This is a genomic window from Rahnella sp. PD4 (assembly GCF_049199325.1).
In the GTDB taxonomy this organism is placed as follows: domain Bacteria; phylum Pseudomonadota; class Gammaproteobacteria; order Enterobacterales; family Enterobacteriaceae; genus Rahnella; species Rahnella perminowiae.
Map to the genome: position 1 here is coordinate 460350 of NZ_JBLZQF010000003.1, position 56969 is coordinate 517318.

The following is a 56969-nucleotide window of genomic DNA, read 5'->3' on the forward strand; positions in this document are numbered from 1 at the left end:
CCTAAGAGCGGAGGCTAGGGAGAGAGGGCTCTGAGCAGGGTATTAAGCTGCTAGGGCGTAGTTTTCGTCGTTTGCGACTATTTTTTTGCGGCTTTTTACGAGGCCAACCGCCCCTCGGCATGCTCCTTGGGCTTCGCAAATCCCGTCGAATCCAGAATCAGCCCCAAGTACTGTTGTGCAGTATATCAGAAAAACACCATGCGAAGCCAGAGGCTTAGCGGTTTGCATTCTTCATGATACGTGCTTTGTCTACTTTCCATTCACGATCTTTGATGTCATCGCGCTTGTCGTGCTCTTTCTTACCTTTCGCCAGGCCAATTTTTACTTTGGACCAGGCATTTTTCCAGTACATAGAAAGCGCGACGACGGTGTAACCATCGCGGCTGACCTTGCCGAACAACGTTTCCAGCTCACGTTTTTTCAGCAACAGTTTTCTTGTGCGTGTCGGGTCACAGACGATATGACTCGACGCCACATTGAGAGGTTGAATGGTTGCGCCAAAAAGAAAGGCTTCACCGTCGCGGAATGTGACATAGCTGTCAGTGATGTTTGCTTTACCAGCACGCATCGATTTGACTTCCCATCCCTGCAAAGCAAGCCCCGCCTCGATTTCATCTTCAATGAAATATTCATGGCGAGCGCGTTTGTTCATCGCGATAGTCGCGGAACCGGGTTTATGTGCTTTTTTCTTTGTCATAGTGACACTTATTATACTGTAAGCGATGCCGATTGAAATCCCCACGCAGTCAGAGTCGGATGTTTTTCCTGTTTGTGGCGCCCTGTGCTTCGTAGTTTTTATTACCGCGTGGATAAATGGTATTATCTGTACGTTTTATGACACCTGGGAAATGATATGCCACAGATAAGTCGTTCTGCGCTTGTGCCGTTCAGCGTGGAACAGATGTACACCTTAGTGAATGATGTCGATGCTTACCCGCAATTTCTGCCCGGTTGTACCGGCAGCCGCATTCTGGAAAACAGCGATTCGTCGATGACCGCAGCGGTTGATGTTTCCAAAGCAGGCATCAGTAAAACTTTTACTACCAAAAATACGTTAATCAGCAATAAACGTATTGATATGCAACTGGTGGATGGCCCGTTTCGTAAACTGACCGGCGGATGGGATTTCATCGAACTTAGCCCGGACGCCTGCAAAGTTCAGCTCAGCCTTGATTTTGAATTTACAAATAAATTGATTGAGTTAGCCTTCGGTAAAATCTTTAAAGAACTGGCTGGCAGCATGGTTCAGGCCTTCACGTTGCGCGCGAAAGAGGTCTACAGTGTCTGAGATCAGCGTTGAAGTGGTCTACGCTTTACCGGAACGCCAGTATCTGCGAACGGTAAAACTGGCAGAGGGGAGCAGCGTCGAGCAGGCTGTGAAGGCTTCCGGTTTACTTGAACTGCGTCAGGATATCGATCTAAAACAGAACAAGCTAGGTATCTACAGCCGGCCCGTGAAGCTTGCGGATACAGTCAATGATGGTGATCGCGTTGAAATTTATCGGCCCCTGATTGCCGATCCGAAAGAGTTAAGGCGTATACGCGCCGAACGTTCTAAAAAATAAGGCGCCTCAGGCGCCTTATTTTTTTTACCCTGAAAGATGATTTTTGGTGATAACCAGAGACCATCACACCGGGGCGATTTATTTTTGATCGCTCAACTTCGGTTTGTTGTCGATGTTGGTCAGAGTATCAGACTCGTTGAAGGTCAGCGTTAATGTCTGCTGAGTGACACCTTCATGGCCTGGTTCCTGACGGAACACGTAATACCAAACATTACTGCCAAACGGGTCATGCAACATCGGCGTGCCGAGAACATAAGCAACTTGTTGTTTAGTCATACCGGTATGAATTTTTTGAACATCAGCAGGAGAGAGGTAGTTCCCCTGATTGATGTCAGGCCGATAAACCACCTTTTCCAGAGTGGAACAGCCCGCAGTAAGCATTACAAGAGCTACAGCGGCGGCAGTTAGCGTTTTACAGCGCATAGTCATTACATTCCTTTAGGGCATAAGATGCCGATGATAATAGACCTTTCATCAGTTTGAAACCTTTGCGGAGCACCTGTATGACCGCTGAACTGTAAAAAAGTTGAGCTTTTTACGCTGCGAGTAACTCTTTTGCGTTGGCCAGCGTGTTTCGGGTTACTTCACTTCCGCCCAGCAGACGTGCCAGTTCCTGCAAACGCGCCTTCTTATCAAGGCGATTCATTTGGGTTTCAGTCACTTCACCGTCTGTTTCTTTGCTGACAAAATAATGCTGATGACCACAACCTGCAACCTGCGGTAAGTGAGTGACGCACATCACTTGCGTTGATTCGCCTAACTGACGCAACAGACGACCGACGATCGCAGCCGTCGGGCCGCTGATACCAACATCTACTTCATCAAAGATCAGCGCCGGCGTTTCCATTTTCTGCGCCGTGATCACCTGAATAGCCAGCGCAATACGCGACAATTCGCCACCGGAGGCTACTTTTGCGAGAGCCTGTAGCGGCTGCCCCGGGTTGGTGGTGACCTGGAACTCGAGGCGATCTGCCCCTTCCATATTTAAATGTTCGGGTTCGAACTGAACCTGAATCTTAAATTTACCGTGTGGCATGGAGAGCGCCTGCATACTTTGCGTAATCAGATGCGTGAGCTCATCGGCAAAATACTGCCGTTTTTCATGCAGCTGCTCAGCAATAGCCACGGCTTGTTGATAATGGTGCTGTACGGCTTCACTCAGTTCAGCCTGATTGGTTTCCTGATCATCAAGCGCCTGCTGCTCCTCGAGCAACTGACGATGTAGTTCAGGGAGTTCTTCAGCACTGACATGGTGTTTACGGGCCAGATTCATCTGGCGGGACAGGCGCTGCTCCAGCTCGAATAAACGGTTTGGATCCATATCCAGACGTTCGCTGTAATGACGTAATTCATCACTGGCCTCACTGACCTGAATAGACGCGTCGTCAAGCATGATGATCAGCTCATTCATTTTGCTGTCGAGCTCAGCCAGTTCAGCCAACTGATGACGGGCGCTGTAGAGCAGACTGACAATATTCTGTTCTTCACCGTCTGCCAGCAAATAAAGCGCATTTTGGCTCAGGGAAAGCAGTTGTCCGCTGTTAGCCAGGCGTTTGTATTCTTCATCAATTTGCTCATATTCCCCTGCCTGGGGAGCAAATTCATTCAGCTCTTTCAACTGGTATTGCAACAACTGACGGCGCGATTCTCGCTCAGTCATCTGTTGCTGATATTGTGCCAACTGACGGCAGCTCTGATGCCAGTTTTGGTAAGCCTTGCGCATTTCTGATAGCAGTAAGGGCTGATCGGAATAAGCGTCGAGTAAATCTTTCTGATGCTCAGGTTTGAGCAGAAGCTGATGAGCGTGTTGTCCGTGAATTTGGATCAAATGCTGACCCAGTTCACGTAGCTGTGACAGGGGGACGGGCGTGCCATTGATAAAGCCGCGCGAACGGCCATCGCTGCTGATAGTCCGGCGTAAGAGACAATCCAGCCCTTCATCAAGCTGATTTTCAGTCAGCCAGTGTTTCGCCGAAGGAGTATCCGCTAAGGTGAATCGCGCACAGATATCCGCACGGCTGGCACCGAGGCGCACCATACTGCCATCCGCACGATTGCCCAGACACAACCCGAGCGCGTCGATAGCGATGGACTTACCGGCACCCGTTTCACCGGTGATTGCTGTCATACCAGCATGAAAATCGATTTCTAATTCGCGGACAATGGCAAAGTTACTGATAGTTAATTGCGCCAGCATGATCACCTTCCTGTACATAACAACAGACCTGTAATTAAATACAGTATAAACTGGTTTTATATACAGTAAAGAGGCTGGCGAATTATTTTTATCCGATCAGAAAAGTTTTTTCGACCACCCAAGTTTTGTACTTAATGTATTGAAATAACTGTAGTCTTTAGGATGGATCAGATTCAGGTGAAACTCGCTGCGGCGGATAATCACTTCTTCGCCCGGCTGTATCGGCAGGGCGATCTGGCTGTCACAGCTGATTTCAAGGTCATTGCTCATGTGCGAAAACCGCAGGCAAATGGTGCTGCTGCTGTTGATGACCAGCGGGCGCGCCGAGAGCGTATGCGGGAACATCGGCACCAGCGCGATCGCTTCCAAAGTGGGTGTCAGGATCGGACCGCCCCCTGAGAGCGAATAAGCGGTAGAACCGGTTGGTGTGGAAATGATCAGGCCATCAGAGCGCTGGGAAAAAGCGAATTTGTCGTCAATATAAACTTCAAATTCAATCATATGCGCCACTTTCCCCGGATGGAGGACCACTTCATTGATGGCGGTGCTTACGCGACATTGCTGATCTTTGCAGCGCACCATTGCTTCCAGCAGAAAGCGTTGCTCGCTGATGTATTCGCCCTGCAGCACGTCATCGAGTTGTTGCAAAGCGTTATCCGGATCCAGATCGGTCAGAAAACCGAGATTTCCCCGGTTAATGCCAATGACTTTTATGTCATAGCGGGCCAGCACGCGAGCCGCACCCAGCATATTACCGTCACCGCCGACGACCACGGCTAAATCTGCCAGTTTGCCGATCTCAGCCAGGCTCCCCGTCTGTGCGCCTTCCAGGGCTAAATCTTGCGCCACCTGACGTTCGACGATCACCTGATAACCTTTTGAGATTAACCAGTGGTAAAGCATTTCATGGGTGGCAAGTGCGGAAGGATGGCGGGGGTGTCCGACAATCCCAATGCACTCAAATTTTTTATTCATCGCTGTGGTTATCCTCAGCAGGGTGTGATGACTCCTGCATTATGACCGGTTTCATTAAAAACCAAACCTTGAAACCCCGGTTTTGATCCCCATAATAAGCCAACTAGCAAGATTAATGCTAAAACGCGGAGAGATTCATGAGTAGTAAAGAACATAAGACACCTGACGAGCAAGTCTCTGAAGAACTGAAGCAGGAACAAGAGCTGCATACGGAAGCGGAAACTGAGGCGGCAGATGTCGTTGACCCCCGCGATGAACGTATTGCTGAATTGGAAGCGCAGCTGAAAGAACTTCAGCAGCGTGAGCGTGACAGCCTGCTGCGGGCGAAAGCGGAGGTGGAAAATATCCGCCGTCGTACCGAGATGGATATTGAGAAAGCGCATAAGTTCGCGCTGGAGAAATTCTCCGGCGAACTGTTACCGGTAATCGATAATCTGGAACGTGCGCTGGATCTGGCTGATAAATCGAATGCAGAACTGGCGGGTCTGATTGAAGGCGTCGAGCTGACCCTGAAATCCCTGCTGGATGCTGTCCGCAAGTTCGGTATGGAAGTGGTGGCAGATATCCATGTGCCATTCAATCCTGAACTGCACCAGGCGATGACCATGATGGAATCCGAAGAGCTGGAACCTAATCACGTAATGATGGTGATGCAGAAGGGTTACACGCTGAACGGCCGTCTGTTGCGTCCGGCCATGGTGGCGGTTTCTAAAGCCAAAGCCTGATTCTGTTTCACGCAGACTGAGATAATGAAAGAGGCACCTTTGCGGGTGCCTCTTTTTTATTCCGGTAATCTCGGCACCCAGTCAATGGGTGCCAGCCCCTGGGCCACCAGTAAGGCATTCGCCTGCGAGAAATGCTTACATCCCAGAAAACCCCGGTGTGCAGAAAGCGGAGAAGGGTGGGGTGCCTTCAAAATATGATGGCGGTTGCGGTCAATAATATTGCCTTTTTTCTGCGCATGAGAGCCCCAGAGCAAGAAGACGACCCCTTCACGGTTTTCATTGAGCGCGGCAATCACCTTGTCAGTGAATGTTTCCCAGCCCAGTTTGGCATGTGAATGCGCTTTACCTTCTTCTACAGTCAGCACGGTATTGAGCAACAAGACGCCCTGATCTGCCCAGCTCTGCAAATAGCCATGAGAAGGCCGTTCGAAGCCGGGAATATCGGTCATCAATTCTTTATAGATATTCACTAAAGAAGGGGGAGCGGGAATGCCTGGGCGAACGGAAAACGATAAACCATGCGCCTGATTAGGGCCGTGGTAAGGATCCTGACCCAAAATAACGACTTTAACGTCTGCCAGTTCGGTAGAACGGAAGGCATTAAACACATCCTGTTGTGGCGGATAAATGGTTTTACCTGCCGCGCGTTCGGCAGCGACAAACTTCAGCGTATCAACGAAGTAGGGTTGTTCTTTTTCCTGACCGAGTACGTCATGCCAGGTGAGAGTAGTGGACATTAACGCTCTCCTTGTGAAGGTAATTTTAACTGACTGTAGCTTACCTGCTCATCCTGATGAGTTAAACCCGTGCGCGCTTTTGCTGCTATTTATGTGCAGCTTAACGTTCTATGCAAATTTTTTTGATAATTTACAAAATAATTTAATCTGGCATCTTGGAAAAATTGATATAAAACATAAATATGCTGCGGGTGAGAAATACCCACAAGGAAAAGATTGATATTTATCAAAGAACACGGGGGTGCTCTGCTGTTATATCTGATAACAGGAAAACAGGTTGTCGTTCAAACCTTACGCCAATCAATTAACAGTATCGTAGCCAACAACGGAGGCAACATATGATCACCGGGATCCAAATTACTAAAAGCAACAATGAAGCGCTGAAAAACTCTTTCTGGCTGCTCGATGATGAAAAAGCGCAAGCACGCTGCGTTTGTGCAAAAGCGGGTTTTGCGGAAGATCAGATCGTCGCTGTCAGCGATCTTGGCCAGTTTGAATACCGTGAAGTGCCGATGGAAATCCAACCGACTGTGCGCGTGGAAGGAGGTCAGCACCTGAATGTTAACGTACTGCGCCGTGAAACGCTGGAAGATGCGGTTAAGCATCCGGAAAAATATCCGCAACTGACTATTCGTGTGTCTGGTTATGCGGTGCGCTTTAACTCACTGACTGCTGAGCAGCAGCGTGACGTGATTACCCGTACTTTCACTGAAAGCCTGTAATCGCTCCTGAGTTTTAAGTTTTGAGCTATAAAAAAACCGCCTCCGTTCACACGGGGCGGTTTTTCTTTGCATCCAGCCAGGCCGATGTCTATTTAGCGGCGTCTTTTACCGCGTCAGGTTTAACGCGGCGTTTGCCGACGTTTTTGCTGTCACGATGGCGAACTTTAACTTTCACCTTCGACTTTTCCTGTGCCGCTTTTTGTTTTTCTTTGCGTTTCGCCAGCACTTTCTTCGACGGCTTACCGGTGACTTTTTCGCTCGGGGCTTTGGTTTTAGGACGGAATTCGTCCAGCACACGGGCTTTCAGCGGCTCGTTAAGGTAACGGCCAATCTTACCGAGTAGCAGATGGTCATGTGCTTCCACGAAGGAAATCGCAGTACCTTTGCGACCGGCACGACCTGTTCGGCCGATACGGTGCAGATAGATATCAGCGGTCAGCGGCAGATCAAAGTTGAAGACGTGGCTGATATCGTTGATATCCAGGCCGCGGGCTGCAATGTCGGTCGCAACGAGGACGTTAACGCGGTCTTCAACCATACGTTTGACGGCTTCGGTACGTTTCACCTGTACCATTTCGCCTTCGAGATAACAGGAGTTAATCCCTGCCTGACGCAGCCAGGCAACCAGCTCATGCACGCGTTCACGCTTGCGCACGAAGATCACGGATTTCGTGACATCTTCCTGTTTCAGCAAATGGATCAGCATCTGGGTTTTATGTGCTACATCGTCGGCACGATAATACCATTGCAGAATTTTTTTGCGTTCGCGACGTGACGGGTCGGCTTCGATTTCTACCGGCTCAGTCAGGATGCGCTCTGCGAATTCACGGATGGCTTCCCCTTCCAGCGTTGCGGAGAACAGCAACGTCTGTTTGCGCCAGCGTGCTTCAGCAGAAATCGTTTCTATATCCTGAGCAAAACCCATATCCAGCATGCGGTCGGCTTCATCAAGGATCAGGGTTTCGATTGCACGGCAGTCAAAATTTTCTTCTTTAATGTATTGCAGCAAACGACCGGTGGTCGCCACAACGATGTCCTGGTTTTCGCTGAACACTTCGGCGTGGTTCATATAAGCCACGCCGCCGGTGATGGTGGCGATATCCAGTTCGGTATGTTTGGCTAACTCACGCGCCTGTTCAGCAACCTGCATAGCAAGTTCACGGGTTGGCGTGAGGATCAGAATTCGTGGCGGACCCGATTTCTTACGCGGGAAATCCAGCAAATGCTGCAATGCAGGCAGCAGGAATGCCGCTGTTTTGCCGGTGCCGGTAGGAGCCGAACCCAACACATCGCGTCCGTCCATTGCTGGCGGAATGGCCTCTGCCTGAATGACAGTAGGACGGCTATAGCCTTTGTCGCCAAGGGCTTCAATCAGGCGTTCATCGAGTTCGAGTTCGGAAAAAGTGGTTACAGTCATGGTCTACCTCTACTTGGGGCGCCGATTATAGACGTGTTAGACGCGATCTTCACCTATTTAAGCGGTTTGCGTGGCTTTTACTCTGCTTCTCTTTGCCCTATGCTACGACAGTTTTCGTTCCCGGCCCTGTTGGCTGGCGTTATTACGGTGAAATGAGTGACAAAAGAAGTCGGTTCTGCAAAAACTTTACGGCGTAACGGATTTACCTTTAAACAATTTTTCGTTGCGCATGACCGTTGTGCGATGAAAGTGGGTACCGACGGTGTTCTGCTTGGTGCCACGGCGCCGGTCAGCCAGGCACGGCGCGTGCTCGATATTGGCTGTGGCAGCGGTCTGATTGCCATGATGCTGGCGCAACGCAGTCAGGCTCAAACCCGTATTGATGCCGTCGAACTGGAACCTTCCGCCGCCGCGCAGGCTGATGAGAATTTTCGCGAATCAGTCTGGGCGACGAGGCTGGCGGTGTATGCGCAAGATATCACTGCGTATGCCGCAGAGCATCCGTCTGAATACGATCTGATTGTCAGTAATCCGCCTTACTTTGAATCGGCGGTGGCCTGCCGCGATGCAGCCCGCAATGCGGCCCGTTACACCGAAACTCTGACGCACGACACATTGCTGGAATGCGCGAAAAATCTGATCACGCCAGAGGGATTGTTCTGCGTTGTTTTACCGTACGACATCGGGCTGGCATTTGAAACCCTGGCTCACCGGCAAGGTTGGTTCAGCGCATGGCGGATGGCCGTACGCGATCGGCCGGGAAAACCGCTAAACCGGTTACTGCTCACCTTATCAAGGCAATCCGTTGAACGGGTTGATGAGGAACTGGCGCTGCGAAAATCGGAAGGTGTTTACAGTGAAGCTTTTTGTGCGCTGATTACTGATTTTTATCTGAATTATTAGCGGATGTCTGAGCTTTTAAAAGTGCGTTCCTTCGCACTTTCCTGGCAGTATTTCGGTAAATACTACGGCTGCAAAATAGTGGGCTGCGGATTTTCCTGTAAATCAGGATAATCCAGCGTGTAATGCAGTCCGCGACTCTCTTTGCGCTCAAGGGCACTGCGGACGATCAACTCGGCCACCAGCACCAGATTTCTCAGTTCCAGCAGGTTATTGGAAATACGAAAGTTTGCATAATACTCGTCAATTTCCTGTTGCAGCGTCATGATGCGGCGCAATGCGCGCTCAAGGCGTTTTGTTGTGCGCACGATCCCGACGTAATCCCACATAAACAGCCGCAGTTCATGCCAGTTATGCTGAATGACAACCTGTTCATCGGAATTATCCACCCGGCTTTCATCCCATTGCGGGATGTTTTTGGCCAGCCGGGCATGCGGCAAACGTTTGATGATGTCTTCCGCCGCTGACCAGCCATAAACGACGCATTCCAGCAGTGAATTAGAGGCCAGACGGTTTGCGCCATGCAGGCCGGTATAACTGACTTCGCCAATGGCATACAACCCATCGAGATCGGTGCGTCCGTGCTGGTCGACCATCACACCACCACAGGTATAATGGGCAGCCGGAACAATCGGAATGGCCTCTTTAGTCAGATCAATACCCAGTGATTGCAGCTTTTCATCAATCATCGGGAAATGATGTTTAATGAATTCCGGCGGACGATGGCTGATATCCAGATACATGCAGTCAGCGCCAAGACGCTTCATTTCATGGTCGATGGCTCTCGCCACGACATCGCGCGGTGCCAGTTCGCCACGCTCATCGAAATCCGGCATAAAACGGGTGCCGTCCGGGCGTTTGAGCAGGGCTCCTTCGCCGCGCAATGCTTCCGTCAGCAGAAAGTTGCGTGCCTGAGGATGATAGAGACAGGTCGGGTGAAACTGGTTGAATTCAAGATTGGCCACACGACAGCCTGCACGCCACGCCATGGCGACGCCATCGCCTGATGAAATATCAGGATTGGTCGTGTACTGATAAACCTTGGCAGCGCCCCCCGTGGCCAGTACAACGGCTTTGGCACGGAGCGTTTCAACATGCTCTTTATCACGGTTCCAGACATATGCGCCAACAACGCGTTGTGTCCCGGGCAATCCAAGCTTGCTTGAGGTGATTAAATCAACGGCATTATAGCGCTCTTTCACGCAAATATTAGCGTGGGCTCTTGCTTTCCCAACCAGCGTAGTCTCTACTTCTTTACCTGTAGCATCAGCAGCATGCAGGATCCTACGGTGGCTGTGACCACCTTCGCGAGTCAGATGATAACGCTCTTCTGAGCTGGTATTAGGTTCGGTATCAAACAGTACGCCCTGGTCGATCAACCACTGGACGCAATGACGTGCATTACTCGCGATAAATTCAACAGCTTCTTTATCGCATAAGCCCGCGCCGGCAATTAATGTGTCATCAACATGTGAGGCAATGCTGTCTGCTTCGTCGAAAACTGCGGCAATGCCGCCCTGGGCATAGAATGTTGAGCCTTCGTTGAGCGGGCCTTTACTGAGAACAGTGACATGACAGTGGTCTGCAAGTCGCAAAGCCAAAGAAAGGCCCGCAGCGCCACTTCCGATTATCAATACATCGCTAACAAATTCAGATGAAGGTTGCATAACGTATGATGTTTGCAGAAGAAGAGGGAAATTCATGTTAGCCTAAACCTCCGTGCAAAAGCCACGGGCTTGAGACTTCAATAGAAAAAACAATGGCGATGTGGAACTTAATGTTTCATGTGAACTCCAAGCAGTACTTGCTCAGGAATATAATGATGAAAGCTGGCAGTACGATTTTAAGCGCGGAGAAAGTTTTGGGGAGATTTTACCTCGGATGAGCGAGCAGTTAGCCGATCAGGTTCTGGTTGAGCGGGTCCAGAAGGGTGATCAAAAATCGTTCAATTTACTGGTTATTCGTTACCAGCATAAGGTAGCGAGCCTTGTATCCCGCTATGTACCACAAGGCGATGTGCCTGATGTGGTTCAGGAATCTTTTATTAAAGCGTATCGTGCGCTGGAATCTTTCCGCGGCGACAGTGCTTTTTATACCTGGCTGTATCGTATTGCAGTCAACACAGCGAAAAATTATTTAGTCGCTCAGGGCCGACGCCCGCCATCCAGTGATGTCGACGCGAATGAAGCCGAAAATTTCGAAAATGGCGGTGCCCTTAAAGAAATTTCGAACCCTGAGAACTTGATGTTGTCTGAAGAATTACGGCAGGTCGTTTTCCGTACTATTGAAGCACTTCCCGAAGATCTCCGTATGGCGATTACCTTGAGGGAGTTGGATGGATTGAGCTACGAAGAAATAGCCGCCATCATGGATTGTCCGGTGGGTACAGTGAGATCACGTATATTCCGTGCCCGGGAAGCAATTGATAACAAAGTTCAACCGCTCATCCAGCGTTAGAGATGACGGACACAGGAAGGATACTTAGGCATGCAGAAAGAAAAGCTTTCCGCTCTGATGGATGGTGAAGCCATTGATACTGAACTGTTAAGTTCATTATCAACTGATACCAGGCTTCAGCAAGACTGGCAGAGTTATCATTTGATCCGCGATACGCTACGCGGTGATATTGGGAACGTGTTGCATCTGGATATCGCAGACCGTGTGGCCGCAGCGCTGGCAAATGAGCCGGTAAAACTGGTACCGGGTTCCGCAACCGAATCTCAACCTCAGCCTCATACCTGGCAAAAAATGCCATTCTGGCAGAAGGTGCGCCCATGGGCGAGCCAGTTGACTCAGGTGGGCGTGGCGGCTTGTGTCTCACTCGCTGTTATTGTTGGTGTTCAGCATTATAACCAGCCTGACGCATCAGGGGCTTCTCCGGAAACGCCAGCGTTCAATACATTGCCTATGATGGGTAAAGCTTCTCCGGTGAGCTTCGGCGTGCCAAATGAAGGCAATACCACCAGCGGGCAACAAAATGTTCAGGAGCAACGTAAACGCATTAATGCGATGTTGCAGGATTACGAATTGCAGCGCCGCTTGCATTCAGAGCAGCTTCAACTTGAACCTGTTACTCCTCAGCAAGCCGCTGTTCAGGTCCCAGGAACTCAGTCTTTAGGAACGCAAACGCAGTAATGAAGCAAATTTGGTTTGCCGTTTGTTTAGCGGCGGGCAGCGTGCTTACTCCTGGTATCGCCTCGGCAGATTCACCTTCCGAGGCGTTACTACAAGAGATGGGCAAAGCTTCCCAAACGCTGAATTATGAAATGGGTTTTATCAACATCACGAAGCAAGGGATTGATTCCTTTCGCTATCGTCATGCTGTTTCTCATCAAACTCCGCTCGCTCAACTGGTTCTGATGGATGGACCGCGCCGTGAAATTGTCCAGCGTGGGAAGGACATCAGCTACTTTGAGACCGGTTTACAGCCCTTTACGCTGGACGGCGATCATATCGTTGATTCCCTGCCTTCTATCGTCTTTAGCGATTTCACTCTTCTGACTAAATACTACGATTTTATTGCCGTAGGCCGTGCACGTGCAGCCGATCGTCTGAGTCAGGTGATCCGTGTTGTGTCCCGCGATGGTACCCGATTTAGTTATGTCATATGGATCGATGAGCAGACGAAACTGCCGATGCGTGTCGATTTACTGGATCGTGACGGTGAAACACTGGAGCAGTTCCGCGTCATCAGTTTCGATGAAGGACAACAAGTCATTGGAACGGTTGTTGATCTCGAAAAAGCGAGTTTACCACCTGTGCTGTCTTTACCTGCCTCTGAGCAGGTGAAGTTTGACTGGCAAATAAAATGGCTGCCAGATGGCGTGACGGAGGTGGCAAGTAGCCGCCGGAACTTGCCAAATATGCCTGTATCGATAGAATCCCGGTTGTACACTGACGGACTGTTTAGTTTCTCTGTCAATATCAGTGCAACAACCAGTGGTCCTTCTGAGCAATTGATCAGGCAAGGGCGCAGAACCGTGCAAACCGAAATACGTAATGGCAATGAAATCACTGTCGTCGGTGAACTTCCTCCTTCAACGGCCAAACGTATTGCCGAGAGCATTGTTTTCTCAGCAAAATAGCGTTTAACAGAAATAACGGCCTCAGTGGCAGAAATACAGGGTGATCACATGATGAAAGAATGGGCCACGGTTGTGTCGTGGCAAGACGGTATTGCGACACTGCGTTGTGAAACACAGGCGGGTTGCAGTAGCTGCCATTCACGTTCAGGCTGTGGCGCTCGCGTATTGAATGAGTTAGGGCCGCAAACCGAACATAACCTCCGGGTCAGCGTTAACGAACCTCTTGTACCTGGTCAGAAAGTTGAACTGGGAATACAGGAAGGGAACCTGTTGCGCTCGGCGTTGCTGGTTTATATGACGCCACTTGTTGGTGTGATTGCAGGTGGCGGCGTATTGCAAGCCGTGCTGAAAGCAGATGTATATGCGGTTGTTGGTGCTGTGCTGGGGGGCGGATTAGGATTTCTGATAGCCAAATCACTGGCTGCGAAAATGGATAGTAAAGCAGGCTACCAGCCTGTGATTTTGCAGGTGGGTTTGCCACCTGACGCTTTCCGTTATTCGGTTGACAGTTAACTCCCTGCTTAATTCTGCTTCTTGCCATGCATAAAAATGACACAGTGTTTGCTAACACTGTGTCATTTTTAATTTCTGACGGGTATACGGTTTTGGATCATATGTTCGATCAGTGCGATGAAAAGATCTGCACTTGAAAGCGATGTATATTCAACAGAGAAAAGGATGCGGCCGTGTTTATCCAGCAGACGTATCAGCGGGCTGTTGCTGCCGCCACTGATAAACTGAATATCCTCAACAGGCACTTTCTTTCCTTCATCGGTGGTTAATACCAGGGCGCTCAGGTGTATCTTTTTTTCGTTCAACGCCAGCAGGTTAGCGCCGATAAATCTTTTCAATCCGGAATGTGGATTGATCAGATAGGTAAAAAGAATATCCCCTCCCTGCGCCAGGGTATTTAAGGCCCAGGGGCCACGATACATCAGCTGTTCATTTTTAATCACTTCAATTAATCTTTCCGAATTGGCGATGTTTGGCGTAATTCGGTGCCAGACTTTGCTGTCTTCCTCGCGGAATATCATTGTGTTTAAAATACGGCGTGTGTATTTCCCGGTTCTGAAGCGATATATATCCATAATGCGGTCAAAAGGGATAAAACGGTTTTTCTTATCGGTCTGGCTTATAACTAAAATACCGTTTTCATGAAGCTGATAGATTTGATTTGGCCGTATCAGACGTCGCAGCAGGATAAGGACAATACCCAGGGCAATACTGAGCAGAGCGGACAAAATTACAGTATGCAGTCCCTCAGCGGTCTGGCCAAAGGCCAGCAAAAATGCAATCTGCACTGCACCGCCGATCAATAACAATACAGACAGGACCAGAGTGATCCAAGAGTTGGCTTTGGCAAAGCCATGCTGACTGAGCAGCCGCCCTTCATTGATCATAGTGATAACCTTGTAACCGGATTGAATTAAAAAGAAAAAGATATTTATGGAAGAAGGCGAATAAGAGCTTTAAATGTTTGAAATTATGTAATTTCTTTTATAACAATATATTAAGTTTCAACACGGCTTTGTGTATATGGGGATTTTCCTAAAACCAAACGGCATGCGGCACACGCACGCAATACCTGATGGGGTCAAACCTAGGAGGCACACAGTCACCCGGGTAATGAAAACAAATGAAAATATGAAGATTTCGTCCTGAGAAAGCTCGCATAATCTGGAGTTAGGATGTGGCGAGACTAGGTTTTCACGGTGCTGGCATGTAGAATGCTGCGACTTAGGCGAAAGACAGCCAACCTACAAACCGTCGCTGTATGTTCATGGCGAATGATTCAGAAATACCAAGGTAAAAAAACTTTTATAATGAAGCATATACGAAATTTCTCCATTATTGCCCACATTGACCACGGTAAGTCGACGCTGTCAGACCGTATTATTCAAATTTGCGGTGGGTTATCCGACCGTGAAATGGAAGCGCAGGTCCTCGATTCGATGGATCTTGAGCGTGAACGCGGCATTACCATCAAAGCGCAAAGCGTGACGCTCGACTATAAAGCGAAAGATGGTCAGGTTTATCACCTGAACTTCATCGACACACCGGGCCATGTCGACTTTTCCTATGAAGTTTCCCGTTCTCTCGCCGCCTGCGAAGGGGCGTTATTAGTCGTGGATGCAGGGCAGGGTGTTGAAGCCCAGACGCTGGCAAACTGCTATACGGCAATGGAAATGGATCTGGAAGTTGTGCCGGTTCTGAACAAAATCGACTTACCGGCCGCTGATCCGGATCGTGCGGCGCAGGAAATCGAAGACATCGTGGGTATTGATGCTACGGATGCTGTCCGCTGTTCTGCGAAAACCGGTGTCGGTGTGCCGGAGGTGCTGGAGCGTCTGGTACGTGATGTGCCACCGCCGGTAGGTGATCCTGATGCGCCACTGCAGGCGTTGATCATCGATTCATGGTTCGATAACTATCTCGGCGTTGTCTCTCTGGTACGTATCAAAAACGGCACCATGAGAAAGGGCGACAAAATTAAAGTGATGAGTACCGGACAGGTTTATAACGCCGATCGTCTGGGTATTTTCACGCCTAAACGTGTCGATAAAGACATTCTGAACTGTGGCGAAGTTGGCTGGCTGGTATGTGCGATCAAAGATATTCTCGGCGCACCAGTAGGGGACACACTGACTCTGGCTCGTCAGCCTGCTGACAAAGCACTGCCTGGCTTCAAGAAAGTGAAACCGCAGGTTTATGCTGGCCTGTTCCCGGTCAGCTCAGATGATTATGAAAACTTCCGTGATGCGTTAGGCAAACTGAGCCTCAATGATGCCTCACTGTTCTACGAACCAGAAAGTTCTACTGCGCTGGGCTTCGGTTTCCGCTGTGGTTTCCTGGGGCTGTTGCACATGGAAATCATTCAGGAACGTCTGGAACGTGAATACGATCTGGATCTGATCACCACGGCACCGACCGTAGTTTATGAAGTTCTGACGACCAGCAACGAAACTGTTTATGTAGACAGCCCGTCTAAACTGCCAGCGTTGAATAACATTCTGGAACTGCGTGAGCCTATCGCCGAGTGTCACATGCTGATGCCTCAGGAATATCTGGGCAGCGTGATTACGTTGTGTATTGAAAAACGTGGCGTACAGACCAACATGGTTTACCACGGCAATCAGGTCGCACTGACTTATGAAATCCCGATGGCGGAAGTCGTACTCGATTTCTTTGACCGCCTGAAGTCAACGTCACGCGGTTATGCGTCACTTGATTACAATTTCAAACGTTTTCAGGCTTCTGACATGGTGCGTGTTGATGTTCTAATCAACGGCGACCGTGTGGATGCATTGGCGCTGATCACTCACCGTGGCAATTCCCAGTTCCGTGGACGCCAGCTGGTCGAGAAGATGCAGGAACTGATCCCGCGTCAGCAGTTCGATATTGCTATCCAGGCGGCGATTGGTGCTCATATCATTGCCCGTTCAACCGTGAAGCAATTACGTAAAAACGTTCTCGCCAAATGTTATGGCGGCGACGTCAGCCGTAAGAAAAAACTTTTGCAGAAACAGAAAGATGGTAAGAAACGCATGAAACAAGTGGGTAACGTCGAGTTACCACAAGAAGCGTTCCTGGCCATTCTTCACGTGGGTAAAGACAGCAAGTAAACCCTTAATTGAGTTGTAGGGAGTATGCATGGCTAACATGTTTGCCCTGATTCTGGCGATTGCAACGCTGGTGTCTGGGATTATCTGGTGCCTTGATCGTTTCAAGCTGGCACCTGCACGCCGGGCTAAAATTGCTAAAATTAAGGCTGAAACGGGTGGTGCTGTTGACGATTCAACGTTGAACAAAGTGGCGAAGCAACCGGGCTGGGTAGAAACCTGTGCCTCGGTATTCCCGGTATTGTTGGTTGTGTTTGTGGTGCGTTCATTTATTTATGAGCCTTTCCAGATCCCGTCCGGCTCCATGATGCCAACGCTGCTTATTGGCGATTTCATTGTGGTTGAAAAATATGCGTACGGCCTGAAAGATCCTATTACGCAGACTAAGCTGATCCCAACGGGTGAGCCGAAACGTGGCGATGTTGTGGTATTTAAATATCCGCAAAATCCGAGCGTGGACTATATTAAACGTCTGGTAGGCTTACCGGGTGACAAAGTGACATATGATCCGTTCAGCAAGCAGGTGACCGTTCAGCCTGCCTGTGAAACCGGCAAAAATTGCACCACCGCACTGGCGGTGACATATGACACCGGCGTTGCCAGTGATTTCGTACAGACTTTTGGTCAGTCTTCAGGTGGCGAAGCCAGCAGTGGTTTCTTTGAAACGCCACCGACCAGTAACGTGCCACAAGACGGCGTCCGTCTTGTGCAGCGCAATGAAACCCTGGGTAATGTGACGCATCGTATTCTGACCGTGCCAGGCGCGCGTGACCAACTGGGTGCTTATTATCAGCAACCGGGTCAGCCACTGGGAACTTGGGTGGTGCCGGCCGGCCATTATTTCATGATGGGCGATAACCGTGATAACAGCGCTGACAGCCGTTACTGGGGTTTTGTTCCGGAACAGAACTTAGTGGGTAAAGCTTCCGCAATTTGGATGAGCTTTAAAAAACAGGAAGGTGAATGGCCTACCGGTGTTCGTTTAAGCCGAATCGGTGGAATTCATTAATTTAATGGTGCCTATTACCGCAGCATTATATTTCCACTCGTTGTAGAATATCCTTTCGGGCGATAAAAGTTGGCTCCCCTGATTTTACGTTTTAATTTAAAACGAACTGAGGGAGCCACTGCAAACGAAACAGCTTTGGATTGGCTTAGGGCGAAGCAGGCCTGTTCCGTATGCTGAAGTTTTTGACGCATTCTTAGTCTATTGGTAACTCATGAATCCCATCGTAATAAACAGGCTTCAGCGGAAGCTGGGCTACACTTTTCAACAGCAGGAGCTTTTATTGCAGGCACTGACTCACCGCAGCGCAAGCAGTAAACACAATGAGCGTTTAGAGTTCCTGGGTGACTCAATTCTTAGTTATGTCATTGCTAACGCGTTGTATCATCGTTTTCCTCGCGTAGACGAGGGCGATATGAGTCGTATGCGTGCCACGCTGGTACGTGGAAATACGCTCGCGGAAATGGCACGTGAATTCGATCTCGGCGAATGTTTACGCTTAGGGCCGGGCGAATTGAAAAGTGGTGGTTTCCGCCGCGAGTCGATTCTTGCGGATACGGTGGAGGCACTCATTGGCGGCGTGTTCCTGGACAGTGATATCCAGACCGTCGAAAAGCTGATTCTCGATTGGTACCGTAGTCGTTTAGACGAAATCAGTCCCGGTGATAAGCAGAAAGACCCAAAAACCCGTTTACAGGAGTTTTTACAAGGTCGCCATCTGCCGTTGCCTTCTTATCTGGTTGTGCAGGTTCGCGGTGAAGCGCACGATCAGGAGTTTACCATCCACTGCCAGGTCAGTGGCTTGAGCCAGCCGGTTGTAGGAACCGGTTCAAGCCGCCGTAAAGCCGAGCAGGCGGCAGCGGAACAAGCGCTGATACAGCTGGAGCTTGAATGAGCGAAGAAAAGAATTACTGTGGTTTTGTTGCAATCGTAGGCCGTCCTAACGTCGGTAAATCTACCTTGCTGAATGAATTATTGGGGCAAAAAATCTCCATTACTTCCCGCAAACCGCAAACCACGCGTCACCGCATCATGGGTATCCATACCGAAGGGCCCTATCAGGCTATTTACGTGGACACACCAGGGCTGCACATTGAAGAAAAACGTGCCATCAACCGTCTGATGAACCGCGCTGCAAGCAGCTCAATCGGTGATGTTGAACTGGTGATCTTCGTTGTTGAAGGCACTAACTGGACTGCCGATGACGAAATGGTGGTCAACAAACTGCGTGATTTGAAATCACCGGTTCTGCTGGCAATCAACAAGATTGATAACGTCACCGATAAATCTAAATTATTGCCACATTTGCAATTCCTGAGTGAGCAGATGAACTTCGTCGATATCGTGCCGATCTCCGCAGAGAAAGGTACCAACGTTGATACCATCGCAGCTCTGGTGCGAAAACGCCTGCCGGAAGCGATTCATCACTTCCCCGAGGATTACATTACTGACCGTTCCCAGCGCTTTATGGCTTCTGAAATCATCCGTGAAAAACTGATGCGCTTTCTGGGCGAAGAGTTGCCATATTCAGTGACCGTTGAAATCGAACGCTTTGTCAGCAATGAACGGGGCGGATACGACATTAATGGCCTGATTCTGGTAGAACGTGAAGGCCAGAAGAAAATGGTTATCGGTAATAAAGGCTCTAAAATCAAGACAATCGGGATCGAAGCGCGTCACGACATGGAGAACATGTTCGAAGCGAAAGTCCATCTTGAGTTGTGGGTTAAGGTCAAATCCGGCTGGGCAGACGACGAACGTGCGTTGCGCAGTCTGGGTTATGTAGACGATTTATAAGGTCCGCGCCTATGGAAGGCTGGCAACGCGCATTTGTTTTGCATGGGCGACCTTACAGTGAAACCAGCTTAATGCTGGATTTGTTCACTGAGGGGCAAGGGCGGGTACGCATACTGGCTAAAGGTGCGCGTGGCCGCCGGTCCAATTTAAAAGGCTGCCTGCAGCCTTTTACTCCTTTACTGGTTCGCTGGAGCGGGCGGGGAGAAGTGAAAACCCTGCGTAATGCTGAACCTGTCTCCCTTGCTCTTCCTCTTTCCGGGCTGATGCTTTACAGCGGCTTGTACGTCAATGAGCTCGTTTCACGGGTGCTTGAGCAGGAAGCTAATTACTCATCATTGTTCTTCGATTATCTCAACTGTTTGCAAAATCTCGCGAGTGCCAGCGCGTCTCCTGAATATGCATTACGTCAGTTCGAACTTTCCCTATTGCACCATCTGGGTTACGGCGTGGATTTTCTGCATTGCGCAGGCAGCGGTGAAGAAGTCAGTGACACCATGACGTACCGTTACCGTGAAGAAAAAGGCTTTATTGCCAGTCTGGTGATTGATCATTCCAGCTTTACCGGCCGGGATTTAAAAGCACTGGCCAGCCGTGAATTCCCGGATGTCTCAACGCTGCGGGCTGCAAAGCGTTTCACCCGCATGGCGCTCAAACCTTACCTTGGCAGTAAGCCCCTGAAAAGCCGCGAGCTGTTCCGCCAGTTTCAGGTTAAAAAACCTGTATCACCTTCTGATAATTCTTCCCGCTAATTCGGAATCCGGGCTACACGCCGCCACTCTCAAAGGTGTAAACTGCAGGAATTAGCGTTTTGTTCCATTCATCAATCAATTCATTCTTAAACCTGGAGCTGTTATGGCTGAGTTGCTGTTGGGCGTTAACATTGATCATATCGCGACATTGCGTAATGCACGCGGTACGGCATACCCTGATCCGGTTCAGGCGGCATTTATCGCTGAACAGGCTGGTGCTGATGGGATCACCGTCCACCTGCGTGAAGATCGTCGTCATATCACCGACCGTGATGTACGTCTTCTGCGTCAGACTATCCAAACCCGCATGAATCTGGAAATGGCCGTCACCGACGAGATGGTCGGTATTGCCTGCGAAATTCTGCCGCATTTCTGCTGTCTGGTGCCGGAAAAACGCGAAGAAGTGACCACTGAGGGGGGGCTGGATGTCGCCGGTCAGCTGGATAAAATGACCGTTGCGGTCACGCGCCTAAGCGAAGCGGGCATTCTGGTTTCCCTGTTTATCGACCCGGATATGCGCCAGATTGATGCGGCCGTCGCGGTAGGGGCACCTTACATCGAAATCCATACCGGTGCTTATGCGGAGGCGAAAACTGACCTTGAGCGTCAGGCCGAGCTGGAGCGTATTAAACAGGGCGCAGCTTATGCAGCCGGTAAGGGGCTGAAAGTGAACGCCGGCCACGGATTGACTTACCATAACGTGCAGCCGATCGCCGCACTGCCGGAAATGCATGAGCTCAATATCGGCCATGCGATTATCGGTCAGGCTGTTATTGACGGATTGTCCGGTGCAGTACGCGAAATGAAAAACCTGATGCGGGAAGCGCGCCGGTAATGAGCATTTTAGGTTTAGGTACGGATATCGTTGAAATTTCCCGTATCGAAGCGGTAATTGAACGCAGCGGCGACCGTCTGGCGAAGCGTATTTTGTGCGCGAATGAATGGTCTGTGTATCAGCAGCACCAACAGCCGGTACGTTTCCTCGCGAAACGGTTTGCTGTCAAGGAGGCCGCGGCTAAAGCGCTGGGAACCGGGATCCGCAACGGTCTGGCATTTGAGCAATTTGAAGTCGTCAATGATGTGCTGGGAAAACCGGGGCTGGTTTTTCATGCCCGCGCGGCGGAAATGGCTGCAGAAATGGGGGTGAAATCAGTCCATGTTACGCTGGCTGATGAAAGGCGTTATGCCTGTGCCACGGTAATTATCGAGAACTAACCCCTTCGTACTGCAAGCGGCAGATGCGTTGGCTGCTTTCAGTGACCCGAATCACTTACCTGAATAAGCTCATCGGGATCACTTCACTTGCCGCCTTCCTCCCGCTCGAATTATTTTGGGTGGTTTTGAAAATGCATCACGCCGTTAATTATACGGTGTGATGCAATACCACAAACTTATCCCAAAGCTGTTCGTTGGTTTCGGTGTGTTGCGGATTAATGATGATGGTATTGTCGATCGGGCAGACGCTTTGGCAGGTCGGTTTATCATAATGACCGACGCATTCCGTACAACGATCGCTGTCGATTTCGTAAATCTCACTGCCCATTGAAATCGCCTGATTCGGGCACTCCGGTTCGCACATATCGCAATTAATGCATTTGTGTGTGATCAACAGGGCCATGGCGTTTTCTCTTATATTCAATAAACAGATCAATAATCAGGGCGCGCAGTATAGCAGAATTGCGCTGGCGTAGATTCTGCTCGCGTACCTTTCCATCCTTCAAATGATCCGGATCAAACCAGCTTTTTCACCAATTCTTCGCTGTGACGGATACGCTCCGGTGCATGCGCCGTATCTTGCTGAACCAGTGCGACGAACAATAAATCCGTCAGGGAATATTGCGCCGTACTGGCGGAGAGGGCTGCGCCGCGGGTTGCGGGTAAATCTGCGACCGTATACAAACAATGGTCTGCCTGCTGTTGCAGGGTATTAGGTGAAAAACCGGTGATGGCCAGGACTTTTGCCCCACTCTCGCGGGCGACCTTTGCCGCAAGATTGATTTCGCTCCGTTCACCGCTGAACGAAATCGCCAGCAATAAATCTTCTTTCGACAGCGCCTGTGCGGTGGCAACCAGAACATGCGTATCGGATTCGGCAATTGCCGTGACCCCGATTTTCAGCAGCTTATACGCTAAATCCTTTGCCACTAATCCGGATGCGCCAATGCCACTTAGCACAATTTTTCGGGCACCGGCGAGCATCGACAACGCAATTTGCAGCCGTGGCTCGCTGTTGATATCCAGGGTTGCACGAAGCGCCGATTGTTTCTCAGCCAGTAATTTCTCACCCACAACATGCAGGCTGTCGGTGCTTAAAATCTGATTATGTACAGTGACCGGCTCACTGTTTTCCGGCGATGCCAGTGTTTCACTCATTGCCAGTTTCAGCGCCGGGAAGCCTTTATATCCCAGTTTTTGGGCAAATTTCACCACGCCAGACTGGCTGACACCGGCCTTTTCAGCCAGTTTCTGCGAACTCATATGGCGCGCTTTTTCCGGATGCGCGAGGAGAAAATCAGCCAGTTTGCGGTCATTTTGCGCCAGCGTCGGATAAAGCTGACGGATACGGATCATACAACTCATGGTGGGTTATCCCGGTGTCTCTGAATACTTACATCACGTTTTACGGATTATGTTATCTAAAGTAGCAAATATTCCTCGTATTGATGAATAATATATTCAACTATTGTGTAATAATTTTGAATTAAAAATTCAGGAGAGAATCATGAATCGTCCACTCAATTTAGGCGCACTCGTTTCTGAAAGCCGCAATCCGGATACGATGAACTTAGATGAAATGTCTTCACTGGAATTGGCCACCTGCTTCAATCAGGAAGACCGCAAAGTGCCGGAAGCCATCAATAAAGTTCTGCCTTATATCGCACAGGCTATTGATAAAGCGGCGGCTTCTTTTAAATCCGGCGGACGCCTGATTTACCTTGGTGCCGGCACCAGCGGACGTCTTGGCGTTCTGGATGCTTCGGAATGTCCGCCAACGTTTGGCGTGCCGCACGGCATGGTTGTCGGGCTGATTGCCGGCGGGCCGGGTGCGCTGCTCAAAGCGGTAGAAGGTGCGGAAGACAGTGAATCGCTGGGCGTTGAAGACTTAAAAAACATCAATCTGAACGCGGATGACACCGTCGTCGGATTAGCCGCAAGCGGACGCACCCCTTATGTCATCGGTGCTTTGCGCTATGCCTTCGAAACGGGCTGCGCCACAGTGGCGATTTCCTGTAACCCGGATTCGCCAATTGCCCGCGAGGCGGCTATCGCGATTTCTCCGGTTGTCGGGCCGGAAGCGCTGACCGGTTCAACCCGTCTGAAATCCGGCACGGCGCAGAAGCTGGTGCTGAATATGATTTCAACCGGGGCGATGGTCAAAAGTGGCAAGGTTTATCAGAACCTGATGGTAGATGTGAAGGCGACCAATGTGAAGCTGGTCGATCGTGCCTGCCGGATCGTTGTTGAGGCCACAGGGGCCTCCCGTGCTGATGCTGAACAGGCACTCTCTCAAACCGATTTTGAAGTCAAACCGGCTATTCTGATGGTGCTGGCAGGCATTGACGCGGAGCAGGCCAAAATACGACTGACTAAACACCATGGATTCCTGCGCGCGGCACTGACTGATTAAACTCAAGGAGTTAAGCATGGCGATGGCAATGGATAAAACTCATCTGCTGGCTGCGAAGATTTTGCAGGGCGTCGGCGGTGAAGGGAATATCAGCAAGCTGGAAAACTGCATGACCCGCGTCCGCGTGGAAGTGTATGACGATAACCGGCTGGATCTGGTCAGCCTGAAAACACTGGAAGGTATCAAAGGATATCTTAAACAAGGTGACCAGCATCAGTTTATTGTTGGCCCGGGTGCGGCGGCAAAAGTGGTGGATGAGATGCGTCTGTTGCTGAGTCCGACAGGGACGGCAAATTCGTCGGGAGAAAATGACATTGCCCGGAATAAAGCCAGCGCCAAAGCGAAGTACTCTGCACCGATGAGCGGGGCGCTGCGCAAACTGGCTGATGTCTTTATCCCGCTGATCCCGGCATTTATTGCCTCAGGGCTGATTATGGGCATTATTAACCTGCTCAAACGGCCGGATATCGCCGGTTCCATTGCCCTTGATTATCCTAACGTGCTTGGCTTGCTGGCGATTTTTGGTGGTGCTGTATTTGCCATCATGAATATTTTAGTCGGCGTGAACGCGGCGCGCGTTTTCGGCGGTTCTCAGGCCATGGGCGGTGTGATGGCGGGGATCCTCTCCAGCCCTGCACTGGCGCAAATTACCCTGTTTGGTGAAACTTTACAGCCGGGGCGCGGCGGTGTGATCGCTGTATTACTGGTCGTCGCGCTGATGTGCTGGCTGGAGAAGAGGCTGCGTCAGTGGTTGCCGGAATCTGTCGAACTGATCCTTAATCCGCTGATGACGACCCTTATCACTGCGACACTGGCGATTGTTATCCTTCAGCCTGTCGGTGGTTATATCTCTGACGGCATCGCGCAGGGTGTCAATATTGCCATCGATAAAGGTGGGTTACTGGTGGGCGCGATACTGGCGGGGACATTTTTGCCGCTGGTATTATCCGGGCTGCATCAGGGGCTGGTGCCGATCCACGTTGAGCTGATCCAGGCACATGGTTCTAATCCACTGCTGCCGATTTTAGCCATGGCGGGCGTGGGGCAGGTGGGCGCGGCAATTGCGGTGTATATTAAAACCCGAAACACACGGCTGAAAAAAGTGATTAAAGGCGCGCTGCCGGTGGGTATTCTCGGTATTGGTGAACCATTAATATTCGGTGTTACCTTGCCGCTCGGTCGTCCTTTTATTGGTGCGTGTCTGGGCGGAGCCGTCGGGGGTGCGCTAATCTGTTACTGGAAAGTCGCGACGGTCATCACGTTTGGTATTTCCGGACTGCCGCTGGCACTGACCATTATTTCCGGCAAAGTGATGTTGTATCTGACGGGTTTAGTCATTACGGTATTGGCTGGTTTTATTTTTACCTGGTTGATGGGGTTCAACGATCCCGAGGAGTAACGGATTGAGTAGGAAGCCTGATCGGCGGGTAGTCTTTTTTGATCTTGATGGCACGCTGCACCAGCAGGATATGTTCGGCAGCTTTCTGCGATTTTTGCTCAGACGGATGCCGCAGAATCTGATTTTAGTCGTGCCGGTTCTGCCACTGATAGGAATCGGGCTGTTTATCCATGGGCGCGCCGCGCGCTGGCCGATGAGCCTGTTACTGTGGGCTATTACTTTTGGTCACAGTGAAGCGCGGCTAAAAGCGCTGGAGCTGCAATTTGTGACTGCCTTTCGCGAGAAAGTGGTGGAGTTTCCGGTGGTGCAGCGCAGGCTGCGTGAATATCTCGACAGCGATGATACTGAAGTCTGGTTGATCACCGGATCACCGGAGAATCTGGTAAAGCAGGTCTATAATACGTCCCTGTTTTTGCCACAGGTCCGTCTGGTCGGCAGCCGGATCGCCCGGGGTAAAGGCGGTTGGGTGTTACCCTTGCGTTGCCTGGGTGAGGAGAAAGTGGTGCAGCTCGAAAGCCGCATTGGTTCTCCGCTTAAACTTTACAGCGGATACAGCGACAGTAAGCAGGACAACCCGTTATTGTTCTTTTGTGAACACCGTTTTCGCGTCAGTAAACAGGGTGAGTTACAGCAACTCGAATAACGGCCAGCACAAAATTCAGCTAAAATGTCTGCCGGTAAAAAATAATTGAGGTTGAAGTGGCAGACGCAGAATTGGCAGTAATAAATGATGATGAACACTGGATGCGGTATGCCATGACGCTGGCGCTGAAAGCGCAGGACGAAGGCGAAGTGCCGGTGGGGGCAGTGCTGATTTTAGACAATCAGGTGATTGGCGAAGGCTGGAACCGGTCTATCGGTCATCATGATCCGACAGCGCATGCGGAAATCATGGCATTACGTCAGGGCGGTGACACCATATGCAATTATCGCCTGCTTGACGCCACACTTTACGTCACGCTGGAACCTTGTGTTATGTGCGCCGGGGCGATGATCCACAGCCGGATCCGCCGCGTGGTGTATGGTGCCGCTGACGCTAAAACCGGTGCTGTGGGATCGTTGCTCGATATACTGCGCCATCCGGGCATGAATCATCAGATAGACATTACTGCGGGTGTACTGGCAGAAGCCTGTTCGGAACAACTGAGTCGTTTTTTCCGTTTTCGCCGCAGCCAGAAAAAAGCGCTGCGACTGGCAGAGCGTGCTGCTCAGGCGGGTAATGCGTCGGATGAACAGGCCTGATAAACAGGCCTGCCAGCCTTACGGTGCCAGGGCTTCCTGCGCATTGACCACCGGATACCCCTGACCTAACTGAGCCTGTAAGGCGGCTTTCTGTGCCTGCTGTTTTTCCTTTTCCATCAGGTATCCCACCAGACTCAGCTGATAACGACGGATATTCTCCACATAGTTATACGCCTGCGTACCACGCGCATATCCGTAACTCGTCCGGCTGAAGAAGCGTTTCTGATTCAGCATCGGCAAGCGTTGCTTCACATCAGCCCAGCTGTCAGGATTGCCTTTTTGCTGCGCCGTCAGCTTACGGGCATCCAGCATATGACCATAACCCATGTTATAAGCGGCAAGGGCAAACCAGATCCGTTCATCCTGCGGAATTGATTCCGGCATTTTATCCATCAGATGCGACAGATACTGGGCACCGCCGCGAATGCTCTGTTCGGCGTCAGTACGGTCGTCGACATTCAGCCCGCCAGCGGTTGCACGGGTCAGCATCATCACACCCCGTACGCCGGTCGGGGATTTCGCCTGCGGATCCCAATGTGACTCCTGATAGGCGATGGCAGCCAGTAAACGCCAGTCAATATTCCCGGCATATTTTTCAAACAGCGGCTGTAAATCCGGCAGCGTACTGTCGATGGCGTTAAGGAAAGTCCGGGTATCGACGTAATCAAAATCGCCCACATGCCCGAGATATTTCTCCTCCAGCTTTTCCAGTGTACCGTCTTCAGAAATCTGGCTGAAAAAGTCCAGCATGGCGGCCGAGAGGCTGTCGTCATCAGGTTGCTTGCGGTAGTACCAGGTCACGGGTTCGTCATCAGTGGCATCAAAAGCCACCGCCAGACGCGGATAGACGCGCTGCATCAGCGCGATAGTCACCGAATCGCCCAGCGTATAATCGAGTTTGCCGTTCTCGACTTGCTGCAACAAATCGCGTGGCGACATCTTATCGGTTGTGGTCCACGTGAGGCCGGGATACTTTTTACTGGCGTCTTCGAGTGTGGCGATATGTGCGCTGCCGGCAGACACCACCAGCGAGCCTTTGATGTCCGCAAAGCTTTTCGGACGCACGGCACCCTGCCGGTAAACCAGCTGCTGGGAAACGGAATAGTACTCCGGACCGGCGCGGTAGTTTTTCAGCCGCGCATTGTTATATACCAGCCCGGAAGCCAGCAGGTCAGTATGATCATGGTCCAGATCGTCAAACATGCTCTCGATGGTGGTGTGCTGTGTCACGACCAGCCGCACGCCCAGATAATCTGCAAAGCGTTTAGCCAGTTCGTAATCGAAGCCGAGATTACCTTCCGGAGATTCCATAAAAGTCAGTGGAGAATTGAGCGTGCTTACGCGCAATTCTCCACGGGATTTTATGTGATCCAGCTGGTCGCCTTCACCTCTGTGCCATGGGACTGCGGGCCATAAAGCCAGCGCCAGTAACAGGGCGGCGATCCCCACCAGGACATAATTAATTTTTAGTCGCGTCAAATAGTTATCTCGCTGCGGCGCTCTTGTTTTTTTACGCTATGCTGTGCAGTTAGTATGGTTATATCCCCAGTGCTGACGCATTTTGCTCAACAAAACGGCAGTCTGCAACTTTATTCATGATACCCGCAAGATATGTGGGCCTATAAATGAATATCAAGTTTCCCTGCGCAAACGGTTTCGTCGGACGCCAGCTTTCTTTATAATAGCCCGCGTTTTCCCCCTGTTGCGCCCAATGAAGCACTGTGGTCAGTGTCTTCGAAGACGAGAGATCTGTCATTATGGAAATACTGCGTGGTTCGCCCGCTTTGTCGGCTTTTCGCATTAATAAATTGTTGTCCCGTTGTCAGGAAGTCCGCCTTCCGGTCAGCGATATTTACGCCGAATATGTACACTTTGCCGATGTCAGCGCGCCGCTGAATTCGGACGAACAAACCAAGTTACAACGCCTTCTGAAATACGGTCCTTCTCTCGCTGAACATGCTCCTTCTGGTCGTTTACTGTTAGTGACCCCGCGCCCCGGCACCATTTCTCCGTGGTCTTCCAAAGCTACCGATATCGCACACAATTGCGGCCTGTCACAGGTTCTGCGTCTGGAGCGCGGTCTGGCATTTTATGTTCAGGCACCGCAACTGGCCGAAGCTCAGTGGAGCGAACTGGGTGCCTTGCTGCATGACCGCATGATGGAAACCGTCTTTGGCCAGCTGGAAGACGCCAGCGCGCTGTTTGCACAGCATCAGCCTGCCCCTGTGCAACATGTGGATATCCTCGGTGAGGGCCGTGGCGCACTGGAAGCCGCCAATACCAAATTAGGTCTGGCGCTGGCGCAGGACGAAATTGATTATCTGATGGCTGCCTTTACGTCGTTGGGGCGCAACCCGACGGATATCGAACTGTATATGTTCGCACAGGCAAACTCAGAACACTGTCGTCACAAAATCTTCAACGCAGACTGGATTATCGACGGTAAAACGCAGCCGAAATCCCTGTTTAAGATGATTAAGAACACCTTCGAACACACCCCTGATCACGTGCTGTCTGCGTATAAAGATAACGCCGCCGTGATGGAAGGTTCACAGGTCGGCCGTTTCTACGCTGATGCAAAAGACGGTCTGTATGATTTTCATCAGGAACAGGCGCATATCCTGATGAAGGTCGAGACCCATAACCACCCGACGGCGATCTCTCCGTGGCCGGGTGCGGCCACCGGTTCCGGCGGCGAAATCCGTGATGAAGGCGCAACCGGCCGTGGTGCGAAACCTAAAGCCGGTCTGGTCGGTTTCTCCGTTTCCAACCTGCGTATTCCGGGTTTTGAACAACCATGGGAAGAAGACTTTGGTAAGCCGGATCGTATCGTTACCGCGCTGGATATTATGACCGACGGTCCGCTGGGCGGGGCCGCATTTAACAACGAATTTGGTCGTCCGGCATTACTGGGCTACTTCCGTACTTATGAAGAAAACGTCAACAGCCACAACGGCCCGGAGCTGCGCGGTTATCATAAACCGATCATGCTGGCGGGCGGTATCGGTAACATCCGTGCTGATCACGTACAAAAAGGTGAAATCACCGTTGGCGCGAAACTGATCGTTCTTGGTGGTCCGGCGATGAATATCGGTCTGGGCGGCGGTGCGGCATCTTCTATGGCTTCCGGTCAGTCTGATGCCGATCTGGATTTTGCTTCCGTACAGCGCGACAACCCGGAAATGGAACGCCGTTGTCAGGAAGTGATCGACCGCTGCTGGCAACTGGGCGAAGCCAACCCGATTTTATTTATCCATGACGTCGGTGCGGGCGGTTTATCGAATGCCATGCCGGAGCTGGTCAGTGATGGTAACCGTGGCGGCCGTTTCCGGCTGCGCGATATCCTCAACGACGAACCGGGTATGAGCCCGCTGGAAGTCTGGTGTAACGAATCGCAGGAACGTTATGTGCTGGCGGTTTCTCCGGCGCAGCTGGAACAGTTCGATGCGATCTGCCAGCGCGAACGCGCTCCTTATGCGGTCATCGGCGAAGCCACTGAAGAAATGCATCTTTCTCTGGAAGACAGCCATTTCGACAACCAGCCAATAGATATGCCGCTGGATGTGCTGCTGGGCAAAACGCCAAAAATGACCCGCGACGTCACCACGCTGAAAGCCAAAGGCGATGACCTGAATGCGGAAAATATTCAGATTGCTGAAGCGGTAAACCGTGTTCTGCATCTGCCGGCCGTGGCCGAGAAAACCTTCCTGATCACCATCGGTGACCGCACTGTCACCGGTATGGTCGCACGTGACCAGATGGTCGGCCCGTGGCAGATCCCGGTAGCCGACTGCGCAGTCACCACCGCCAGCCTCGACAGCTACCACGGCGAAGCGATGTCACTGGGCGAACGTGCGCCGGTTGCCTTGCTGGATTTCGCCGCTTCCGGTCGCATGGCCGTTGGCGAAGCACTGACGAATATCGCGGCGGTAGAAATCGGCAGCCTGAAACGCGTTAAGCTTTCTGCTAACTGGATGTCTGCGGCCGGTCATCCTGGGGAAGATGCCGGTTTATACGCCGCCGTGAAAGCGGTAGGCGAAGAACTTTGTCCGGCGCTGGGCATTACCATCCCGGTGGGCAAAGACTCCATGTCGATGAAAACCCGCTGGCAGGAAGGTAACGAACAACGCGAGATGACTTCGCCGTTGTCACTGGTGATCACCGCGTTTGCCCGTGTCGAAGACGTTCGTCATACCGTGACGCCACAACTGCGCACCGATAAAGGTGACACCGCGTTGCTGCTGGTGGATCTGGGTGCCGGTCATAACGCACTGGGTGCCACGGCGCTGGCACAGGTTTACCGTCAGCTCGGCAATACACCGGCGGATGTGCGCAGCGCAGAGCAACTGGGCGGCTTCTTCAATGCCATGCAGGCGCTGGTGTCTGAGCAGAAATTACTGGCATATCATGACCGTTCCGACGGTGGTCTGCTGGTGACGCTGGCTGAAATGGCCTTCGCAGGGCATTGCGGCCTGACCGCAGATATCGCGGCGCTGGGCACTGATGCGCTGGCGGCATTGTTCAACGAAGAACTGGGCGCGGTGATCCAGATCCGTGCATCAGACCGTGAAGCGGTTGAGAAAACGCTGGCTGATTTTGGTCTGGCGGATTGCACGCATTACCTCGGCAGCGTCGAAACCGGTGACCGCTTCATCATTTCTTCTGGTGACAAGCCGGTGTACAGCGAAAGCCGCACCACGCTGCGTACCTGGTGGGCTGAAACGACCTGGCAGATGCAACGTCTGCGCGACAACCCTGAATGTGCCGATCAGGAACATCAGGCGAAAACCAACGATCTGGATCCGGGGCTGAACGTCAAACTGACCTTTGCCCCTGACGAAGACGTGGCCGCACCTTACATCGCGAAGGGCGCGCGTCCGAAAGTTGCCGTGCTGCGTGAGCAGGGCGTGAACTCCCACGTTGAAATGGCGGCTGCCTTCCACCGTGCCGGTTTTGATGCGGTTGATGTCCACATGAGTGATTTGCTGGCCGGTCGCCGGGATTTGCAGGATTTCCATACGCTGGTGGCGTGCGGCGGATTCTCTTACGGTGATGTGCTGGGCGCGGGTGAAGGCTGGGCGAAATCAGTTCTGTTCAATGACCGCGTGCGTGAAGAGTTCGAAGAATTCTTCCACCGTCCGCAAACGCTGGCGCTGGGTGTGTGTAACGGCTGTCAGATGATGTCTAACCTGAAAGAGCTGATCCCCGGTGCGGAACATTGGCCACGCTTCGTGCGTAACCTGTCTGACCGTTTCGAAGCACGTTTCAGCCTGGTGGAAGTGGCTGCCAGCCCGTCGATGTTCATGCAGGGTATGGCCGGTTCACGTATGCCAATCGCCGTTTCCCACGGGGAAGGGCATGTGGAAGTGCGTGACGCCGCGCATCTGGCGCAAATTGAGCACAGTAATCTGGTAGCGCTGCGTTTCGTGGATAACAACGGTCAGGCGACCGAAAGCTATCCGGCGAACCCGAACGGCTCTTCGAACGGCATCACGGCGGTGACCAACCTGTCAGGCCGCGTTACCGTGATGATGCCGCATCCGGAGCGCGTTTTCCGCACTGTCAGCAACTCATGGCATCCGGAAGAATGGGGCGAAGACAGCCCGTGGATGCGCATGTTCCGCAATGCCCGTAAACAGCTTGGCTAACGCTTAACGGGCTTCAGTAATAAAAATCCGCAGTGCGAAAGCCTGCGGATTTTTTTATGAAACTTACTTATTCCTTACGTTCTGTTTACTTATGGTATTATCTTCAGGGTAGGAATTCTCTTATAATATAATCGGCAATCACTTAAATTTCAGGTAATTAAAAAATAATAAGGGTATTGTTTTTAACTCGTTTAATTATTTTCCAGACGTGATTAGGTATAATAATTCATTACGTCAGGGAGTTATTTGAAAAGATGTTTTATAAAAAAATTGCCAGGGATTTAAGTTTCACCGTTGTTCTCGCCTGTTGTGTGCCCGCTTTTGCCGCCAATAATAGTGCCTATCCCACGGATGATCCAAAGCCATCACAGAAAGAGTCTATCTTTCCCGGAATATGGTCAGATTTTAAAGACAAGGTTTCGACGACGTGGAATGATTCTGATTCGCAGGATCTGTATTTACCGGTTATTACCTGGCATAACCGCCTGACCTACGATAAAGAGAAAACCGATAAATATAACGAACGTCCGTGGGGCGGAGGTTATGGTATTTCCCGGTACGATGAAAAGGGTAACTGGAATGGCATTTATTTAATGGCGTTTAAAGACTCCCATAATAAATGGGAACCCATCGGGGGTTACGGTTGGGAAAAAATATGGACACCTGCAGAAGATAAGAACTTCCGCTTAGGGCTGGGGTATACCGCAGCGGTCACAGCTCGTGACGACTATAAATATATCCCGATTCCGATCGTTTTACCGCTGGCTTCCATCGGTTATAACAAACTTACCTTCCAGGCGACATATATTCCGGGAACTTACAATAACGGCAATGTGTTCTTTGCGTGGCTGCGTTATCAGTTCTGATCCGCTTTCTTTGTGACTGAACAAAGCCCGGATACAGGTTGTGAACCTGATCCCCCACTTTTGATGAATATTCCACTATGCTGAAAATTCACCGCAGGAATCAATCTGTTGGCTTCTGCGGCGTTTTTTGTTTTCAGGGAATCTACAAAACACTTCATCAAGAGGATCACTCGTGAAAAAAGCATCCCGTTATTTTGCGTTGTCAGCACTTGCCTGCGTTTTACCTCTCACTTTGCCTGTCGCTCAGGCTGCCCAGTCCGATAATTTAGAACTGCAACAGGTGCTGGTGCTCAGCCGCCACGGTATCCGTGCGCCGCTGGTCAATTATGGTGATGTGCTTGCCGAATCGACAACGCACACCTGGCCGGTGTGGAAAACCGAAGGCGGTTTGCTGACACCAAAAGGTGGTCAGGTTTCCGAACATATGGGGCATTATTTCCGTGCCTGGCTGGCGCAGGACAAACTGCTGCCTGCCGCCGGATGCCCTGAAAATACGCAAGTCTTTACCTACGCTAACAGTTTGCCGCGCACCATTGATACCGCGAAACACTTTACCGGCGGGGCTTTCCCCGGCTGCGATGTCCCGGTGCTGAATCGCGTAGAGATCGGCAAAATGGATCCCGTTTTTAACCCGATCATTACCGCAGAAGTGAATGATACTTTCAAAACCAGCGCCCTGAACTCGATTAATCAGCACGCAGGCGAGGGCGGACTGGCAGGGCTGAATCAGCGTCTCAAGCCGAACTATCAGTTGCTGGAAAGCATCCTCGATTATAAAAACAGTAAAATCTGCAAAGAGAAAAAACAGTGCGATCTGGCTTCGCAGCCGTCAGACGTGGTGCTGACCCAGGGCAAGGAACCGGGCATTACCGGCCCGCTACGAATGGCGACCGGGGCAACCGATGCCTTCATGTTGCAGTATTACGAAGGTTTCCCGATGAAGGATATTGCCTGGGGGAAAGTTGATACACCAGACCAATGGACGAAGCTGGAAACTATCAAAAATTTGTATCACGAAACACTGTTCGGATCGCCAGCGATTGCGGCCAACGCAGCTAAACCGTTGCTGACCTTTATCGCCGGTGTGCTTGATCCGAAGCTGGCGTCAACCGCTGATCAGAAGGCCGCCCAACAGGCAAAACTGGCGGTGCTGGTCGGGCATGATTCGAATATCGCTTCCCTGCTGGCTGCACTGAAAACGCAGGATTACCAGTTACCGGGGCAGTATGAACGTACGCCTATCAGCGGCACGGTGGTCTTCCAGCGCTGGCACGATAAAAAAGCGGATAAGGATTTGATGAAAATTGAATATGTTTATCCGACTGCCCGCCAGATCCGCAATAATGTGGCGCTGAGCCTCAAAAATCCTCCGGAACGTGTGACGTTGCACATCGAAGGATGTACCACCGACAAGCAGGGTTTCTGTCCGATGGAACAGTTTACCCAGGCATTGCAAAAAGATATGCAGGGCTGAGTTTGTTAGCCGCTAACTGGCAATAGATAGTGATTTAAGTTAGTTAGCGGCATCAATCCATTGTCCGATAATGTGTCAGGCTTTCTGACTCTGGCACATTATGACGTCTTCTTCGTTTTACCTCAGCGCCCGTCAGCGGGCCGAAATTACTCTCCGCTCACGCCATTACTGGTGGAGGCTGGAAATCCCCACCTGGTTGCTGATTGTCTCAGTCTACAGCGGCTGGTTCGCTAGCGTTTTTTTCTGGCATGGTCTCGGTCCATGGCTCGGAACACCGCTGCTTATCTGGTTCACTACCTGGTATATGTCACTGCAACATGAACTCATCCACGGTCACCCTACCCGCAAACCCTGGCTGAATCAGTTATTTGGCATGCTGCCGCTGGCGGTCTGGTATCCCTATGGCCTGTATCGGGATACGCATCTGCAACATCACCGCAATGAACATCTGACGCTGCCCGGCGACGATCCTGAAGCTTATTATTTCAGCCGTACAACCTGGGAAAATCTGTCACCCGCGATGAAAACTGTTGTCCGTTTGCGCAATACCTTGCCGGGGAGAATGTTCATTGGCCCGCTGTCAGATATTGTGAGTGCGCTGACCGGCGCGCTGATGGCCGTATTGCGTGGCGAGTGGCGTACGGTGAGTATGTGGCTGATGCATGGCGTATTGCTGGTAGCCCTGTTCAGCGTGATGGCGCAACGCGGGTTATCGCCGCTGTATTTTATTCTGGCAGTAAGTTATCCCGCCCTGAGCCTGACCAAAGTCCGATCTTTCTTTGAACATCGCGCAGAGCATTTGCCGCAGGCCCGATCGACGCTCAATGAAGCCGGTTTTGTGTGGCGTCTGCTGTTTCTGAATCTGAATTATCATCTGGTACATCACGATTTACCCGGCGTGCCGTGGTATGCGCTGCGACAGGTCTACGTCGCTGACCGTGAGGCGTATATTCAGCGCAGCGAGGGTTTCGTCGTGCATGGTTACCGCCAGTGGTTCCGCGATCACACGCAGATACCTGTAGATGTTGAAGCTCATCCTTTTGCCGCCGGGAAATCTCCGGCGCAACCTGTGCTCAGCGACTATGATTATCAGCAGGATACCCCCTGACGGAGTGGCCAGATGATGCTGATGTCTTTGCCGATGTATGCGATTTCTCCCGCTGATGTGGAAGCGTTCGCCGACGTGCTACGCCAAAAACTCCGGCAACTCGGCCTCGCTTCAACACCGGATGCGCTGAACTGGCCGCAGGATTTATTCAGCCACTGGCAGGCACCGGATTTGTTGCTCAGCCAGACCTGCGGTTTTCCGCTGATGGAAAGTTTGCCCCAGGTTCAGCTGGTGGGCACATTCAGTTACCATGCCCCCGGCTGCGACGGTTTCCGTTATCGCAGTTTTTTACTGGCGCGTGAGGAGGATGCCGGATTACATCTGGCTGATTTTCGCCACCGGCGGCTGGCGTTTAACAGTACCGATTCCCAGTCAGGTTATAACAGCCTGCGCGCACTGGTCGCGCCGCTGGCCAAAGACGGAAGGTTTTTCTCACAGGCCACCGCCACCGGAGGGCACCGCGAATCGCTTCATTACGTTCAGCAAAATCTTGCCGATCTTGCCGCGATTGACTGCGTAACGCTGGAACTCCTGCGGCGTACCGGGTCCCGTTCCCTCACCGGGCTGGAGGTGATCGGACAAACCGCCGCTGTGCCCGGTTTACCGATGATCACCTGTGCGCAAACTTCTTCGGAGGATCTGGCGATTTTACGGCAGGCGTTGCACGACATTGTGGATGAGCCGGTCAGTAAACCCTTACTTATTGAAAAATTCACCGAAGTTCCACGACAGGCCTACCAGGTGATCAGCCAGATGAAAGCGTTAGCTCTGGCGCTCGGCGTCAGTGAGCTGATGCCTGAGTTGTCAAAAACGGCATAAAAAAACCGGGCGCGGTGCCCGGTTGTCGTTTTCCTGCATCACAGGATCAGTGCGTTTCGATCGGGAAATCTTCGTTAATGTCCCCCCATTCAGCCCACGAACCGTCATATAACAGCACATCTTTAACGCCCAGCGAATCAAGTCCGAATGCCAGGGCGGCGGCTGTAACACCTGAACCGCAACTGGTGATGACCGGTTTATCCAGATTGACGCCCAGACGTTCAAACGTCGCCTTCAGATCTGATGGCGATTTCAGATGTCCGTCCTGCGTCAGTTCGGTAAACGGCACACTCAGGCTGCCGGGAATATGCCCGCCGTGCAGCCCTGGCCGCGGTTCCGGCGCCTCGGCTTTAAAGCGTGCCAGCGAACGGGCGTCGATAATCTGCACCTTGCCGATCGCGTCTTTCACCTGACCAGCACTGACCACCACCGGACGCACCAGCCTGGCATTAAACGTTGTGGGTACGCGGGTGTGCTCGCCGCTTTGTGTCGGCTTACCTTCGGCAATCCATGCATTCAGACCCCCATCCAGCACGCGTACGCTTTTGGCACCGAAACTGGTCAGCATCCACCACACACGCGGCGCGGAGAAGAGATCGCCTTCGTCATACAGTACGATGGTTTGCGTATCGGCCACGCCTAAACGGCTCATTGACGCAGCGAATTCCTCCGCTGTCGGCATCATGTGTGGCAGGCCGGTACTGCAATCAGAAATGCTGTCGACTTCCACATAAATCGCGTTGGGAATATGCGTTTCGAGATATTTTGCGTGGAAATCGATGGGCGGTGTAATGCCCGGTTTGGATTTACGACAATCGATAATGACCACGTCCGGTGAGTTCAGATTCTTCGCCAGCCAGTCGGTAGATACGGTATGGGTAGAAAAAGTCATGTTTTGTTGCCTTATCTTTTTGTGAGGTCAGCCTCAGAGATCGCCCGGGATCAGAGAATACATCCGGGCATCACATGGCTGACCATGATAATAAAGCCGGTTACGGTGCAGGCCTTCTGATATCGCGCCCGTTTTTTCCGCTACCCGGCGGCTGCGTTCGTTGCCCTCCATCACCACGATTTCCAGACGGGTCAGCTCCAGCTCAGTAAACGCAAAGCGTGCCGCCGATCTGGCTGCCAGCGTCGCCAGCCCGTGGCCGGTATAACCGGTACGGATCCAGTAACCGAGATTGGCGAATTTGTACTCGGGCGTAATGCGGTTGATGCCCACGCTGCCAATCAGATTACCGCCTGAACGCTCAAAGATACAAAAATTGAATTCTGTGCCGCGATGGCGTTTCTGCTCGCTGTCGGCCAGGTATTTCCGGCTGTCTTCATGCGAATATTTATCGGTACACCAGGACTCCCATGCGCCGATATCCTTTACAGACGCTTTAACTGCCGCAAAATGCGTGACGGCCTCAAGTTCAGTCGCTACACGAATTTCGAATTCTTCATCCTGATAAATCTGGCGTGTCATCATGGGCGTTAACCTGTCATTGGGGAAACCAATTATTTAGCAAACCAAAAAAGTCAGCCTCACATATCCGGCATCTGTATGTCAATTGGTGAAAATGACCATTAACCAAGAAAAAACAGCAGGCTGCCCGCTGTGGTTTTTTACGTTTCGGGTACCAGTATCACCAGTTTACATTCTGCATATCCGGCCGGGAAAAAGGTCTGTTGCCGGTAACAGATTTCACCCTGAAGCGGGTGATGGAAACGCCGTTCACCTCCCTCACGCGCCAGCACTTCCTGCTGTGACCACCACTGGTTGAACTCGTGGCTGCGCTCACGCAGGTTGATCACCGACTGGCGGACGGCTTCCGAATGGGCGTAATGACTGGTTTCGGCGCGAAACTCCGCCACCACCCGTTTGGCGCGTTCCGGCCAGTTTGTGACCAGCCGGCGAGCCAGCGGATGCAGGAACATGAACTCCAGCAGATTAGGGTGTTCATCCACTCCCAGCCAGCCACCGAACAACGCTCCTGCCTGGGGATTCCATGCCAGCACATTCCAGGCACTGTCGAGCAGATAACCGGGGCAGGTGAGTTGACTGACGCAATCTTTAAGGCCGGCGTCCGGCGCGCCGGAAGAGGGCAACACCCGGGGATCTTTCACCGACGCCAGACTGAATAAATACTCGCGCGCGGCAGACTCCATGCGCAGCGCTTTTGCCAGTCTGTCGAGTGTCGCAGCGGAAATGGACACATCGCGGCCCTGCTCAATCCACGTATACCACGTTGCACTGATCCCGCTGATTTGCGCCAGTTCTTCGCGGCGCAAACCGCTGGTTCTGCGGCGGGAGGAACCGGGAAGCCCGACCATTTCAGGCGTGACACGTTCGCGGTGAGTACGTAAAAACGTGCCCAGCGCTTTCGGCCCGCTGAGCGACTCTGCATTATCAGTCATGACATTCTCTTAAACAGGAAGTAACTGATACCAGTATAAATGCTCATATTGTTCTCGTATAGAACTCTGCCTATAGTGATTTTGAAACATGAGAAACCCAGATTCTTATTACAAAAACAAGACAGACAGGAGCAATGATGAATACCAAAAATACTCACAGTGAGGCTGTTGATAAGCAGTTTGGCTCACAGGCACAGGATTACCTGACCAGTGCGGTTCATTCGCAGGGCGCGGATTTACAACGTCTCGCTGCCTTGCTGGCACCCTATAAGGAAGCGCAGGTCATTGATCTGGGGTGCGGCGCAGGGCACGCCAGCTTTGTTGCCGCAGGCGTGGTTAAAAATGTGATTGCTTACGATTTGTCGGCGCAGATGCTGGATGTGGTCATGCTGGCTGCCCGGGATAAGCAACTGACCAATATCACTGTGCAACAGGGCATGGCGGAATCGCTGCCTTTCGAGGATCATAGCGCTGAGGTGATCATCAGCCGCTATTCCGCGCACCACTGGCATGATGTCGGGCAGGCGCTGCGCGAAGTGGCACGCGTGCTGAAGCCAGGCGGTAAATTTATCATGATGGATGTGGTGTCACCGGGACACCCGTTGCTGGATATTTATCTGCAAACCGTCGAAGTGCTGCGCGACACCTCGCATGTTTGCAATTATTCACCAGGTGAATGGCTGAATATGGTGGCTGAAGCCGGGCTGATTGCCCGTGAGGTCACGACAGATCGTCTGCCGCTGGAGTTCACCAGTTGGATTGCCCGTATGCGTACGCCGGAACATTTCGCCGTTGCTATCCGCGAACTGCAAAAAGTCATGTCGGATGAGGTGGTACAACATTTTGAGATCCAGCCTGACGGTACGTTCACCAGTGATATCATGATGCTGGTGGCATCGAAGCACTGAAGATAAAAGCCTAAGAGGCGCCCTTTCACAGAGGGAAGGGCGCACAGCGTCTGTATTATGATTTCTTGCCGAACATTTTCTGCCCAATTATCACCAGCGCCAGCACGGCCGCGCCGACAATCAGACCGACGACTAAATCAGTGGCACCGGTAATCAGTGTATTCACCCAGCTTTCGTGGCCGTGCGTCAGGGGTTCAATCAGGCTGTGCATAAACGGCAGGCCGTGGCTGATGATGCTGCCGCCGACCAGGAACATTGCAACAGTTCCCACCACCGACAGTGCCTTCATCAGCCAGGGAGCGAGATTTACGATGCTGCGACCAAAGGCGCGCACACCCTTCATCATGCTGTTTTCGCCGGAGAGTTTACTCAGATACAAACCGGCGTCGTCGATTTTGACAATCGCGCCGACCAGCCCGTAGACACCGATAGTCATTATCACCGCAATCAGCACCATCACAGTGATCTGATTAAGGAACGGCGCTGATGAGACAATACCGAGCGAAATCACGATGATTTCAGCCGAAAGAATAAAGTCGGTGCGCACAGCGCCTTTGACCTTATCTTTTTCATGCTTTTTAGCATCCGCTTCATTTTTTATTTCAGCGGCGGCCGGTTTTTCTTCAGCAGGATGCTCGCCGGGCATGAGTTTATGGGCGATTTTTTCGAAACCCTCATAACATAAATAAGCGCCGCCAATCATCAGCAGCGGGGTAATGGCCCAGGGGATAAAGGCACTGATCAGTAAGGCCAGCGGAACCAGAATGGCTTTGTTGATCATTGAGCCTTTGGCTACCGCCCAGACGATCGGTAATTCCCGATCGGCTTTTACTCCCGTCACCTGTTGTGCATTCAGCGCCAAATCATCGCCCAGCACGCTGGCTGTTTTTTTCGCAGCGACTTTGCTCATCGCCGCTACATCATCAAGAATCGATGCGATGTCATCGATTAAGGCCAGAAGACTACCACCCGCCATAAATACTCCCTTTTATCATTATGCAAAGGTTCTCCGCACGCGCGGGAAACCGAACTCTGTAACCCTGACAGGACAGCCGGTCACTGCAACAGAGAATTCATACAAAATAATCATAACAGTGATTGCATGCTGGCGTCGATTTGTGCGAAAGTTGTGCGAACTATAAATAACTTTGAAATTCCTCCATACTTTCTCCATTAAATATCGTTGATTCTCCAGCGCTTACGCTAGCAGAAATGTTTGTTTTCATACTCTCCTTATTTTTACCACAATGGTTTAAGTTCTTTACATTGTATTACGTCCGCTTTCATTGCTTCGGCGATAATTAATTCAACGGATTGCTTCCGCCCCCATTAATTAACGAAACTAACGAAAGAAAGGTGCGTAATATGAAACTGTTACCTGCAATTACAGCTGTTGCTATTACTGTTGCTTCATTTTCTGCCCTGGCTGCGACGCCTATTTCAGAAATGCAGGCGCAAAGCGGTACTTATCAGTCACTGGGCATGGTGTCCGTCAGTGCGCCTAGCACCATCCCGGGCAGTTTGCACGACCAGCTGAACCAGATTGCCAGCGACAAAGGGGCGAGCCACTACCGTGTGATTGGTGCGGATACCCCGGGGGATTCAAGTCTGACCCGTGCCAGTGTTGAGTTGTATAAATAATAAGCAGATATTTTAAAGCGAAACGCTTGATTTATCTGATTTTTATTAGGCTCAATCGTGTTATAGGGAATTGAGAAGGCCAATGTCACCTGACATTGGCCTTTTTTATTCTTTTTATCTTTTCTCTTCGCCGGTTTATTTTGAGAATCATCTCATAGGATTTAATTTATATTAAACTTCCTGGCACTTTTTTATTCTTAATAATCATTTCTTAAGAATTTATAAGTGATATTGAAGTCTATATCCCCCAGGAGGACGTTTAAATGTTAAATGCCGCAATAATGACAATTAAGAACACCGGGATTTCGATTCAGAACCAGTTTTTTTATTTGCAGAATTTTATTACTTCACCACGCACCATGGGAACCCTTATGCCCTCGTCACCGTGGTTGTGCCATGCGATGCTCAGTCAGATTGACTGGACGACATCGCTGGATATTGCCGAACTTGGCGCGGCGGACGGCGTTCTGACCCGCCGCATCCTGAGCCGTATGCGGGCAGACGCCCGGCTTGAGGCTTTTGAAATCCAGCCCGCGTTTATCCGTAAGCTTAATCAGATGAAAGATCGCCGTTTACAGGTGATGGCACATTCAGCCGAGCATATGAGCACGTCGTATGATGCTGTGTTTTCCTGCCTGCCATTGCTCTCGATGCCTCTGCGTACCCGTATCAGAATTTTGCAGACCACGCGGCAACAGCTGAAAGAAAAGGACGGCGTGCTGGTTTTATTCCAGTACAGCCCTCTGTCAGAGAAATTGTTATCACGCTACTTCACCTGGAAAAAAATCCGGGTAGTGAAGAATTTTCCGCCCGCCCTGGTCTATATCTGTAAACCCCGCTGATACAGCAACTTAGAGGATAGGGCTCGCAAAGCTTATTGCAGGCCGTTGCGCAGCAAGGATTTTTCAGTATGATGCCCTTAACGGCGTAAATAAAACGCTACAGAAGCTTCACCGGCAGGTGACAAAAATCTGCCAGTGAGGCTTTTTTGTTGTACTATCTGACGAGTACGCATGCAGGGCAGTACAATGACCATTTTTGACACATACTTCATATTGATGATGGATTTTCATCAGGCGGGCTAACGGCTCCCAGGGAATAAAGGATAGCGGTAATGACACAAACCATTTTCATGGTCGGCGCACGTGGTGCGGGTAAAACAACCGTTGGCAATGCCCTGGCTAAAGCGCTGGGCTACAAATTTGTCGATACCGATCTGGCGTTGCTGTGTACTTCTGGCCTCAGCGTGGCAGATATTGTTGAGCGTGAGGGCTGGGAGGGCTTCCGCCGTCGTGAAACTGAGACATTAAAAGCTATTTGCTCGCCCTTCACCGTGGTTGCCACAGGGGGAGGCGTGGTGCTGTCCCGGGAAAATCGCGACTTTATGGGCCAGAATGGTACTGTCATTTATCTGCGTTCCCCTGCATCTACCCTGGCAAATCGTCTGGAAGATGCACCGCTGGAAGATCAGCGTCCGACATTAACAGGCAAGCCGATCACGGAAGAAATGACGGAAGTATTGAATGAGCGGGAAGCGCTTTATCAGGAGGCGGCCCATCATGTCGTTGACGGAACTCAGGAGCCGCAGAGGGTGGTGAATCTGATTATGGATGCACTGGCGCTGTCGATGGCGCGCTGAATTCCCCTGATATCTGACAAAACGAGCCCGGTGGCTCGTTTTTTTATGTCTGCGCGTTCTGAGCCGTGGCTCCGGGAAAAGCCGGTGTAAACAAAACGGGCCATGTGACGTGACGGAGATCACGTACGCTTAAGTATTGTACTGATGTATAGGTGGGCGTAAAATAATAACCCATGTGATTACTTAACAGCGGAACTCATGATGAAATCCATAATGTCGTTCTTCAGCCAGCATGCCAAAGTGATGCCCGCCATCTGGTCGGTTACCATTATTCTCATTGAAGCTTCTATCGCTCTTTATATTTTGCGTAATATTTAATCACGATAATCTGCTGGTTTTTACATCAGTCACCTCATTAATACTCGGCATTTATTTCTCCTTCCTCTCAATCTAATGGCTTTAGGAATTTCTTTAAGCATATTCCTTTGTGTATTTCATCCTGCGTGAAAAATAAACGACTTGACGCTGACACGTATCAGCTTTAATTTTTATTTAACTAAACAGGAACCTTGTTCCATATAGCGGAACTCGCGCCTTTATGACTACATTGGAAAATGCGGCGGCAGTACTGAAGCTATTTTCAAAACAAGGGATCCGTCAGGGGCATCCCGGTTTGTCGTTCAGTGATGTCGTTGAAAATTTAAAATTACCGAAAAGTACGGTTTCCCGGTTACTGATGACGATGGAAACAGAAGGACTGCTGGAACGTGATCCTGACAGCCGCCTGTACCGGATCGGACGATTATTACTGGCTGTTTCCAGTCATTATTTATCGACTCCGCTGGTCGATTTAGCGTCACCGTATATGGCGCAACTCAGCCAGCTGACGCAATGCACGGGTTATATTTCCATGCTGGAAGGACGCGACATCATGGTTATGCGCATGTTTCCCGGCAGAACGTATCTGCAAGTGGTCACGCCAGCCGGAAGCCTCCTGCCTGCGCATGAAACTGCCATCGGGCGTGCGATTCTTGCGCGGTATACCGATGATGATGTTCTCGCACGTTATAGCGGTCACTATCAGGTGCATTCTGCTAATTCACCGGCCAGCAGGGAAGTTCTGTTATCCCGGTTGGCGGAAGTCCGGCTGAACGGTGTGTCATTTGCCAACAACGAAACGTTGCTGGGAATAAGTACCTTAGCCACCAGTATTTTTAATAAGCACCGTAATGAGACCGTTGGATTATGTTTGTCTTTCCCTTCACCTGCACAGGGGAAAGACATTCCGGAAGGAATAAAAGAAGGGCTGATTGCTGTAACCCGGCAAATCGCCGAAAAATTGGGTGATGAGTATTGGCATTTATCTAAAACGGCAACAGAGCCGCCAGGATAATGACTTGTAACGGACCCGGATTATTTGCTATGTGAAATACTTGCTCAACACCAGGGGCCTTATGTCAGATCAATCTGCAAAGAATAATAAGGAGAATCCGCTAAAGGATATTGGCACGCTCATCGTAATGATTCTGTTGTCTGTTTTAGGCGCAATCATCGGTGTTCAACTGATTACCACGTTGGGTGTTACGCCAAATACGTCGATTATCGGCGCACTGTTTGCCATGTTACTGGCGCGCATTCCGATGCAGGCTTTTCACCGTTACCGTTCTGTTCACACACAGAACCTGGCGCAAACCGTGATCTCCTCCGCAACCTTTGGTGCGGCAAACAGTTTGCTGATGCCGATCGCTATCCCTTATGTCATGGGGCAGCCGCAACTGATCATGCCGATGTTTACCGGTGTGGCTGCAGCGATGTTACTTGATGCCTACCTGCTTTATCGGCTGTTTGACACCAAAGTGTTCCCGGCCAGCAATGCCTGGCCACCCGGTGTTGCCGCAGCTGAAGCGATCAAAGCCGGTGATAACGGCGGACGTCAGGCCTGGCTGCTGGTTGCAGGCGTAATTGTCGGGCTGGGCGGCGCGATGCTGAAAATCCCGATGGCGGCTTTTGGTACGGCATTTATCGGCAACATCTGGGCGCTCAGCATGTTTGGTATCGGCCTGCTGATCCGCGCGTATGCGCAGCCGGTTGCCGGACTGGATCTCAACGCCTTGTATATTCCGCACGGTATGATGGTCGGCGCGGGGCTGGTGTCTCTGCTGCAGGTGATTCAGGTTGTGCGTGCTAAAAACGCTGATGCCAAAGCCACGTTTACTCAACCGGCGAAAGAGGTGTGTAAAGCGCTCGGCCTGGGCGCATTCGGTTATATCGCCATCGCCGCACTGCTGGCGCTGGCGGGCGGGTTGTACAGTGAAATGTCGGTCGGCATGCTGATTGCGTTCGTGATTTACGCTGCGTTTGCCGCCTTCTTCCATGAGCTGATCGTAGGTATTGCCGCGATGCACTCCGGCTGGTTCCCTGCCTTTGCTGTGGCGCTGATTACCTTAATTATCGGCATTCTGATTGGCTTCCCGCCGCTGGCGTTGTGCGTGCTGACCGGTTTTACCGCCGCAACGGGTCCGGCATTTGCGGATATGGGCTTTGACCTGAAAGCCGGATTCATTTTGCGCGGTTATGGCAAAGATTTGCAGGCTGAACTTTATGGCCGCCGGATCCAGTTATTCGCCGCACTGCTGGCATTTATCATCGCCATTCCGGTGGTGTGGTACGCTCATTACGGTTATTTCGCCCAGGATTTAGTGCCGCCGGTTGCGCGGGTTTATGCCAAAACTATTCAGGCCGGAGCCCAGCCGGGCATTGCGCACAGTCTGCTGATCTGGGCAATTCCGGGCGCATTGATTCAGCTGATTGGCGGCCCGAAACGTCAGCTTGGCGTGCTGCTGGCGACCGGTTTGTTGATCAACAGCGTCATGGCCGGATGGGCCGTGGTCTGCGGCATCGTATTGCGCATTATCATTATCCGCATCTGGGGTGAAAAAGGGCGTACGCCCATGGAAGTGCTGGCGGCGGGTTTTATTGCCGGTGACGCACTCTACAGCTTCTTCACCTCGATTTTCAGTGCCAAAAAGTAGTGAGTACCGCACCAACACCAGGGCTGATGTTCAGCCAGTATTAAACACCTGACTGTTCCCCGACGAACAGCGCCCGCGACCGTTTGGCTACTGCGTGATATACGCCGGTCGCGATGTTTTAAGAGGGCTTTGTGATGAGTTTGCAGCAGACACTAACGGTATTCGAACTGATTGACAGTGCGCATGTCAGTGGTCAGGACATTGTGGACTTATTTGCCCGCTATCCTGAGATCACCGCCAGCACACACCGCGCTGACGGCCCGAAAGGTGGCACTGATTTTGTGCGTATCACCATACCAGGCAGCCAGGGAAAAAGCCGTGGCGGTACAGCGCCAACGCTGGGGATTATCGGCCGCCTGGGCGGGATTGGTGCACGCCCGACGCGTATCGGTCTGGTTTCTGATGGTGATGGTGCGATTGCCGCTGTCACCAGCGCGCTCAAGCTTGCTGACATGCAGCGCAAGGGGGACGTACTCGAAGGCGATGTGATTGTTACCACCCATATTTGCCCGAACGCACCGACCCGCCCGCATGATCCGGTCGATTTCATGGATTCGCCGATTGATGACGTGACCATGAATGATAATGAAGTGGTTGACGGCGTTGACGCCATCCTGTCCATCGACACCACCAAAGGCAACCGCATTATCAGTCACAAGGGATACGCGATTTCGCCGACGGTGAAAGAGGGGTACATCCTGCGTGTTTCCGAAGATTTGCTGCGCATCATGGAAATGACCAGCGGCAAACCGGCGGTCACTTTCCCGATTACCACGCAGGACATTACGCCTTACGGCAACGGTGTGCACCATCTGAACAGCATTCTGCAACCGTCAACGGCGACCACCGTGCCGGTGGTCGGTGTGGCTATTACGGCGGAATCGGTTGTACCGGGTTGTGGCACCGGGGCAAGTCATGAAGTGGATATCGCGCTGGCGGCAAAGTTTGCCGTTGAAGTTGCGAAAGAGTTCGGCCGCGGCACCTGTCAGTTCTTTGATGCCGATGAATATCAACTCTTGTTGTCGCTGTACGGAAGCTTGCGTCACCTGCAAAACCGGAAGTAATACGATGATGACACCTTTTGCGACGTTAACAATCGGACAGGCGCCACGTAGCGACATTATGCCGCTGTTGATGGCACATCTGCCGGCCGGGTCAGTCACCCATGTGGGTTTACTCGACGGGTTAAGCACGGAGCAAATAGAACAGCGTTATGCCGCTGTTGAGGGTGAGGCGGTACTGGTCACCCGCCTGCTGGATGGTTCGCAGGTCACGATGGCGGCACACCGTGTCGAGCGCGGATTACAGGAAAAGATCGACGTCATGGAAGCCCTGGGTTGCATGACCATTCTGCTGCTTTGTACCGGCCAGTTTCATCATCTGCAGGCTAACAATGCGCTGCTGCTGGAGCCTGACCGCATTATTCCCCCTCTGATCGGTTCAATGGTCGGGCAGCACCGTACGGGCATTGTTGTGCCGGTTGAATCACAGGTGGTTGAACAGGCGGACAAATGGCGCAAATTAGCCAAATCCCCCTGTTTTGCGGTTGCCAGTCCGTATCTTTCTGACGACCAGGAACTGAAGGAAGCCGCGATGTGCCTGGCTGAACAGGGAGCGGAAGTCGTGGTGCTCGATTGCATCGGCTTTAATCGCCATCACGTTGATGTGCTGAAAAAGCATCTGAATATTCCGGTGTTGTTATCGAATGTACTGATGGCAAAACTGGCTGCGGAACTGGTGGTTTGAGGGGATGACTGACGGGCAAACAGCTACCCACAATGGCACTGTGCGACGGTAAAATCAAATCAGCGCTACCGCTTTGCGTGCGGTGTCGTTTCGTGCGGATAAAGCCGTAATAATCAGTGACAGAAGAGGCTTTCTGCCCCTAATATGAAGGCTCTGAAATTTATCGCAAAGGGCCAATCTATGTTGAAAAATAATGAGTATTTTGACGGGAAAGTGAAGTCGATTGGTTTTGACAGCGAAAGTACGGGTTCAGCCAGTGTTGGCGTGATGGCCGTCGGTGAATATACTTTCGGCACCGCAAAGCCGGAAGAAATGACCGTAATCAGCGGCTCTCTGAAAGTGCTGATCCCAGGTTCTCCGGACTGGCAGGTCTTTAAGCCAGGCGAAACCTTCTACATTCCGGGTAAAAGTGAATTCAACTTACAGGTCGGCGAAACCACATCGTATCTCTGTAAGTATTTAACGAAATAGTTATTCAGACACAGTCGAAACAAGAAAGGCGCCAATGAGCGCCTTTTCTTATTTTTGCGGACTGATTTTTGCAGACTGAGAAAATTATCGCTGAGCTTCGCCGCCTAACGCTTCGATCAGGTTCTGGATCAGCGCTGCCAGTTCACCGGTCATCAGCACGAAATCGGCATCGAAACGGCCGGCGAAATCTTCGCGGTCAATATCTTCGTTTTGATCACGAATGACATCGCTGAATTTCAGGCGTTTAATACTGCCGTCGTCCGCCAGCATCAGCGCAATGCGTTCCTGCCAGTCAACGGCCAGTTTGGTCACCAGTTTGCCATTCTCGATATGTGTGGCAATTTCGTCGCTGACCAGCGCCTGCTTCTTACAGCGGATCACACCGCCGTCTTCCAGAATCGCTTTGAGTTCGGCTTCATCCTGCAATGCGAAACCGGCCGGGGTATCCCCTGAACGCACCCATTCGGTCAGCGTCAGTTCGATCGGACTCTCCATGGTCAGCGGTACCACCGGCAGCGAACCGAGGCTTTTACGCAGCAGCGCCAACATGTCTTCCGCTTTCTTGGCACTGGCGGCATCAACCATGATCAGGCCGTTAACGGTGTCGATCCACATGAATGTCTGGCTGAAACGGCTGAAGGCGCGCGGCATCAGACTGTGCAGTACTTCATCTTTCAGAGAATCTTTTTCAGTCTTCTTCAGCTTACGGTGTTGTTCACCTTCGAGCTGTTCAATCTTGGCCTGGAGTTCCTGTTTGATCACCGGAGAAGGCAGGATTTTCTCTTCTTTACGGGCGCAGATCAGGATCTGACCGCCGTTGACATGCGTCAGCGCATCGCCACCGTGAGAACCCATCGGTGAGACCCAGCCGGTTTTCGCCATGTCCTGGCTACCGCACGGAGTAAAGGTGAAAGCGCTGAGCTGTTTTTCCATTTCATCAGCAGATAACGAAACTTCACGGCTCAAACGGTAAACTAATAAATTCTTAAACCATAACATGGCGTTATCCCTGTCGCAGCGCACTCGTAGTACGCTGAATAAATGAATGCAGGGCGGCATGATAACCAATTGAGCGTCAGTCGTCGTTAAGAAATCGCCGCACCCTGTAACATTGCATAACAGCTTATTCTGGTGACAGTCGCGTCTGGCTTCTAAACTGAATAAACTCAAAAAAACTGACCCTGGCAAAGTGTAAAAGGAGAACACCACGTGCGAATTGGCATTGATTTAGGCGGCACAAAAATAGAAGTCATTGCGTTATCTGATGAAGGTAAAGAGCTGTTCCGTAAACGGGTCGATACCCCGAGAAATGACTACGAACGCACGCTCAAAGCGATCGAAGGACTGGTGCTGGACGCTGAAAAAGCCACAGGCCAGCGCGGCAGCGTAGGGCTGGGGATACCCGGCACTCTGTCGCCTTTTACCGGTAAGGTGAAAAATTCCAATTCGGTCTGGCTGAACGGACAACAGCTGGATGAGGATCTGGCCCTGCTGTTAAAACGCGAAGTGCATATTGCCAATGATGCGAATTGCCTGGCGGTGTCAGAAGCCACTGACGGCGCAGGGGCGGGCCGTCAGACCGTATTTGCGGTGATTATCGGCACCGGCTGTGGTTCCGGTGTGGCGCTTCACGGCGCGGCGCATGCGGGCGGTAATGGCAATGCCGGGGAATGGGGACATAACCCGCTGCCGTGGCAGGATGAAGAGGAAATTCAGTTTGCCCGTGAGGTACCGTGCTATTGCGGGAAATCAGGCTGCGTCGAAACCTTTGTTTCCGGCACCGGTTTTGCAGAAGACTACTTCCGTTTGTCCGGTCAGCGGCTGAAAGGCGCTGAGATCATTGCGCGGGTGGAACAGGGGGATGAAACCGCAGAACTGGCGCTCGGACGCTATGAACGCCGTCTGGCTAAGGCGCTGGCGAACGTAGTAAATATCCTCGATCCGGACGTGATTGTCTTCGGGGGAGGCATGAGTAATGTGGATCGTTTGTATCAGACGGTGCCGCTGTTGATTAAACAATGGGTGTTTGGCGGAGAATGTGAAACGCCGATCCTCAAAGCCGTTCATGGTGATTCGAGCGGTGTGCGCGGCGCGGCCTGGCTATGGCCGCAATCGCGCTTTGCGTTGTAAGCACCAGAAATAATCATGAGTAAGTCACAGGAAAAAAAATCGCGCCCCTGTGACTTACCGCCGTTGCCCTTCAGAGCGCCATTTCGCGCTTAAAGACTTCCAGAGTATGTGCCTTGACGCGGATAAATTCCGGATGGCTCATGATTTCCGATCCACGCGGGCGCGGCAGGTCGAACGGTACGATTTCCGCAATCTGCGTCGGTCGCCGCGTCAGCAGTAAAATCTCATCCGCCAGGAACACCGCATCTTCCAGATCATGTGACACAATCAGCATCGTGACGCCAGTCGCCAGTTGCACTTCCTGCAATTTATCGCGGATAAACAGCGTCATCTCGAAGTCCAGCGCCGAGAAAGGTTCGTCGAGGAACATCACTTCCGGACGCGTCGCCAGCGCCCGCATGATACATACCGTTTGCTGCTGGCCGCCGGAAAGCTCATACGGATAGCGTTTCAGGTCAAAGCGGATATCAAACATCTGCGTCAGCTCCTCAACCCGTGCATTCACATCGGCTTTGCTCATGCCATGGCGGACCAGTGGATAGGCGATGTTGGCGCGCGCGCTCATCCACGGAAACAGCGCATCGCGGTAGTTCTGAAATACGTAGCCGATGGTGGTTTGTGCCAGCGTTTTGCCGTCAAATAAAATATCGCCCTTATCGACCGGGATCAGCCCGGCGATCATATTCATTAAGGTCGATTTTCCACAGCCATTCGGGCCGAAGATCGACACAATTTTGCTGCGCGGCAGATCCAGATTGAGATCGGTGTAAAGCGGTTGCCCGGCAAAGGCTTTGCTCAGCCCGCGGATTGTCACATGCGTGTCGGGGCGCGTGGCGTATTGAGGCAGCTTCGGGCCTTGGTAGTCAGGGTTCAGCGAGAGAGGTTGCGTCATGCTTTGCTACTCCAGTGCACAGTTTTTTTCTCGATCAGTAAAAAAGCCAGATTCAGCAGATAGCCCAGCGCACCAGTGATCAGGATCGAGGCGTACATATCTTTGATATTGAAAACCTGCTGGGCATCAATGATCCGATGACCGAGGCCGGTTTCTGAACCGATAAACATTTCGGCGACAATCACGATCACCAGCGCAATCGACACGCCGGTGCGCAGTCCGACAAAGGTTTGTGCCAGGCTTTCCATCAGCATGATGTCTTTGAAAATATGCCAGCGGGAAATACCCATCACTTTGGCGGCCATCAGGCGGGTTTTTTTGGCATTCATCACGCCGTATGCACTGTTGAACAGGATGACCAGCACGGCAGCAAAGGCGGCGATGGCGATTTTGTTGGCATCCGTAATGCCGAAAATCAACATAAACAGCGGGATAAGCGCTGAGGATGGCGTTGAACGGAAGAAGTCGATCAGAAACTCCAGGCTGCGGTAAACTTTTTCATTGCTGCCCAGCATGACCCCCAGCGGCACACCAATGACCGCGGCAAAGGCAAAGGAAACCAGCGTCCGGTAGAGTGTGGCGCCGATATCGGTGCGCATGGACGCATCGGAAAATGACCGGAACATATAGCCAAGTGTCTCGACGGGTGAGGGCAGAAGCACCGGATTGAGCCATTTCGCACTGACGGCCAGTTGCCAGAATAAAAACAGCAGTACCGGGCCGATCAGCGGCAGTAATCTTGAAGACCAGCGTGAAGTCATTCTGTTTCCCCTCATCCCTGATAAATCAGTGAAGCGACATCCACCGGCTTGCTGAAGATTTTCCTTTCTGTAAAGACGTCATAAAACTTCTGGAACCATTGCAGGTTGTCGCCTTTTAAACCGGAATACATCACAAAGCCCGGCAGCGGCACTTCCTTCACCAGCGCCGGTTCAATGCTGGTGTAACCGGCGACATTTTCGCGCGCTTTGTCAGGGTGAGCCGCAATGAATTCCACCGCTTTCTGATAAGCGGCAATAAACTTTTTGGTTTCTTCAGGCTTGCTGGCAATAAAGCTGGCGTTGAGTGCTGCGGCACCGCCAAACCACGGTGCGTCGGCGTTGCCGAGCACATATTTAGAAATCACGCCGGTTTCCAGGGTGCGGGAAAGATTTTTCATCCGCCCCACGGTGCCGGTCGGTTCGAGCGTGTATACACCGTCAATTTGCCCGGCGGCCAGGGCAGGTGCGTGTTGCCCCACCGGCAGTTCGATCACCGACGGGTTAGTGAAGCCATTTTTCTCCAGAATAATTTTCGCCATAGTGACGTTCTGGATCCCCGGGCCGCAGGCAATTTTCTTGCCTTTCAGATCACTGATAGCCTTGGCCGGGCTGTTCAGTGGTACCAGAAACTCATCTAACACCAGCGTGTGGTTTGACGGATTAGAACAGATAATTTTAAACAGACCCGGTGAGGTAATGGCCCCCAGTCCCAGCGCGCCGGTTGCGGTACCATTCGCGCAGCCGTGGATCCTGCCGGTGATCATCCCTTCAACAATTTGTTGTGCGCTGGCGAATTTCACCCCTTTCACATTCAGCCCGACCTCTTTAAAAAAGCCCTGTTCAAGTGCCACGTACAAGGGTAAACCGCCGACAATCGGCCAGTAGCCAATACGGATTTCATCGTCGCCGGCTGCAAAAACCGACGTCGGGATCATGCCACCCAGGGTTGAAACGCCACCGGTAATGGCAAGCCATTGCATCAGCTGGCGGCGTTTTTTATCGACCGGACGGCATTCTGGTTTGATGTTTTTCATGGGCGGTTCCCTTAGCGGTTATGGATACATTGCAACTTGTACTGCAACTTGTATACATAACGTTAAGCACAGGGCATGCCAGTTTGTTAACGGGCGGGAAGCGGCCTAAATTCAGCAGGTTGACAAAGGGATACGCACTGCGCTGGTGCGATTTTTGGGCGCCTGCTCACAATCAGGATCCACGGCAGGGCATATCGCTAGCAATATTTTTAGCGACATGCCCCGCAAAAGATCGCGGTCAGACTTTAAATTCACTGCTTAAACGGCTGATACCCAGACCATTCACTTTGGTGACTTTGATTTGTACCGGAATGCGATCTTTCATTGCTTCGACATGGCTGATCACGCCGATGGTTTTACCCGAGGCGTTAAGGCTGTCGAGGGCATCCAGTGCCGTATCCAGCGTGTCGGCGTCAAGCGTGCCGAAACCTTCATCAAGGAACAGAGAGTCGATGCGGGTTTTGTCGCTGACCAGATCAGACAATGCCAGCGCCAGCGCCAGGCTGACCAGGAAGCTTTCGCCGCCGGACAATGTGCGGGTGTCACGTAGCGCATCGGCCTGCCAGGTATCGACCACCTGCAACTCCAGCGCATCGCTGGTTTTGCGCTGTAACAGATAGCGCCCGTGCAGTTTTTCCAGCTGGCGGTTCGCCAGATAAACCAGATGATCGAGGGTCAGTCCCTGCGCGAATTTACGGAATTTCGCCCCGTCACTGGACCCAATCATCTGATTGAGATAACCCCAGTCATCACAGGTCAGCTGTGCCTGCGCTATCTGAGCAATCAGCGCCTGTTGTCCGCTGTGGCGCTGCTTGTCGCTTTCCAGTTGGTTCTTCACTTCGCCCAGACGTTGTTGTAACGCTTTCAGTTGTTGAGCCAGTTCCGTCTGCTGCACGGTCAGGGCATTAAGATCACCGTCAGATTCACTCAGATGAGCAGGGCGGACAAGACGATGCTTTTCCAGCATATCTCTGGCGTCAGTCAGTAATGCCTGAGCCTGTGCAAGTTGTTGTTGCAGATGTTCTTTGCGTTGCTGCAGCTGTTGGCGCAGCACGTCGTCAAGCAGCGCTTCTTTCACCGCGGCTTCATCGGCAAACCCGCTGGTGCTCAGCGCCTGTTGCCACACCTGTTCCGTTTGCGTCAGTTGTGCGCTGGTCTGTAATTGTTGCTTTTGCGCACTGGCCAGCTGACCGGCAAGCTGGTCGCGTTGTTCCTGCGCCTTATGCAGCGCGGTCTGGGCATCACTGAACGCTTTTTCTGCCGCCTGCTGTTGCTGATGTAAGTGTTCGCGAACCTGAGCCACCTGGCGCTCGCCGAACAGTTCGAGGCGCCGGGCATGAAGCTCAGAAAGCGCTTTTTCACCTTCGGCCTGTTGTTTTTGCAACCGGACAAGGTCTTGCTGAGATTTCGCCTCTATTTCTACCAGCCGCGTAATGCGTTCGGTCAGCAATGCACTTTGCTGTTGTACTTTCTGTTGGAGATTCAGGGCGTCAGTCAGGGCATCTTTCGCCTGTTGAAGTGCCCGTGCCAGCTGTTCGTGCTGGCCGGTCAGCGCCTGAGACTGCTGCTCTTCTTCGTCGCGGGCGGTCAGCCATTGCGAGATGTCAGTGGTGTCATGCAGGGTAAACGTCAGATTCAGCGGCATGCTGAGCTGTTGCCAGTTTGCCGTCTGCGCATTCAGTTGCTGCTGATCCTGCTCCATCAGGATCTGCAGACGTCTTTGCTGTTCTTTCAGGCTTTTGATCTTCGCCGCCAGTTCGATACCGCTGGCTTTTACCGCATCGAATTCAAGCTGCATTTTCTCGACGCGCTGTGCGGTTTCAGAAGGTTTGATCTCCTGATAGTGTTCAACCGCCGGATGCGAGGTCGAGCCGCACAACGGGCAGGCTTTACCGCTTTGCAAATTCGCGCGTTCAGCTTCGAGGCTGACGATCAGCATTTCCTGTTTATGCAGCGTTTTTACGTCGTTGAGATGTTCAAGTTGTGTCTGACATTGCAGGCGGATCTTATCCAGGCGCTGCTCTTCCTCAGCCAGTTGTACCTGATACTGCGCAAAATCTTGGTTTTGTTGCTGCACGCGCTGGTTAAGCTGCGGGAAAAGTTGCGCGAGCGAAAAAAGCTGTTGTCGCACCGGCCGGAGTTGCATCAGTTCTGTTTGCCGTTTCTGTAAGGCTGCCAGCGGATGCTGTTTTTCCAGAGCTGCCTGACGCTGCTGTGCGGCGTTAAGGGCTTCGGTCAGTGCGGTCTGCCGGGTTTGATGCTGGCGGTTTTCTTCATCCAGTTTTTGTCGTTCTGCCGTTATTTGCCGCAGTGTTGTGTTCTGGTCAGCGGCCTGTTTCTGCGATTCACTGACCGCCCGCTGTGTTTCTGCCAGTGATTTGTGCCACTGAGCGATTTCACCGTCCAGCGGCAGGATTTTTTCTTCGATCAGCGTTTGCATCCGGCGCTGTTCTTCGGCCTGCTTCTGACGTGCAGTTTGCGCCTGTTCTGCTGCCTGGTTCAGCGGCGCCATCTGCGCGATCTGCTGTTCCTGTTGCTGTATCAGTTGCGTCAGATGCTGCTGAAGGCGTTGTGACTCTTCCTGACAACGCTGACGGTCATTGAGTAACGGACGCAGTTTTTCCGCCGGTTCACTGCGTGCCAGCTGTTGTAACTGCGGCGCGGCGGCCAGATTTTCCTGCTCAGCGGCAGCCAGCTGCAACTGAGATTGCTGAAGTTTTTGCTGCACCTGTTGCCATTGTTGCAGCCAGTTCAGATCCCGCAGGCGTTGCTGCGCCTGTTGGCTGAGGCTGTTTTCCTGTGCGTTCAGTTCAGCATGCTGTGCCTCCAGCGTCTGGCGTTGTTCTTCGCTGAGCAGTTCGATGCCGGACATGCGCTGATGCAGACCGTCGAGTACGATGCGCGCTTCTTTATGTTGCTCAAAGACGCGCTGAGACAGCCGTCCGTAAATTTCGGTGCCGGTCAGTTCTTCCAGCAATTCGGCGCGGTCGTTGGCATCAGCATTCAGAAACGCGGCGAACTGCCCCTGAGACAGCATCATGGATTTGGTGAAACGGCCGAAATCCAGCCCGGTCAGTGTGGCGATGGCGTCGAGTTTGTCGCGCACTTTATCGGCCAGAATTTTGCCGCCGGCCAGTAACGCCAGCTCGACTTTCGGTGCCTGCAAGTTGCCATCCGGCGAATTTTTAGCACGACGCTGGCTCCAGAATGCGCGGTAAGCTACGCCTTTAACTTCAAACTCCACCTCAGCCAGCGATTCGGCGGTGTGGCGGGTCATCAGTTCGTTCTGGCTTGGTGTGATGTTCAGACGTGGCGTCTGATGATAAAGCGCCAGACAAATGGCATCAAGCAGGGTGGTTTTCCCTGCACCGGTCGGGCCGGTGATCGCGAATAATCCGTTGCTGGCGAACGGCTCGGCAGTGAAATCAATTTTCCATTCGCCTTCCAGCGAGTTCAGGTTTTTTAAACGCAGGCTGAGAATTTTCATTGTGCGCTGTCCTCTGCATTCTGACCGTGCGTGACCTGCTCAACAACCTGAGCAAAAAGAGTGCGCATCCGCGCCTGACGGGGGGCATCAGGGTCCGGCTCCAGCGCCAGCCGCCGTTCAAAGACGTCGCTGACGCTCAGTTCACTGAGGGTCTCTTTTTCCTGCTGCTCAATGCTGCTGATGCGCTGTTCTTTGCTGCGGCGCAA

57 protein-coding genes and 1 other RNA gene (2 of these 58 cut by a window edge) are annotated in these 56969 nt (G+C 51.8%); 36 read left to right on the forward strand and 22 right to left on the reverse strand.

Going from position 1 to position 56969, the window contains the following annotated elements:
- Positions 1-165, reverse strand: a transfer-messenger RNA (tmRNA) gene (gene ssrA, locus ACOZIO_RS10985) (it extends 199 nt beyond the left edge of the window).
- A gap of 49 nt (positions 166-214) precedes the next feature.
- Positions 215-697, reverse strand: coding sequence for an SsrA-binding protein SmpB (smpB, locus tag ACOZIO_RS10990; RefSeq protein ID WP_129952915.1), 483 nt, complete (start codon positions 695-697; stop codon positions 215-217).
- 156 nt (positions 698-853) lie between these two features.
- On the opposite strand from smpB, the gene ACOZIO_RS10995 reads away from it, so the two are divergent.
- Both ACOZIO_RS10995 and ACOZIO_RS11000 read left to right on the forward strand, forming a co-directional pair.
- A complete protein-coding gene (locus ACOZIO_RS10995; protein WP_120506496.1) occupies positions 854-1288 on the forward strand; it encodes a type II toxin-antitoxin system RatA family toxin in 435 nt (144 codons plus the stop codon).
- Positions 1281-1565, forward strand: coding sequence for an RnfH family protein (locus ACOZIO_RS11000; protein WP_129952914.1), 285 nt, complete (start codon positions 1281-1283; stop codon positions 1563-1565). Before ACOZIO_RS10995 ends, ACOZIO_RS11000 begins: the two co-directional genes overlap by 8 nt.
- 78 nt (positions 1566-1643) lie before the next feature.
- On the opposite strand, the gene bamE is transcribed toward ACOZIO_RS11000, so the two are convergent.
- From bamE to nadK, 3 genes are all read right to left on the reverse strand, one after another.
- A complete protein-coding gene (bamE, locus tag ACOZIO_RS11005; RefSeq protein ID WP_037040188.1) occupies positions 1644-1988 on the reverse strand; it encodes an outer membrane protein assembly factor BamE in 345 nt (114 codons plus the stop codon).
- Positions 1989-2100: 112 nt separating this feature from the next.
- Complete coding sequence (gene recN, locus ACOZIO_RS11010) at positions 2101-3762, reverse strand: DNA repair protein RecN (protein ID WP_217218837.1); 1662 nt, start codon at positions 3760-3762, stop codon at positions 2101-2103.
- A 96-nt stretch (positions 3763-3858) separates the two neighbouring features.
- Positions 3859-4737, reverse strand: a complete 879-nt coding sequence (gene nadK / locus ACOZIO_RS11015; RefSeq protein WP_129952912.1) for an NAD(+) kinase — start codon at positions 4735-4737, stop codon at positions 3859-3861.
- Between the two features lie 137 nt (positions 4738-4874).
- Here nadK and grpE point away from each other — a divergent pair, with 137 nt between their 5' ends.
- On the forward strand, positions 4875-5462 hold the full coding sequence (grpE, locus tag ACOZIO_RS11020) for a nucleotide exchange factor GrpE (RefSeq protein WP_421595274.1): 588 nt from the start codon (positions 4875-4877) through the stop codon (positions 5460-5462).
- Between the two features lie 56 nt (positions 5463-5518).
- On the opposite strand, the gene ung is transcribed toward grpE, so the two are convergent.
- Positions 5519-6199 (reverse strand): uracil-DNA glycosylase, encoded by a 681-nt coding sequence (gene ung, locus ACOZIO_RS11025; RefSeq protein ID WP_129952910.1) that lies wholly within the window; start codon positions 6197-6199, stop codon positions 5519-5521.
- On the opposite strand from ung, the gene ACOZIO_RS11030 reads away from it, so the two are divergent.
- Together ACOZIO_RS11030 and grcA are read left to right on the forward strand one after the other, a co-directional pair.
- Complete coding sequence (locus tag ACOZIO_RS11030) at positions 6192-6419, forward strand: hypothetical protein (protein ID WP_129952909.1); 228 nt, start codon at positions 6192-6194, stop codon at positions 6417-6419. The two genes, ung and ACOZIO_RS11030, sit on opposite strands and share 8 nt — an antisense overlap.
- 118 nt (positions 6420-6537) lie before the next feature.
- Positions 6538-6921: an autonomous glycyl radical cofactor GrcA gene (gene grcA, locus ACOZIO_RS11035; RefSeq protein WP_129952908.1), complete on the forward strand. Its 384-nt coding sequence runs from the start codon at positions 6538-6540 to the stop codon at positions 6919-6921.
- A gap of 88 nt (positions 6922-7009) precedes the next feature.
- On the opposite strand, the gene srmB is transcribed toward grcA, so the two are convergent.
- The gene (gene srmB / locus ACOZIO_RS11040; RefSeq protein ID WP_129952907.1) at positions 7010-8338 is read right to left on the reverse strand and encodes an ATP-dependent RNA helicase SrmB; all 1329 of its coding nucleotides are present in this window, start codon (positions 8336-8338) and stop codon (positions 7010-7012) included.
- A gap of 156 nt (positions 8339-8494) precedes the next feature.
- On the opposite strand from srmB, the gene trmN reads away from it, so the two are divergent.
- Positions 8495-9241 (forward strand): tRNA(1)(Val) (adenine(37)-N(6))-methyltransferase TrmN, encoded by a 747-nt coding sequence (trmN, locus tag ACOZIO_RS11045; RefSeq protein WP_129992118.1) that lies wholly within the window; start codon positions 8495-8497, stop codon positions 9239-9241.
- 62 nt (positions 9242-9303) lie between these two features.
- Here the strand turns inward: trmN and nadB are convergent, their stop codons facing one another.
- Positions 9304-10905: an L-aspartate oxidase gene (gene nadB / locus ACOZIO_RS11050; protein ID WP_205952702.1), complete on the reverse strand. Its 1602-nt coding sequence runs from the start codon at positions 10903-10905 to the stop codon at positions 9304-9306.
- Positions 10906-11119: 214 nt separating this feature from the next.
- Between nadB and rpoE the strand changes: the two genes are divergently transcribed.
- Genes rpoE through rseC form a run of 4 tightly spaced genes read left to right on the forward strand, consistent with a single transcriptional unit; the run spans position 11120 to position 13836 of the window.
- Positions 11120-11695, forward strand: a complete 576-nt coding sequence (rpoE, locus tag ACOZIO_RS11055) for an RNA polymerase sigma factor RpoE (RefSeq protein WP_129953316.1) — start codon at positions 11120-11122, stop codon at positions 11693-11695.
- Positions 11696-11725: 30 nt separating this feature from the next.
- Positions 11726-12373, forward strand: a complete 648-nt coding sequence (gene rseA / locus ACOZIO_RS11060; RefSeq protein WP_129952904.1) for an anti-sigma-E factor RseA — start codon at positions 11726-11728, stop codon at positions 12371-12373.
- Complete coding sequence (gene rseB / locus ACOZIO_RS11065; RefSeq protein WP_129952903.1) at positions 12373-13323, forward strand: sigma-E factor regulatory protein RseB; 951 nt, start codon at positions 12373-12375, stop codon at positions 13321-13323. Before rseA ends, rseB begins: the two co-directional genes overlap by 1 nt.
- Positions 13324-13371: 48 nt before the next feature.
- A complete protein-coding gene (gene rseC / locus ACOZIO_RS11070) occupies positions 13372-13836 on the forward strand; it encodes a SoxR-reducing system protein RseC (protein ID WP_217139389.1) in 465 nt (154 codons plus the stop codon).
- 68 nt (positions 13837-13904) lie between these two features.
- On the opposite strand, the gene ACOZIO_RS11075 is transcribed toward rseC, so the two are convergent.
- Positions 13905-14723, reverse strand: coding sequence for a DUF6585 family protein (locus tag ACOZIO_RS11075; protein WP_129952901.1), 819 nt, complete (start codon positions 14721-14723; stop codon positions 13905-13907).
- Between the two features lie 423 nt (positions 14724-15146).
- On the opposite strand from ACOZIO_RS11075, the gene lepA reads away from it, so the two are divergent.
- The 7 genes from lepA (at position 15147) to acpS (ending at position 21710) form a co-directional block, all read left to right on the forward strand.
- Positions 15147-16946 (forward strand): translation elongation factor 4, encoded by a 1800-nt coding sequence (gene lepA / locus ACOZIO_RS11080; RefSeq protein WP_129952900.1) that lies wholly within the window; start codon positions 15147-15149, stop codon positions 16944-16946.
- Between the two features lie 28 nt (positions 16947-16974).
- Entirely contained in the window at positions 16975-17952 is a 978-nt protein-coding gene (gene lepB, locus ACOZIO_RS11085; protein ID WP_129952899.1) for a signal peptidase I, read from the forward strand.
- A 211-nt stretch (positions 17953-18163) separates the two neighbouring features.
- Positions 18164-18844, forward strand: coding sequence for a ribonuclease III (rnc, locus tag ACOZIO_RS11090; RefSeq protein ID WP_015698392.1), 681 nt, complete (start codon positions 18164-18166; stop codon positions 18842-18844).
- A complete protein-coding gene (gene era / locus ACOZIO_RS11095; RefSeq protein ID WP_129952898.1) occupies positions 18841-19746 on the forward strand; it encodes a GTPase Era in 906 nt (301 codons plus the stop codon). Before rnc ends, era begins: the two co-directional genes overlap by 4 nt.
- A gap of 11 nt (positions 19747-19757) precedes the next feature.
- Positions 19758-20495: a DNA repair protein RecO gene (gene recO, locus ACOZIO_RS11100; protein ID WP_421595275.1), complete on the forward strand. Its 738-nt coding sequence runs from the start codon at positions 19758-19760 to the stop codon at positions 20493-20495.
- Between the two features lie 103 nt (positions 20496-20598).
- Entirely contained in the window at positions 20599-21330 is a 732-nt protein-coding gene (gene pdxJ, locus ACOZIO_RS11105) for a pyridoxine 5'-phosphate synthase (protein ID WP_015698389.1), read from the forward strand.
- Positions 21330-21710, forward strand: a complete 381-nt coding sequence (acpS, locus tag ACOZIO_RS11110) for a holo-ACP synthase (protein ID WP_129952896.1) — start codon at positions 21330-21332, stop codon at positions 21708-21710. The genes pdxJ and acpS overlap by 1 nt, the downstream gene beginning before the upstream one ends.
- Positions 21711-21858: 148 nt before the next feature.
- On the opposite strand, the gene ACOZIO_RS11115 is transcribed toward acpS, so the two are convergent.
- The gene (locus ACOZIO_RS11115) at positions 21859-22113 is read right to left on the reverse strand and encodes a YfhL family 4Fe-4S dicluster ferredoxin (RefSeq protein WP_129952895.1); all 255 of its coding nucleotides are present in this window, start codon (positions 22111-22113) and stop codon (positions 21859-21861) included.
- Between the two features lie 113 nt (positions 22114-22226).
- Positions 22227-23075, reverse strand: coding sequence for a MurR/RpiR family transcriptional regulator (locus ACOZIO_RS11120; protein ID WP_129952894.1), 849 nt, complete (start codon positions 23073-23075; stop codon positions 22227-22229).
- Between the two features lie 142 nt (positions 23076-23217).
- On the opposite strand from ACOZIO_RS11120, the gene murQ reads away from it, so the two are divergent.
- The 4 genes from murQ (at position 23218) to tadA (ending at position 26764) form a co-directional block, all read left to right on the forward strand.
- Positions 23218-24123, forward strand: a complete 906-nt coding sequence (gene murQ, locus ACOZIO_RS11125) for an N-acetylmuramic acid 6-phosphate etherase (RefSeq protein WP_129952893.1) — start codon at positions 23218-23220, stop codon at positions 24121-24123.
- Positions 24124-24151: 28 nt separating this feature from the next.
- A complete protein-coding gene (locus tag ACOZIO_RS11130) occupies positions 24152-25522 on the forward strand; it encodes a PTS transporter subunit EIIC (protein WP_129953315.1) in 1371 nt (456 codons plus the stop codon).
- Positions 25523-25526: 4 nt separating this feature from the next.
- Positions 25527-26165 carry a phosphatidylglycerophosphatase C gene (yfhb, locus tag ACOZIO_RS11135; protein WP_129992113.1) on the forward strand — a complete coding sequence of 213 codons (639 nt, stop codon included), beginning with the start codon at positions 25527-25529 and terminating at the stop codon, positions 26163-26165.
- A gap of 71 nt (positions 26166-26236) precedes the next feature.
- Positions 26237-26764, forward strand: coding sequence for a tRNA adenosine(34) deaminase TadA (gene tadA / locus ACOZIO_RS11140; protein ID WP_255466773.1), 528 nt, complete (start codon positions 26237-26239; stop codon positions 26762-26764).
- 18 nt (positions 26765-26782) lie between these two features.
- On the opposite strand, the gene mltF is transcribed toward tadA, so the two are convergent.
- Positions 26783-28243, reverse strand: a complete 1461-nt coding sequence (gene mltF, locus ACOZIO_RS11145; protein ID WP_129992111.1) for a membrane-bound lytic murein transglycosylase MltF — start codon at positions 28241-28243, stop codon at positions 26783-26785.
- A gap of 278 nt (positions 28244-28521) precedes the next feature.
- Here mltF and purL point away from each other — a divergent pair, with 278 nt between their 5' ends.
- The 5 genes from purL (at position 28522) to ACOZIO_RS11170 (ending at position 36679) form a co-directional block, all read left to right on the forward strand.
- Positions 28522-32412 carry a phosphoribosylformylglycinamidine synthase gene (gene purL, locus ACOZIO_RS11150; protein WP_421595276.1) on the forward strand — a complete coding sequence of 1297 codons (3891 nt, stop codon included), beginning with the start codon at positions 28522-28524 and terminating at the stop codon, positions 32410-32412.
- Between the two features lie 254 nt (positions 32413-32666).
- Entirely contained in the window at positions 32667-33278 is a 612-nt protein-coding gene (gene pagP / locus ACOZIO_RS11155) for a lipid IV(A) palmitoyltransferase PagP (protein WP_129992109.1), read from the forward strand.
- A gap of 172 nt (positions 33279-33450) precedes the next feature.
- Positions 33451-34752 carry a bifunctional glucose-1-phosphatase/inositol phosphatase gene (gene agp / locus ACOZIO_RS11160; protein ID WP_129952887.1) on the forward strand — a complete coding sequence of 434 codons (1302 nt, stop codon included), beginning with the start codon at positions 33451-33453 and terminating at the stop codon, positions 34750-34752.
- Positions 34753-34852: 100 nt separating this feature from the next.
- Positions 34853-35860 (forward strand): fatty acid desaturase, encoded by a 1008-nt coding sequence (locus ACOZIO_RS11165; RefSeq protein ID WP_129952886.1) that lies wholly within the window; start codon positions 34853-34855, stop codon positions 35858-35860.
- A gap of 12 nt (positions 35861-35872) precedes the next feature.
- Positions 35873-36679 carry a phosphate/phosphite/phosphonate ABC transporter substrate-binding protein gene (locus ACOZIO_RS11170; protein WP_129952885.1) on the forward strand — a complete coding sequence of 269 codons (807 nt, stop codon included), beginning with the start codon at positions 35873-35875 and terminating at the stop codon, positions 36677-36679.
- Between the two features lie 46 nt (positions 36680-36725).
- On the opposite strand, the gene sseA is transcribed toward ACOZIO_RS11170, so the two are convergent.
- From sseA to ACOZIO_RS11185, 3 genes are all read right to left on the reverse strand, one after another.
- The gene (gene sseA / locus ACOZIO_RS11175) at positions 36726-37571 is read right to left on the reverse strand and encodes a 3-mercaptopyruvate sulfurtransferase (RefSeq protein ID WP_129992108.1); all 846 of its coding nucleotides are present in this window, start codon (positions 37569-37571) and stop codon (positions 36726-36728) included.
- A gap of 33 nt (positions 37572-37604) precedes the next feature.
- Positions 37605-38153, reverse strand: coding sequence for a GNAT family N-acetyltransferase (locus ACOZIO_RS11180; RefSeq protein WP_421595277.1), 549 nt, complete (start codon positions 38151-38153; stop codon positions 37605-37607).
- A gap of 137 nt (positions 38154-38290) precedes the next feature.
- Positions 38291-39082 carry a helix-turn-helix transcriptional regulator gene (locus ACOZIO_RS11185; protein ID WP_129992106.1) on the reverse strand — a complete coding sequence of 264 codons (792 nt, stop codon included), beginning with the start codon at positions 39080-39082 and terminating at the stop codon, positions 38291-38293.
- Positions 39083-39219: 137 nt separating this feature from the next.
- On the opposite strand from ACOZIO_RS11185, the gene ACOZIO_RS11190 reads away from it, so the two are divergent.
- On the forward strand, positions 39220-39990 hold the full coding sequence (locus ACOZIO_RS11190) for a class I SAM-dependent methyltransferase (RefSeq protein ID WP_129992125.1): 771 nt from the start codon (positions 39220-39222) through the stop codon (positions 39988-39990).
- Positions 39991-40045: 55 nt separating this feature from the next.
- Here ACOZIO_RS11190 and ACOZIO_RS11195 read toward each other — a convergent pair whose 3' ends face one another.
- Positions 40046-40966 carry a DUF808 domain-containing protein gene (locus ACOZIO_RS11195; protein WP_421595278.1) on the reverse strand — a complete coding sequence of 307 codons (921 nt, stop codon included), beginning with the start codon at positions 40964-40966 and terminating at the stop codon, positions 40046-40048.
- 389 nt (positions 40967-41355) lie between these two features.
- Here ACOZIO_RS11195 and ACOZIO_RS11200 point away from each other — a divergent pair, with 389 nt between their 5' ends.
- The 8 genes from ACOZIO_RS11200 (at position 41356) to ppnP (ending at position 48459) form a co-directional block, all read left to right on the forward strand.
- Complete coding sequence (locus ACOZIO_RS11200; protein WP_129952880.1) at positions 41356-41631, forward strand: DUF1471 domain-containing protein; 276 nt, start codon at positions 41356-41358, stop codon at positions 41629-41631.
- Between the two features lie 263 nt (positions 41632-41894).
- Positions 41895-42473: a class I SAM-dependent methyltransferase gene (locus ACOZIO_RS11205; protein WP_129952879.1), complete on the forward strand. Its 579-nt coding sequence runs from the start codon at positions 41895-41897 to the stop codon at positions 42471-42473.
- 272 nt (positions 42474-42745) lie between these two features.
- On the forward strand, positions 42746-43270 hold the full coding sequence (gene aroL, locus ACOZIO_RS11210; RefSeq protein WP_129952878.1) for a shikimate kinase AroL: 525 nt from the start codon (positions 42746-42748) through the stop codon (positions 43268-43270).
- Between the two features lie 538 nt (positions 43271-43808).
- A complete protein-coding gene (locus ACOZIO_RS11215) occupies positions 43809-44603 on the forward strand; it encodes an IclR family transcriptional regulator (protein ID WP_129952877.1) in 795 nt (264 codons plus the stop codon).
- Between the two features lie 61 nt (positions 44604-44664).
- Positions 44665-46242: an OPT/YSL family transporter gene (locus ACOZIO_RS11220; RefSeq protein ID WP_129992104.1), complete on the forward strand. Its 1578-nt coding sequence runs from the start codon at positions 44665-44667 to the stop codon at positions 46240-46242.
- 134 nt (positions 46243-46376) lie between these two features.
- Complete coding sequence (locus tag ACOZIO_RS11225) at positions 46377-47306, forward strand: DUF1177 domain-containing protein (protein ID WP_129952875.1); 930 nt, start codon at positions 46377-46379, stop codon at positions 47304-47306.
- A 4-nt stretch (positions 47307-47310) separates the two neighbouring features.
- Entirely contained in the window at positions 47311-47988 is a 678-nt protein-coding gene (locus ACOZIO_RS11230; protein ID WP_129992103.1) for an AroM family protein, read from the forward strand.
- A gap of 180 nt (positions 47989-48168) precedes the next feature.
- Positions 48169-48459, forward strand: a complete 291-nt coding sequence (ppnP, locus tag ACOZIO_RS11235; protein WP_013576688.1) for a pyrimidine/purine nucleoside phosphorylase — start codon at positions 48169-48171, stop codon at positions 48457-48459.
- An 84-nt stretch (positions 48460-48543) separates the two neighbouring features.
- Here the strand turns inward: ppnP and rdgC are convergent, their stop codons facing one another.
- Positions 48544-49458 (reverse strand): recombination-associated protein RdgC, encoded by a 915-nt coding sequence (gene rdgC, locus ACOZIO_RS11240; protein ID WP_129992102.1) that lies wholly within the window; start codon positions 49456-49458, stop codon positions 48544-48546.
- A 210-nt stretch (positions 49459-49668) separates the two neighbouring features.
- On the opposite strand from rdgC, the gene mak reads away from it, so the two are divergent.
- Positions 49669-50589, forward strand: a complete 921-nt coding sequence (mak, locus tag ACOZIO_RS11245) for a fructokinase (protein WP_129992101.1) — start codon at positions 49669-49671, stop codon at positions 50587-50589.
- Positions 50590-50659: 70 nt separating this feature from the next.
- Here mak and ACOZIO_RS11250 read toward each other — a convergent pair whose 3' ends face one another.
- The 5 genes from ACOZIO_RS11250 to sbcD all read right to left on the reverse strand — a co-directional run.
- Entirely contained in the window at positions 50660-51481 is an 822-nt protein-coding gene (locus ACOZIO_RS11250; RefSeq protein ID WP_235173229.1) for an ABC transporter ATP-binding protein, read from the reverse strand.
- Positions 51478-52242: an ABC transporter permease gene (locus ACOZIO_RS11255; protein WP_129952871.1), complete on the reverse strand. Its 765-nt coding sequence runs from the start codon at positions 52240-52242 to the stop codon at positions 51478-51480. The genes ACOZIO_RS11250 and ACOZIO_RS11255 overlap by 4 nt, the downstream gene beginning before the upstream one ends.
- Before the next feature lie 11 nt (positions 52243-52253).
- Complete coding sequence (locus ACOZIO_RS11260) at positions 52254-53276, reverse strand: ABC transporter substrate-binding protein (RefSeq protein WP_129992100.1); 1023 nt, start codon at positions 53274-53276, stop codon at positions 52254-52256.
- 238 nt (positions 53277-53514) lie between these two features.
- A complete protein-coding gene (gene sbcC / locus ACOZIO_RS11265) occupies positions 53515-56763 on the reverse strand; it encodes an exonuclease subunit SbcC (protein WP_129992099.1) in 3249 nt (1082 codons plus the stop codon).
- Positions 56760-56969, reverse strand: the final stretch of a protein-coding gene (sbcD, locus tag ACOZIO_RS11270; RefSeq protein WP_421595279.1) for an exonuclease subunit SbcD. It continues 1029 nt past the right edge of the window; 210 of the gene's 1239 nt are visible here — the last part of the coding sequence; its start codon lies off the right edge, out of view; the stop codon is at positions 56760-56762. Before sbcD ends, sbcC begins: the two co-directional genes overlap by 4 nt.

What these genes read in the sequence shown, in the direction of transcription:
- smpB (WP_129952915.1), bottom strand. Translation starts at nt 697, where the DNA reads ATGACAAAGAAAAAAGCACATAAACCCGGTTCCGCGACTATCGCGATG.
- ACOZIO_RS10995 (WP_120506496.1), top strand. Translation starts at nt 854, where the DNA reads ATGCCACAGATAAGTCGTTCTGCGCTTGTGCCGTTCAGCGTGGAACAG.
- bamE (WP_037040188.1), bottom strand. Translation starts at nt 1,988, where the DNA reads ATGCGCTGTAAAACGCTAACTGCCGCCGCTGTAGCTCTTGTAATGCTT.
- recN (WP_217218837.1), bottom strand. Translation starts at nt 3,762, where the DNA reads ATGCTGGCGCAATTAACTATCAGTAACTTTGCCATTGTCCGCGAATTA.
- nadK (WP_129952912.1), bottom strand. Translation starts at nt 4,737, where the DNA reads ATGAATAAAAAATTTGAGTGCATTGGGATTGTCGGACACCCCCGCCAT.
- grpE (WP_421595274.1), top strand. Translation starts at nt 4,875, where the DNA reads ATGAGTAGTAAAGAACATAAGACACCTGACGAGCAAGTCTCTGAAGAA.
- ung (WP_129952910.1), bottom strand. Translation starts at nt 6,199, where the DNA reads ATGTCCACTACTCTCACCTGGCATGACGTACTCGGTCAGGAAAAAGAA.
- grcA (WP_129952908.1), top strand. Translation starts at nt 6,538, where the DNA reads ATGATCACCGGGATCCAAATTACTAAAAGCAACAATGAAGCGCTGAAA.
- srmB (WP_129952907.1), bottom strand. Translation starts at nt 8,338, where the DNA reads ATGACTGTAACCACTTTTTCCGAACTCGAACTCGATGAACGCCTGATT.
- nadB (WP_205952702.1), bottom strand. Translation starts at nt 10,905, where the DNA reads ATGCAACCTTCATCTGAATTTGTTAGCGATGTATTGATAATCGGAAGT.
- rpoE (WP_129953316.1), top strand. Translation starts at nt 11,120, where the DNA reads ATGAGCGAGCAGTTAGCCGATCAGGTTCTGGTTGAGCGGGTCCAGAAG.
- rseA (WP_129952904.1), top strand. Translation starts at nt 11,726, where the DNA reads ATGCAGAAAGAAAAGCTTTCCGCTCTGATGGATGGTGAAGCCATTGAT.
- rseB (WP_129952903.1), top strand. Translation starts at nt 12,373, where the DNA reads ATGAAGCAAATTTGGTTTGCCGTTTGTTTAGCGGCGGGCAGCGTGCTT.
- rseC (WP_217139389.1), top strand. Translation starts at nt 13,372, where the DNA reads ATGATGAAAGAATGGGCCACGGTTGTGTCGTGGCAAGACGGTATTGCG.
- ACOZIO_RS11075 (WP_129952901.1), bottom strand. Translation starts at nt 14,723, where the DNA reads ATGATCAATGAAGGGCGGCTGCTCAGTCAGCATGGCTTTGCCAAAGCC.
- lepA (WP_129952900.1), top strand. Translation starts at nt 15,147, where the DNA reads ATGAAGCATATACGAAATTTCTCCATTATTGCCCACATTGACCACGGT.
- lepB (WP_129952899.1), top strand. Translation starts at nt 16,975, where the DNA reads ATGGCTAACATGTTTGCCCTGATTCTGGCGATTGCAACGCTGGTGTCT.
- rnc (WP_015698392.1), top strand. Translation starts at nt 18,164, where the DNA reads ATGAATCCCATCGTAATAAACAGGCTTCAGCGGAAGCTGGGCTACACT.
- era (WP_129952898.1), top strand. Translation starts at nt 18,841, where the DNA reads ATGAGCGAAGAAAAGAATTACTGTGGTTTTGTTGCAATCGTAGGCCGT.
- recO (WP_421595275.1), top strand. Translation starts at nt 19,758, where the DNA reads ATGGAAGGCTGGCAACGCGCATTTGTTTTGCATGGGCGACCTTACAGT.
- pdxJ (WP_015698389.1), top strand. Translation starts at nt 20,599, where the DNA reads ATGGCTGAGTTGCTGTTGGGCGTTAACATTGATCATATCGCGACATTG.
- acpS (WP_129952896.1), top strand. Translation starts at nt 21,330, where the DNA reads ATGAGCATTTTAGGTTTAGGTACGGATATCGTTGAAATTTCCCGTATC.
- ACOZIO_RS11115 (WP_129952895.1), bottom strand. Translation starts at nt 22,113, where the DNA reads ATGGCCCTGTTGATCACACACAAATGCATTAATTGCGATATGTGCGAA.
- ACOZIO_RS11120 (WP_129952894.1), bottom strand. Translation starts at nt 23,075, where the DNA reads ATGAGTTGTATGATCCGTATCCGTCAGCTTTATCCGACGCTGGCGCAA.
- murQ (WP_129952893.1), top strand. Translation starts at nt 23,218, where the DNA reads ATGAATCGTCCACTCAATTTAGGCGCACTCGTTTCTGAAAGCCGCAAT.
- ACOZIO_RS11130 (WP_129953315.1), top strand. Translation starts at nt 24,152, where the DNA reads ATGGATAAAACTCATCTGCTGGCTGCGAAGATTTTGCAGGGCGTCGGC.
- purL (WP_421595276.1), top strand. Translation starts at nt 28,522, where the DNA reads ATGGAAATACTGCGTGGTTCGCCCGCTTTGTCGGCTTTTCGCATTAAT.
- pagP (WP_129992109.1), top strand. Translation starts at nt 32,667, where the DNA reads ATGTTTTATAAAAAAATTGCCAGGGATTTAAGTTTCACCGTTGTTCTC.
- ACOZIO_RS11165 (WP_129952886.1), top strand. Translation starts at nt 34,853, where the DNA reads ATGACGTCTTCTTCGTTTTACCTCAGCGCCCGTCAGCGGGCCGAAATT.
- ACOZIO_RS11170 (WP_129952885.1), top strand. Translation starts at nt 35,873, where the DNA reads ATGATGCTGATGTCTTTGCCGATGTATGCGATTTCTCCCGCTGATGTG.
- sseA (WP_129992108.1), bottom strand. Translation starts at nt 37,571, where the DNA reads ATGACTTTTTCTACCCATACCGTATCTACCGACTGGCTGGCGAAGAAT.
- ACOZIO_RS11180 (WP_421595277.1), bottom strand. Translation starts at nt 38,153, where the DNA reads ATGATGACACGCCAGATTTATCAGGATGAAGAATTCGAAATTCGTGTA.
- ACOZIO_RS11185 (WP_129992106.1), bottom strand. Translation starts at nt 39,082, where the DNA reads ATGACTGATAATGCAGAGTCGCTCAGCGGGCCGAAAGCGCTGGGCACG.
- ACOZIO_RS11190 (WP_129992125.1), top strand. Translation starts at nt 39,220, where the DNA reads ATGAATACCAAAAATACTCACAGTGAGGCTGTTGATAAGCAGTTTGGC.
- ACOZIO_RS11195 (WP_421595278.1), bottom strand. Translation starts at nt 40,966, where the DNA reads ATGGCGGGTGGTAGTCTTCTGGCCTTAATCGATGACATCGCATCGATT.
- ACOZIO_RS11200 (WP_129952880.1), top strand. Translation starts at nt 41,356, where the DNA reads ATGAAACTGTTACCTGCAATTACAGCTGTTGCTATTACTGTTGCTTCA.
- ACOZIO_RS11205 (WP_129952879.1), top strand. Translation starts at nt 41,895, where the DNA reads ATGTTAAATGCCGCAATAATGACAATTAAGAACACCGGGATTTCGATT.
- aroL (WP_129952878.1), top strand. Translation starts at nt 42,746, where the DNA reads ATGACACAAACCATTTTCATGGTCGGCGCACGTGGTGCGGGTAAAACA.
- ACOZIO_RS11215 (WP_129952877.1), top strand. Translation starts at nt 43,809, where the DNA reads ATGACTACATTGGAAAATGCGGCGGCAGTACTGAAGCTATTTTCAAAA.
- ACOZIO_RS11220 (WP_129992104.1), top strand. Translation starts at nt 44,665, where the DNA reads ATGTCAGATCAATCTGCAAAGAATAATAAGGAGAATCCGCTAAAGGAT.
- ACOZIO_RS11225 (WP_129952875.1), top strand. Translation starts at nt 46,377, where the DNA reads ATGAGTTTGCAGCAGACACTAACGGTATTCGAACTGATTGACAGTGCG.
- ACOZIO_RS11230 (WP_129992103.1), top strand. Translation starts at nt 47,311, where the DNA reads ATGATGACACCTTTTGCGACGTTAACAATCGGACAGGCGCCACGTAGC.
- ppnP (WP_013576688.1), top strand. Translation starts at nt 48,169, where the DNA reads ATGTTGAAAAATAATGAGTATTTTGACGGGAAAGTGAAGTCGATTGGT.
- rdgC (WP_129992102.1), bottom strand. Translation starts at nt 49,458, where the DNA reads ATGTTATGGTTTAAGAATTTATTAGTTTACCGTTTGAGCCGTGAAGTT.
- ACOZIO_RS11250 (WP_235173229.1), bottom strand. Translation starts at nt 51,481, where the DNA reads ATGACGCAACCTCTCTCGCTGAACCCTGACTACCAAGGCCCGAAGCTG.
- ACOZIO_RS11255 (WP_129952871.1), bottom strand. Translation starts at nt 52,242, where the DNA reads ATGACTTCACGCTGGTCTTCAAGATTACTGCCGCTGATCGGCCCGGTA.
- ACOZIO_RS11260 (WP_129992100.1), bottom strand. Translation starts at nt 53,276, where the DNA reads ATGAAAAACATCAAACCAGAATGCCGTCCGGTCGATAAAAAACGCCGC.
- sbcC (WP_129992099.1), bottom strand. Translation starts at nt 56,763, where the DNA reads ATGAAAATTCTCAGCCTGCGTTTAAAAAACCTGAACTCGCTGGAAGGC.